Raw genomic sequence first — 51,823 nt, 5'->3', positions numbered from 1 at the left:
GCATACGGTCTATAAACAGAAGGTTATCGATGCAGCGGAAGATTACACGGTGCGGACGACGCTTTTCGGTCACGGCTGGCCCAATGCCCCTCATCGCACACTGCGCACGCCCTTTGTCGAACGCTGGCTGCCAGATGAGGCGCGCGGCAGTGAGCAGCGGGCCGATGAGCCGCAGATTGGCGAGACGAAAGTCGGTGGCCGGGCGACGCCACTCTTGCGCTTCATGGGCTTTCCACCGACGCCAGACGCCTCGGGCGACCTGGACTCGATGGATTTTCTAGCGGGACAGGGCGTCGGCTTAGTGAATGAAATTAAGCCTGCAGCGGATGTCGTCCAAGAACTGGTCGATGGCGCCCGGCGGCTGGTTTTTCAGCTCGCTCAGTCAACTCGAGCACCAGACGAGTGACTGCTTTGGGGGTCAAAAGCGGCGTTGAGGCAGGCGTCGTTGCGCGTCCGGTCTACCGCCGTAGTTGCGTTCGGAAAATGGTTCTGCCTGCTATAGCTAAGGGCTAATCGCGCCGCTCTGCTCCTGATTGCGGGACTTTCGGGTTACCGCCGAGTGCGGACATGAAGCTCTCCTAACCCAGTGATGTCGCCAGTGACCGTCAATGACAGCCAGTCCTCGCGCCGCTGGGTCGCCCGAGCGTTCGGACGTCCCGGCCGTCGTCACTAAGCCGGCTGTGGCCGTCATCGAATTGATGGCGGCCTTTGGGCGTGAGATCGAGCCACATGAAGGCACCCATCAAATTTTCAATGCCACGGGAATATGCCGAGTACGTGTGGAAGATCTCGCCAGCCTCGTTTTTGGCAAATATGCTGGCGCCCATCATGTCTTCGCTGCTCTTGAGCGGGATCGTGTCGTAATTGAACTTGGCTGTGCCAGCGGCCAGGTCCTCCTTTTTGAATGACACCCCGAAATCAAAGTTGAAGTCGCTGCCATAGGATGACACCCACGGAAAGGTCCAGCCCAAAGCGCGTTTCACTTGCTCGATTCGCTCGATTGGCGCGCGTGAAATCACAGCAAATGACAGGTCGGCATCATGGAAGTGCTTGCGCGCGGCGTCGAAATGATCGGCGACGAACGAGCATCCTTTGCAAACGTGATCGGAGCCCGGGGTCAGCATGAAGTGATAGACGGCGAGTTGGCCGCGACCATTGAACAGATCGGCAAGCGTGTACTCGCCATCCGGTCCCTGGAAGACGTAGGGCTTCTCGATTTTTACCCACGGCAAATGGCGTCGCTTTTCTCTAAGTTCGTCGAGCTTGTGCGTCATCTCCTTCTCTTCGACGAACAATGCCCTACGTGCGGAAAGCCATTCCTCACGCGAGACGACTTTGGGTGGAGCGAGGGTGCCTGCTGCCATAGTCAAGACTCCTCTGATTGTGGGTTCTAAAACGTAGGTCCTCGCCGATCGGTTCCTTGCTTGCCTGGCCATTGCGCCGCCGGCTAAGCTGCCCCCCCCAGCGTCCGAGATGGCTGCTGGACGACCTGCATGTCCGAGTCGGGTCAATCGGGTCGATGAGCCGACAAATTGGCGGCGGCTCGGAGCACCTGTTCGATCTCAAATGTCAGCACGACCTCGTAGGATTGGGCCGAAATCATCGCGGACCGGGCCAATAGGAAACGTAACAGATGTGCGGTAGAATTATAAAGAGGCCACCAACTGAGGCGAGCTCAATTCAAGTGACGGCGATACTTCTTGATGATCTCGCGAAGGTCAGGACGGAAGAAGCGCGATGCGCGGTCGGCCCAGTACCTTTTCCATCCACCCGCCACGCTATATGGCCCGGTCGGAGCAAAGAGATTTCCCGTCGTCGGTGAGTCATGATCATCCTCGAATTGGAGCGCAGGTGCGGCGCGCGCAACGATGCGTTCGACCAGCATGGGTGCGAGTCGAAATCGTCTTGCACCGCACGGCCGGACTATACAGGGGTCACAACCGGCCGATCACGACCAAGCAACGTGACATCCGGTTCATCCTCCGAAGCTGACGCTGACGGCTACACACCCCACCTACGCCGCCTTCAACACCGGCGGCTGCGACGGCCGGATCAGCGCGAACGCGACCTGCACGATGCCGCCGGCGAGGCCGAGCGCGACGCCGATGCGCCAGGCCATGGTGTATGAGCCGAGCGCGTCGTAGAGCACCCCTCCTCCGTAGGCGCCGAGGAAGCTGCCGATCTGGTGGCTCATGAAGGCGAGGCCCTGGATCATGGCCTGCCAGCGCAGGCCGAACATCTCGGCGACGGCGCCCGCAACCAGCGGGCCGACGCCCATCCAGAGAAAGCCCATGATCGCGCCGAACAGCAGCGTCGAGAATGGCGTTGCCGGCAGCATGAAATACCAGGCGAGCGCCAGCGAGCGCAGGATGTAGATCGCGCCCAGCAGCGCCAGCTTGTTCCAGCGTTGGCCGGCCCAGCCGAAGAACAGCGAGCCCAGCACGTTGAAGCCGCCGATCATGCCGAGCGTCTGTGCGCTCAGCATCGGATCGAGACCGCAGATCGCCAGATACGACGGCAGATGCGTGGTGAGGAACACCAGCTGCATGCCGCAGACGAGATAGGCGCAGGTCATCACCACGAAAGACGCGTTACCGAACGCGGTCCTCGCCGCAGCCATGGCATTGGCATCGCTGATGTCATCGGCCGCGGGCTTGGGCAGCGGGATCTGGTCGACGCGTCCGGCATACCACGCCGCCGGTATCATCAGTACCGACATGATGACGAAGCCGGCAAGGCCAATGCGCCAGCCAAAGCTCTCGTTGAGCATCTGCCCGATCGGCGCCGACAACAGCGCGCCGAGCGAGCCCGCACCGGAGACGATGCCGAGCACCGTCGAGCGCACGGTTTCGGGCACAGCACGCGCCGCTACCGACATCGCGATCGCCGCCGCGGTGCAGGCCAGCGAAGTCCCGATCAGGACGCCGCCGCCAATCATCACGCTGACGAGCCCATTGGCCGTCGCCATCAGAGAGAGGCCCACGATGTACATCAGCGCGCCCACGATCATGATGGGACGGAAGCCGTAACGCACCGTCATCGCGCCGGCCAGCGGCTGGAGAAAGCCCCAGGCGAGGTTTTGCACAGCCAGCGCCAACGTGAAATCCGACACCGAGATGTGGATGTCATGCGTCAGCGGTTGCAGGAAGATGCCGAGCGACTGCCGCAGCCCCATGCTCAGGGTCAGCATGATCGAGGCGCCGATCAGGATCGGCAATGTCGGACGCAGAACCTGCAACAGGGGCATTTTTCTTCTCCCTTTTGGGCACGGCGCGAACGCCGCCGTCTGCTTTTGCCGTTGATTTTGGTTACACAGACCTGTGTACTTAGGCTATAAAGGGCCGGTGCTGTCAAGCGAACAGGACGCGCGCTACCGCATGGCTCCCCCGCCCGCCCCACAGACGATGAAAGAGCGGATCCTCGAGACCGCCGATAAGCTGTTCTACCTGCAAGGCATTCGCGCCATCGGCGTCGACACCATTGCAGCCGAGATCGGCATCTCCAAGCGCACGCTCTACAACCACTTCCCCTCCAAGAACGCGCTGATCGCGGCTTACCTCGAGCGCCGCTTCGTGCACGCGCGCGCGTCCGACAAACCGCCGGCCGAGCAGATCCTTGCGACGTTCGATTCGCTGGAGCGGCGGTTTGCGGCCAAGGATTTTCGCGGCTGCCCGTTCGTGAATGCGGTGGCCGAGCTCGGGCCACAGGACCGCGCCGTGAAGAAGATCGCGATCGCCTTCAAGGAGAGCCGCCGCGTCTGGTTTCGCGATCGCCTGAACGAGCTCGGCGTTGCGGACGCGGAGGCGCTGGCAACCCAGCTCGTGCTGCTGGTCGACGGCTCCATCGCGCAGGACCTCGTGCGCGACGATCCTGCGATGGCCAGGGCGGCGAAAGAAGCGGCGAAAGTGCTGCTGCGGAATGCAGGGGTGGATGTCGGTAGCGATGCGAAGAAACCAATGAAGGGGAGCAAGCGCGCGCCAGACTAGCTGCTGTCGCCATATCGCTTGCTGTCATCACCCGCGAAAGCGGGTGATCCAGTATTCAAGAGACACTGAGGCTAGAACCGAAAAGCCGCGGGCGTACAGGATTCCCCCGCTGGAGCCTGTCATCGGGCTCGCCGAAGGCACGACCCGTTGGCGGGGAATGACAGCGGAGTTTGTAGGATGTTCGGGATGATAGCAGAATGCGCCTGTTTTGCCCGACGTGTCAAACGGACTTGCTGTCGGCGTCAGCCGCTTTGCTACCCGCGTAGGCCATTGATCCGACTAGCGCCGGCTACTGTGCATGGGGTTGTTTTCGCAATTATTGTGTCGCAGTAGCCTTTACGCCGCCTGCGACACCACGCGGTTGCGACCGTCGTGCTTGGCGCGGTAGAGCGCGGTGTCGGCGCGCTTGAGGACGTCGCCGACCGCCTCGCCCTTCTGCTCCAGCGTAGTCAGGCCAATCGAGATCGTGACCTCGATGCGCTTCGTCCCTTTGTGGATCGCAAACGGCTCGCCCGCGATCGAGCGGCGCAGGCGCTCGGCGACCATGCCGGCGACGTGGAGATCGGTCTCCGGCATCACGATGACGAATTCCTCCCCGCCATAGCGGCAGGCAAGGTCGATGCCGCGGATCGACTTGCGCACCCGCACTGCGAATTCGCGCAGCACGTCGTCACCGGCATCGTGGCCGTAATTGTCGTTGATCGACTTGAAGTAGTCGATGTCCAGAATCATCAGCGCCAGCGGCTTGCCGCGGGTCGCGGCCTGCTCGGCGAGCGTGGCGAGATGGCTCTCCATGTAGCGGCGGTTGTGCAGGCCGGTGAGCGCGTCGGTGATCGCCATCTCGATCGAGTTCTGCACGTTGTCGCGCAAGTGATCGGTGTAGCGGCGGCGGCGGATCTGGGTGCGGGCCCGCGCCAAGAGTTCGGTCTTGTCGATCGGACGCAGCAGATAGTCGTTGACGCCGATCTCGAGGCCGCGGAGCAGCCGCGTCGAGTTCTCGGGGTCGGCGATCGCCAGGATCGGAACGTGGCGCGTGCGCTCCAGCGAGCGCGCTTGGCTGCAGAGCCGCAGGCCATCGAAATTGTTGAGATCGAGTGAGACGATCAAGAGGTCGTAATTGCCTTCCGCGGCGTGGAACAGCGCCTCCGTCGGGCTCGGCTCGACGTCGATGGTGTGCTCGGCGGCGAGGATCGTCCCCAGCCGCTCATAGGAGGATTCGCGGTCGTCGACCAGGAGGATGCGGCCGCCCCTGCCGGTGTCGGCCACGGCGCTGCGCTCCGGCGCCTGCATGCCGATCTCGAGCGAGGTGATGGCGCGCATGCGCAGCTCGTCCGTCATCATCTTCAGCCGCGTCAGCGAACGCACGCGCGCGATCAGCACGACGTCGGAGACGGGTTTGGTGAGGAAATCATCGGCGCCGGCTTCGAGCCCCCGGTTGCGGTCGGAGGGGCTGTCGAGCGCGGTGACCATCACGACAGGAATGTGGTGGGTGGCCGGATCGGTCTTCAGACGGCGGCAAACCTCGAAACCGTCCATATCGGGCATCATCACGTCGAGCAGGATGATATCGCATTCGGCGCGCCGGCTGATCGCCAGCGCCTCGGCGCCGTTCGCCGCGGTCATCACGTCGAAATATTCGGCGGACAGACGAGCTTCGAGGAGCTTCACGTTGGCAGGAACGTCATCGACAACCAGGATACGCGCGGACACTTTGAACTCACTTCCTATCCGATAAAACGCCGGACCGTCTCAATGAACTTGCCGACCGAGATCGGCTTGGACAAATAGGCCTCGCAGCCGCCCTCGCGGATACGCTCTTCGTCGCCCTTCATCGCGAACGCGGTGACCGCAACGACGGGAATGGCGCGCAACTCCGGATCGTCCTTGATCCACCGCGTCACCTCGAGTCCCGAGACCTGCGGCAATTGGATATCCATCAGCACGAGGTCCGGCCGCATCTTGCGAACGAGGTCAAGCGCCTCGTAGCCGTTGCTGGTGCCAGTGGTCTGGTAGCCGTGTGCCTCCAACAGGTCGCGGAAGAGCTTCATGTTAAGCTCGTTGTCTTCCACAATCAGGACGGTCTTAGCCATCCCGCCCTCCTGTTTGGTCCGCAGACCCATACATGTGACGCCTCAGGCGCCGCTCCCCGGCGCTTCGAAAACTGGATTCAAACTAGCCTCAGATTCGCTCTAGTTTCGTTAAACCCGAGGGCCGACTTTCTGCGATTTGGTTTCCAGTTGCTTGTCGGGGGTCGCAAGACTCGAGGCGAAGACTCGGGCATGATGATTCCAAAGTAGACACTGAAAGTTAACGGAAAGGCAAACCGGCCGCGTGAAAAAGCCTGTTCACAACCCCCGCGAAGTCGCTGAAATCGTTGCGATTCAAGCACTGTCCTTCGTCGCCGGCGAGCCCGAGCGGCTGGGCCTGTTCCTGGCTGAGACAGGGGTCGGTCCGGAGACCCTGCGCAATGCTGCCTCGGACCCCAATTTTCTCCTCAGCGTGCTCGATTTCGTGCTGCGCGATGACGAGACCGTGAAGGCCTTTGCGAAGGCCGCGGAACTACATCCGACCAACGTTGCCGCAGCACGGCAGGTGCTGGGCGACGCGCTCGGCGACCCCACCTGGGAGCGCGACGTGCCGTGACCGAACCCGATCCGGCAGGGCCCCGCTGCTTCTGCCGGGATTGTCTGGCCGATCTGGACACGGGCGTGCGGCGCTGTTCCGCTTGCGGGTCCCCTCGCCTGGTCCGCCACCGCGCGCTATCGAGCCTGACCATCGCCCACATCGACTGCGATGCCTTCTATGCGACGGTCGAGAAGCGCGACAATCCTGATATCGCCGATAAGCCCGTCATCATCGGCGGGGGCAAGCGCGGCGTGGTGTCGGCCGCCTGCTACATCGCCCGCACCTATGGCGTCCGCTCGGCCATGCCGATGTTCAAGGCCCTGGAGGCCTGCCCGCATGCGACCGTGATCCGGCCGGATATGGCGAAATATGTCCGGATCGGCCGCGAGGTGCGCCAGGCCATGCAGGCGCTGACCCCGCTGGTCGAGCCGCTGTCGATCGACGAGGCCTTCCTTGATCTGTCCGGCACCGAGCGGGTTCACGGCACGATCCCGGCAAAGGTGCTGGCGCGCTTCGCGCGCGACGTCGAGCGCGATATCGGCATCACCGTCTCCGTCGGCCTGTCCTGCAACAAGTTTTTGGCCAAGATCGCCTCCGATCTCGACAAGCCGCGCGGCTTTGCCGCGCTCGATCAGGACGAAGCGCGCTTGATGCTGTCGGAGAAGCCCGTCGGCTTCATCTTTGGCGTCGGACCAGCCACGCAGGAGCGCCTCGCGCAGCGTGGCTTCCGCATCATCGCCGACCTGCAGAAGGCCGACGAGATCGAGATGATGCGGCAGTTTCCGAGCGACGGCCGCCGGCTGTGGCGGCTCGCGCGCGGCATCGACGAACGCCGCGTGGAGCCCGATCGCGGCGCCAAGACGATTTCCAGCGAAACCACGTTCGAGACCGACATCCGCGATTTCGCGGCGCTGGAGAAGATCTTGTGGCGGCTGTGCGAGAAGACGTCGTCGCGTCTCAAGAGCGGCGAGCTCGCCGGCTCGACTGTCACGTTGAAACTGAAGACCGCCGATTTCCGCCAGCGCACGCGCTCGCAGTCGATCGCCGCCCCGACGCAGCTCGCCGCAAAGATCTTCTCGATCTGCCGCGAGATGCTGGCAAAAGAGATCGACGGCACCGCCTTCCGCCTGATGGGCGCCGGCGTCAGCGCGCTGCGTGACGGTTCGGTCTTGGACGACACCGACATGCTCGACCGCCGCGCCGCGCACGCCGAGCGCGCGGTGGACAGTCTGCGCAAGAAGTTCGGCAGCGCTGCGGTGATCCGCGGCATTGCGTATGAGGGGCCGGAGAAGGCGCAGGAGTGATCAAGTCCTGCTCAACTCAGTCGCGTTCAAATATCCGTGCACCCGGATAGGCGCGCCGGGCATACTGAACTACCAATTGCCGATCCTGAGTTTCCACGAACGGCGTTCGGATCTGACAAGACCCGACGATGAGGTGCCACAGGCCGTTGAGCTTTCGAATGACAACGTTCATTTGAGCCTCTCCCCGCAGTGACCCGAGTGGACTCAAATTGTAAGAATCTCCCGCCGTCGCTCAATTCTACCAGTGTAAGCTCAGCGCATGAGAAGGATTAGAGGAGATATACAAAGGTATGTTGACCATTGCTCCCACAGCCTCTGTCGCCGACTCTGGCGGCAATCACGGCGCGTCTTGCCGAAGCGGGGATCAACGTGAATGCGGTTTCGGCCTTCCATCACGATCACCTCTTCGTGCCGGCGGACCGAGCCAACGAGACGATGGCTGTTTTGCAAGAGATGGCCAAAGGCAAGTCGGATAGGTAGAGCGAAGCGACACCCATCAAGCTCCATCCGCACAACAAGGGCGATGGGTTTCGCTCCGCTCTAACCATCCTACCAGTCACCTCAATCCGCGACTGCCACCGCTTCGATCTCGATCAGCCACTCCGGCGCGGCCAGCGCGGAGACGCCGACGAGCGTAGAGGCCGGCGGCTCCATGCCTTCGAAGAAGACGGAGCGGGCCTTGCCGATGATGGGGCGCAGCTCCGGCTTGTAGTTCACGACGAAGGTCGTGATCTTGACGATGTTGGCGTAGCTCGCCCCCGCCGCCTTCAGCGCGTGGCCGAGATTCTGCATCACCTGCGTCGTCTGCGCGGCAATATCGCCCTCGCCGACGATCCGCCCCTCCTCGTCCACCGACACCTGGCCGGAGATGTAGATGGTGCGCGCACCGGTCGCCGTCACGACGTGGGAATAAGCCGGATTGTGATGCAGGCCGCTGGGGCGGAGATGGTCGAGCTTGGGCATGGTGATGGCCTCCCGAAGTTTATGGTTGGGAGGAGCCTAGCCGGAGAGGACGCCGAGGACCAGCCCAGTCATTGCGAGGAGCTTTTGCGACGAAACAACCCAGACTGCCACCGTGGAAACAGTCTGGATTGCTTCGCTGCGCTTGCGATGACACGGAGGAGACCACGCCCTCAATTACAGGGCTTGCTGTCCTTCACGTCGAACTTGCCCATCGCGCCCGAAATCACGAAATCGTTGTAGTCGAGCACGAGCTGGCGCGAGACGCCGTTTTCGTAGAGCTCGAACGCCATCGCGTAGACCGGCGTCTGCTCGCCTTCCTTCTGCTGGGCGTCGCGATCGAAATAACTGACGGTGACGGGCCAGCGCTTCAGCGCTTTCATATGCTCGTCGGAGGTCGACGGATCGGACGAGGTAGCACGGTCGGCGGGGATCGGCTGGCCGATCACGGTGAGCGTGTTGTAGACCTTCTGGCCGTCGTCGGAGCCGTCATAGACGGAGAGCTCTAGCAGCGACTTGCCCTCCTTGGCGGCGGCGATGATGCGCTGGATCTGCTCGGTCGGGAATACGATCTTGCCGTCGAGGGTGAATGTCTTCGGCGCCGGCAGCTTCAGCTTGACGTTGATGTGGTCACCGTCGCGCTCGGCCGAGCCGTCGACACGGCCGGCATCCGCCTCGTTCATGCGCGTCTCGATCTTGAAGTGGTAGCTTTTTCCGGCGGCGTCCTCCCAGGAATTGGAGCGGAGGTCGCTCAGCGTGACCTTGCCCTCGCCGCTGTCGAGCTCGGAGACCTGGCGGAATTCGGAGGTGTAGCCCTCGCAAGCGTTGCCCGTGAAATTGTAGAGGATGCGGCCGCGCGCACTGTTCACCGAGTTGGAGCGCGATTTCACGAGGCTGAGGTCATAAAGCGCCTGGTGCGCGAGGAACGGACCGTTGGCGGCCTGGGCGCCACCGCCAAAGCCGACAATGGCCGCCGCGAGCGCCATTACACCGAGCGAAATCCGGAAAAGGTGCACCATGTCTGTTCCTTGAGGACGCGTCCTTGGGGAAGCGCAGATTCGACATTTTAATGACCGTTCCATTGCGTCGCAACTGAGGCCGTTTCACGTAAAGTTGCCCCGCCCGCGTTGAACCTGCTCCCCTGCCTCAACAAAGTACATCCCCCTCCAGTTGCTTGCATGTGGCGGCACGATGGGCGAAACAGGGCGCGCCCGGCCTCCCACAGACGTGCCGGGGACGAATGGAATCCTGGACATCGAGGTCGAGACATGGCGGGCACGGTCGAGCAGAAACTGGCGGAACAGGGCATCAAGCTGCACGAGGCCCCCACCCCCGTTGCCAATTACGTGCCGTTCGTGCGCACCGGCAATTTGCTGTTCGTCTCCGGCCAGGTCTGCTTCGACCCGGCCGGCAAGCTGATTGCCAAGGGCAAGCTGGGTGCCGGGGTCTCGATCGAAGACGGCGCTGCGGCCGCTCGCGGCTGCGCAGTGAACCTGCTGGCCCAGGTCAAGGCGGCCCTCGGCGATCTCGACAAGGTGGTGCGCGTGGTCCGCCTCGGCGGCTTCATCAACTCGGCGCCTGACTTCCTGGACGGGCCCAAGGTGCTGAACGGCGCCTCCGACCTGATGGTCGCGGCCTTCGGTGACAAGGGCCGTCATGCCCGCACCACCGTCGGGGTCGCCTCGCTGCCCGCGGACGCCGCGGTCGAGGTCGATGGCGTGTTCGAGGTCGCCTGACGCGAATGCGCGCTCCGGATTGGCTGACAGCCCGGCCGGTCGCCCATCGCGGCCTGCATAACATTTCACGGGGCATCGTGGAAAACATGCCAGGCGCGGTGCAGGCCGCGATCGCAGGCAATTTTTCGGTCGAGGTCGATATTCAACTCTCCGCCGACGGCGAGGCCATGGTGCATCACGACCATGCGCTCGGCCGCCTCACCGAAGCGACCGGAGAGGTGATCGACAAGACCGCCGCCGAGCTGAAATCCGTCAAGTTCAACGACACACCGGAGCGGATGATGTCGCTCGGCGACCTCTGCGCCCTGGTCGCCGGCCGGGTACCGCTGGTGATCGAGCTGAAGAGCCATTTTGGCGGCGACCGCAAGCTGGTGAAGCGGATGGTCGAAGTGCTGGCGTCCTATGACGGTCCCGCCGTCGGTATGTCCTTCGATCCTGACCAGGTGCTGGCGCTGCGCGAGCTGCTGCCCTCCCGTCCGCGCGGCATCGTCGCGCAGCGGACCTATGAGGACGAGTACTGGGCCAAGCTCACGCAGGAGCAGCGCGACAGCATGCTGTACCTCCGCCACGGCTTCCAGACCCAGCCCCACTTCGTCGCTTTCAGAGTCGACGATCTCCCCGCCCCCGCCCCTTGGCTTGCTCGCAACCTGTTCGGCTGCGCCCTGCTCGGCTGGACCGTGCGCACGCCGCAGCAGCGGACGCGGGTCGGGCGATATGCGGACCAGATGATCTTTGAAGGGTTTGTGCCGTAAGGGCACGGCACCTCTCGTGTCCCGGACAAGCCGCGACGCCTTTAGCGTTGCGGCGCAGAGCCGGGACCATCCCGCCGCGAACGCGCTGCCCGTGGGCCCCGCTCTGCAAGCGCACCGTTAGAAGAGCGCTGCGCTGCGTCAGGCATGCGAGCGCGTTCCCGACCTCTTGAAGTCGCTGCTGCAATGCACGATCTTGGGCATGATGGCATCATCGGAAATCACGCTCGAGGCCGTACCTTCGATTGGCGAAGTGACACCGGAGGATTGGGACGCCTGCGCCAATCCCGGCAAAGCTTGTAATGGGCATGGCAAGGGAACCTCATCCGCTTTTCCAGGCGATTCCGCCGGCCTCTTAAGCTCGGCCTATAACCCGTTCGTCTCACACGCATTTCTCTCCGCCGTCGAGAAATCGGGTTCGGCGACGATCCGCACCGGCTGGGGACCGCGGCATCTCGTGGCCAAGCTCGACGGCCGCGTCGCGGGAATCGTGCCCTGTTATCTGAAATCGCACTCGCAGGGCGAATACGTTTTCGACCGCGGCTGGGCGGATGCCTATGAGCGTGCCGGCGGGCGGTACTATCCGAAGCTCCAGGTCTCGGTTCCCTTCACCCCGGCAACGGGGCCGCGCCTGCTGGTCCGCGACGGTGTCGACCGCGAGCAGATCACCGAGGCCCTGGCGAGCGGGCTGGTGGCGCTGTGCGGGGTCAGCAAGGCCTCTTCGGTGCACGTCACCTTCGCGCGCGAGGCCGAGTGGAAGCTACTCGCCAGGCACGGCTTCCTTCAGCGTACCGATCAGCAGTTCCACTGGCACAATGAGGGGTTTGCGAGTTTCGACGACTTCCTGGCGACGCTGAACTCGCGCCACCGCAAGTCGATCAAGCGCGAGCGACGCGATGCGCTCGCCGCCGGCATCACCATCCACTGGCTGACGGGCAAGGACATCACCGAGGATGCCTGGGACGCATTTTTCGAATTTTACATGGAGACCGGGTCGCGCAAATGGGGCCGGCCATATCTGACGCGCGAGTTCTTCTCGCTGATCGGCGAGACCATGAGCGAGGACGTGCTGCTGGTAATGGCCCGCCGCAACAATCGTTGGATCGCGGGCGCGATTAACTTCATCGGCTCGGACACGCTGTTCGGCCGCAACTGGGGCGCGGTCGAGCATCACCCGTTCCTGCATTTCGAGGTCTGCTACTATCAGGCGATTGATTTCGCCATCAAGCGCGGCCTCCGGCACGTCGAGGCCGGCGCGCAGGGCGAGCACAAGATCGCACGCGGCTACCTGCCGACGACGACCTATTCCGCGCACTTCATTGCCGACCCGGGCCTGCGGCGCGCCATCGACGACTATCTTAAGCGCGAGCGCGCTTATGTTGCGGAAGCCGGACGTGAGCTCGCCGAACTCGGCCCGTTCCGCAAAGGGGCCGACGAGGCGTCTTGACGGTTTGCCGTGGCTGGTGACAGTAAGCGCAAAATCTCGAGGACCCACCAATGACCGCCTACGACACCAACAACATCTTCGCAAAGATCCTGCGCGGCGAGCTGCCCTGCTACAAGGTGTACGAGGACGAGCACGTCTTCGCCTTCCTCGACATCATGCCGCGCGTGCCAGGCCACACGCTGGTGATCCCGAAGGCCCCTGCCCGCAACATCCTCGACATCAAGCCTGACGACTTCGCCCATGTCGCCCGCGGCGCGCACAAGATCGCGGTGGCCGCGATGAGGGCATTCAACGCCGACGGCATCACGGTGCAGCAGTTCAACGAGCCCGCCGGCGGACAGGTGGTGTTTCACTTGCACATGCACGTGATGCCGCGCCACGACGGCGTCGCGATGCTGCCGCCCGCCAGCCGCAAGGAAGACGCCAAGGTGCTGGAAGAGCACGCGTCCAAGCTGATCGCGGCGCTGCAAGCGGCGTAGGTCTTTCCACATCGTCATTGCGAGGAGCCCTTGCGACGAAGCAATCCAGACTGTCTCTGCGGAAGCAGCCTGGATTGCTTCGCTTCGCTCGCAATGACGAAGGGGTCACAGTGCGCCCCTCACTCCGTTTCGAAATCTCCCGCTTGCGGCGCCGCCAACGGCGTGAACTCGCAACGGTCCGGCTTGATGTCGATCAGTGGCGTGTTGTCGAGGCAATCGAGCCCGCGCACCAGGATCGCATTGCCTTCGATGCCGACCAGCTTCACGACCGAGGTGCCGATCGGATTGGGCCTCACCGGCGAGCGCAGCGAAAACGTGCCGCGGGTTTTCTCGTTATTCTTCGGGCTTTGCAGGATGATATCGCGGCGCGACTTGTCGAGCCAGTACAGCACTTCGAGATTGCTGTAGAAGTCGACGCCCTTGATCGCCGGCACGAACGGCTCGAAGATCTCAAGCCGGCAGACCGGGCCGTCATGCCGCCCTTGCCGCGGCGTCTCCAGCCGCGACGTCCAGGGGGTGCGGATGCGCCCGATGAAGACGAGACCGGCATCTTGCGTCGGTGGCAGCTCGATGGCGACCTCGCCCTCGCGGAGCTCCTGTTCGCGAACCATATTTCCTGTTTCCTTGCTGTTCGCCGGTGGTTTTAGCCCAACCACCACTTGCCGGCCAGCATGAAGACTTCGCCCGTGACCACGCCGGCAAAGATCGAGCGACGGGTCAGCAGGAAGACGACGAGCCCGGCCCCGACCGCGCCATAGCGTAAGGCACCGGGGACGCTGGCAAGCGCGCCCGGCGGCTCGACCACGATCTGGGCGATGACGCCGGCCAGGATCGCGGTGGCGACTGCCCGCACCCAGACCAGCAGCTCGGAGCCCTCGTCGATGCCGCCGCCGAACCACAGGCCCAGCATGCGCCATATCTGGTTTGGAACGACGCCGGCGACGAACAGAACGGCGAGCGCGTGCCAGTCGCCAATGAGGTGCGAAAAGCTCATGCGCGCACCGCCCGCCACCAATGCACGCCATAGGCGATCGTACCGGCCACCACGCCGCTGACGAGGATGTCCACGCCGGAGTTCATATTCGCGGCCAGCGGATAGAGCAATATGCCGAGCACGAGCGCGACGACATCGGCGATCTCGCGGCTGTTGCGCGCAGTCGAGAACAGGAACGACAGCGGCGTCAGCAACAGGATCGCAGCTCCAAGCGTCTGCGTCAGGTTGGCGGCGAGGAAATAGCCGACCGTGTTGGCACAGAGGCACACCGACACAAGGCCGCAGCCGAGCCCGTGAACGAAGGCGATGCGCCGCTCGCGCGGCACAAGCGGTAGGAAGCGATGGCACTCGACCCACAGCGTCACGGCCGTGAGATGCGCGGCGAAGACCAACTCGCGTCGCTTGGTCGTCCGTGTGCGCATCAGCGGTAGCACCGAGACCACCATCGGAAACAGACGGATCGCGCTGACGGTCACCGCGAGCGCGGATTGGATGACGGTCGCGCCCGAGCCGAGCGTGGTGATCAGGATGATCTGCGCGGGACCGGCCCAGACGAACAATGTCGAGCAAAGCGCCCAGAGCAGGCTGAAATGGGTGTCGTGGGCGAGCGCGCCGATGCCGAGATAGGTCACGAACAGCACGATGGTGAGGATGGTCTGCGTAATCGAACGCAGCCCCCACGCAAATGCGCGCAAGGGGCTTTGCCATTGAGATGAATCAAGCGGAGGAAGCGCCACGGAAGCTTTGGCCGAGGAGAGGAATCGTGCCTGCATAACGGGCGACGCAGCGGCTCGCGTCAAGGAAGCCCGCGGCGGGGCTGGCATGCGCGCATCCCCTACCCGCTCACACCGCGGTTCTTCAGCACAAAGCACGCACCGCCCGCCTTGCGGATGCGGTTGCACAGATCATCCGCTTCGCTGCGCGTGTCGGCGCCGATGCGCACTTGATAGAAGGCGCGCGTGCCGCGGCTGCGCATCACGGAAGACAGCAAGCTCGGATCGCGATGACCGATCACGGTGCTCAGCCGCGTGACCGCGCGGGAATACATCGCCAGCGCCCTATTGCGGTCGAAGCCAGCGGCGAGCTGTACGCCCCAGACCTTTGCGGCGGCAAGCTCGACATGCTGCTCGAGTTCGGCCACGAACGGATTGGGAGCGCGCTTGAGCAACGCCATGAGATCGCGGCAGCCCGTCGGCGGCGCGCTCGGCGGGCCGCTTCCGGTCGCGCCGGCCTTGGCCCACGTCTCCACTGTCGCACCGGTAATGGCGAGAACGTAGTTGCGGGTCTGCTCCGGCATTGAACCGGTGCCCGCGAGCCATTCCTGCACCCGCCGCGGGCCGGCGTTGTAGGCGGCAGCCGCGAGGCCGAGATTGCCGAACTGGTTGCGCAGCTCATTGAGGAATTCGGCCGACTTGGGCAGCGCCTGCACCGGATTGAAGGGATCAAGCAGCCCGCGCTCGCCGGCGGTGCCTGGCATGAACTGTGCGATGCCCTGCGCGCGTTCGCCGTTGCGGGTCACCGGTCCGACGGCGTCGGACTGGAAGCGGCTCTCCTGCCAGATCACGCGGGCGAAGAACTCCAGCGGCAGATTGGCCTGGCGCGCGGCCGCCTCGATGATCAGGCAGAGCGACTCCCGCGTGTCGCTCTCGCGGGCATCTTTCGGTTTCTCCGCCGGTTTCTCTGGTTCCTGGGCATTCGGTGACACGACGGGCCCAGGCGCCTCCTCCGCCAGCGCCGGCGACAGCACGAGGGTCTGGCACAAGACAGCGATGATCCGAGCTATTCGCATGGCATTGCCGCTATGGGACAATTCAGACCTTGACTTGGAACCCCAGCCCTCTAGCAACGAGCAGCAATATCAATGCAGGTCGCGCCCTGATGGTGACAATCTTTTTTGATCTCGACGGCACACTGACCAACCCAAAGCCCGGGATCACCCGCTCGATCCAGTACGCGCTGGAACGGCTCGGCGTTTCGGTGCCGAGCGAGGACGAACTGACCTGGTGCATCGGCCCACCGCTGCATGCCAGCCTCAAGAAGCTCACCGGGACCGATGAACTCGCTGACCGTGCGCTCCTGCTCTATCGCGAGCGCTTCAGCGACATCGGCCTGTTCGAGAATGAGGCTTACAGCGGAATTACGGACACATTGTCGAGGCTCGCAGCGACACGTCAGCGCATGTTCGTGGCAACCAGCAAGCCTGCCGTCTACGCCACGCGCATCGTCGATCATTTCGCCCTGAAGCCCTATTTCGAGCGCGTGTTCGGCTCCGAGCTCGACGGCACGCGCGTCGACAAGCGCGACCTGCTCCGCTACGCGCTCGAGGAAGCCAGGGTTGATCCGCAGCACGCGGTCATGATCGGCGATCGCAGCCATGACGTGGTCGGCGCCCGCGCCAACGGCATAACCGCCATCGGCGTGCTCTACGGCTACGGCAGCGAGGCCGAGCTGCTCGACGCCGGCGCTCATCACATCTGCGCCGCACATCCCGAGCTGCTCCGCCACTGCGTGACCTAGCCGATCAGGCGCGGACGGCCTACACCGCCGCCAGCATGCCCGTCTTCGGATGACAGTTCAGATATTCGAAGAACTGCTCGTCGGCGGCAGCCACCGTGACTTCGTGATAGAGCCGCAACTTGGCTGACGGCCCGAGCGTCGACAGATATTTCATCGCGGCGCCGAAAATCTTGAGGTGGGTCGGATGCGACTCCGCCCAGCGTTCGAGCGCAGCGAGACTCTTCCACCAGCTCTGGCCATAGGACTTTTCGCTGACGCTGCCATCAGCCGCGAGCATCCGCATGTAGCGATGGGCGTAACAGCCGATGCCAAGGCCGTCGTCGCGCAGGAAATCCATGCCCTGGCGCAGCACCGGCTCGACGTCGTCGAGATAGAGCTTGCGCTCGGACGTCTCGGTATCGCTCCAGTCCTGCCCAGAGCGGATCAGGCAGAGATTGTCGTGCGCCACGACGCGCAGCCGCGCGCCAGCGCGGATCAGCTCCGGTGCGCCGCCTGGCGTCATCGCATCCGTTTGGGACAGCGGAATGCGATCACGCATGCCGCCCCAATACGCGTGCTCCTGCACCTCGCCGCTCATGTCGGCGGCGATTGCGGCGACACCTTCGGGCCGGTCAGGCGAGGAGAACAGCGTCTCGTGCCGCGCCACAATGGGTCGCAGCACCTCGATGAAGGTGCCGATATCGTCTCGCTGACTTCCGGTCCACGCCTCTCGCGCAGGTGCGAACCAGGCATCGAAGCGTGCGACGTCGTCCCAATAACCGACGGAGACAACGTTCTCATGGCCGAACTGGTCGACATAATGCGCGCGGTCCCAGTGGGACGGACCGTTCTCTGCAGCGAAGAGCTCCGCAATTTCTATCAAAGCGTCCGTCGCCGCCGGTGCCACACCGCGATACTGGACACCGAGATAGGCCATCACGACGCGGTTCACGGCTGGCTTGTAGCGCGCCACGAACGACGGATATGGCGGCTGGTAGTCGTCCGGCACGCGCTTGTGGCGCGTGCGCTGGGTTTCGAGATGCAGAGGAATTGCGGATTCCATGATCATGCTTTCCCGTGGTCCCGGCGATCAGCTCGCCGCGGCGGCGATGTCCGTGGGCTCGACCATATCGACCGGCAGCGCAAACTGCTCGACCCGCTTGTACGGCTTGTTGTTGAGCAGGAGCCGCGTCACGTCGGGCCGCGAATAATGCCCGGCGGGATCGGCGGCGTTCTTTGCAACACCGATGGCGCCGAGGTCGATCTCGGCAATCAGGAGACCCTCCTGGTCCGGCGCCAGCTTCTCGCCGATCTGGCTGCCGTCGGGGCCATAGATCGCGGCAAAGCCGCCGCCGGCATGCAGCAGAGCATGCTTGTCGGGCCGGTCGCAAAGCTCGTCGATCATTCCTTGCGACACCGTCGCGCAAGGCGCGAGCACGAAGCAGGAGCCTTCCACCGCGTAAACGCGCGAAGCCGCATTGTTGACCTCGGCGCCGAGCGCCGGCGCGAAGGGATCGTAGAGCGAGAAGCTCGGCCAGGCGGCGACATGCACCTGCTCGTTCTGGGCGTACATCGCGTATTTCGACAGCGGCTGGAGATGCTCCCAGCAGCACAGTGCGCCGAGGCGGCCGATGTCGGCTCTCGCATGCACGGCAAGGTCGCTGCCGTCGCCCTCGCCATAGACGGTGCGCTCGGCATGGGTCGGCCGCAGCTTGCGGCGCTTTGCGATGGTCTCGCCGCCGGGCCCGATCAGCCATTGCGCCAGATAGAGGCTGCCGCCGTCGCGCTCGGACAGGCCGATCACGGCGGTGAGCTTTGCCTTGCGCACGGCCTCGCGCAGCTTTTCAGCCTGCGGGCTGTCATAGGACAGTGAATTGTCGAAATAGCGCTGCACGAAGCCGCGGCCGATCGCCCATGCCGGCGAGTCCATCCAGATATGCCAGGGGTAACCGGGGATGAACGCCTCAGGAAAGGCGACCAGCTTGGCGCCCTTTTCCGCGGCCTCCGTGATCAACGCGATCGACTTGGCGATCGAGGCGTCGAGGTCGAGCCAGGCCGGCGCCGCCTGTACCACTGCCACCTTGTATTTCGGATGTTCGATGCCCATTCCCGCCTCCATCGCCGGTTGATCGGAAGCCACGTCCGATGCAGTCTATTTGGCCAAGCCGGACGGCCGGGCGCTCGACCAGGGCGGAACAAAAACTCGACTGGACGCGCCCGCCAACCGGTACGGGATTTGCCTCCGGGCAGGCTGGATCCGCCAACAGGCGATTTTTGCAGGGTGTGAAAGGGAGGCTCCTCAGATGCCAATCCAGTTCACGACGGACGGCAGCCCCGGCTACCGGCGGCTGGCCCTCTGGCAGGACATTGTCTGCGACGTCTTCGTCGGGCTCGACTGCAAGTCGGACGTTGGTAGCGCCTTTCACGGCTCGGTCACGCAGGCTTCGCTCGGCAGGGCCGTGTGCTCCGAGGTCTGCTCCGACCGCCAGCATGTCTTCCGCACGCCCTCGCGCATCGCGCGCTCTGATCAGGATTTCGTCCTGGTCGCGCTCGGCAATCGCGGGAACGGCGGCGTGGTGCAGGATGGCCGCGAGACCGTGATCCATCCCGGCGAATTCGCGCTGTATGACACCACGCGGCCGTATGAGCTGAAGTTCAACGACAGCTTCACGCAGACCATCTTCAAGGTGCCGCGTGAGATGCTGCAGCGCCGGCTCGGCGGCACCGAGGCACTGACCGCGATTGCGTTCGGCGCCGATGTGCCGCTCGAACGGCTCGCCTATGATTTCATTGTCAGGCTCTGCCAGAGCGCGGACCAACTTGCTCCAAACAACGCGGCCGCACTGTCGGAGCAGGCGGTCGATCTCCTTGCGATGGCGCTCGGCGAGCGGCTCGGCAAGACGTCGCTGCCGTCCTCGACCCATCGCTCCGCCCTGCTCTACCGGCTAAAGGCGCACATCCGCGCGCATCTTGCTGATCCCGACCTCTCGCTCGCGGAGGCCGCGGCCGCGCTCGGCATCTCGCCGCGCTATGTCAACGATCTCCTCGCCGACGAGGACACCTCGTTCCAGCGCCATGTCCTCGCCGAACGCCTCGCCCAATGCAGGCGCGACCTCGCCTCGCCCGTGCTCGCCCATCGCCACATTAGCGAGATCGCCTTCGCCTGGGGCTTCAACGACCTCTCGCATTTCGGCCGCGTCTTCCGCGACCATTTCGGCATGTCGCCGCGCGACTTCCGGCAGAGCCAGTCGCGGCACTGACAGTCCAGTCAGCGATCACCTCGAGCCTTCGCTTCGAGCGAAGGCAGCGCTCGCCAATTCCAAATTGTCTTGCCTGCTGACCTGCCTCAAGCTGGCACGCATGAGGACCGACGCCACCATAAGCGGAACGGAGCTATTGCTTGGTGTGATCGCCATCCGGCTCGCGCTGCTCGTCCTGGTAGGCTGGGGGTTGACGCTCCTGCCGCGGCAGCCGGGTGACTACCAGCTCGCCTGCTTCTCCTCGTCCGCAACGACGATCGAAATCCAGCCCGAGGCGAAAGCGATCGACCCGCGCGTTGCCGACGCGGCCTTCGCTGACATGCTGCGGCACGACTAGGGCATTGCCAAGCCATGCCGGGCTCTCGCGAAAGCGCTCCCGACTCCTTTCTTTTCATGGCGGAAGCCCGGCTCCCGGCAGGGGAACTGTCCGTGTCCTGACGGGTTGCTGTCGATCCGGCAATTTCCTATTCGGAGATGAATCACGGCTCGAATCAACCGCGCCTCCATCATGTCATCCGCCCCGATCGAGCATGCCGACGGCCTGCCGCAGCCGCAGCGCAGCCAGGCGGTGCTGACCATTGCGCTTGGCATCATCATGGCGGTGGTCGACAGCGCCATCGCCAATGTGGCGCTGCCGACGATCGCGGCCGACCTCGATGCGAGCCCGGCCTTCTCGATCTGGATCGTCAACGGTTACCAGCTCGCGATCACGATCTCGCTGCTGCCGCTGGCTTCGCTTGGCGAGATCGTCGGCTATCGTCGCGTCTATCTGGTCGGGCTCGCACTGTTCACGCTCGCATCCGCGTTGTGCGCGCTGGCACACACGCTGCCGCTCCTGACAATCGCGCGCATCATCCAGGGCTTTGGCGCGGCCGGAATCATGAGCGTCAACGCGGCGCTGGTGCGCTTCACCTATCCGCGCAGCCAGCTCGGCCGCGGCATCGGGCTCAACGCGCTCGTGGTCGCCTTCTCGGCCGCGGTTGGCCCGACGCTCGCCGCCGGGATTCTCGCGATCGGAAGCTGGCCCTGGCTGTTCGCCATCAACCTCCCGCTCGGTGCGGTGACATTGCTGATCGGCTTGCGCAGCCTGCCGCACACCAGGCCCGCAAGCCGTTCCTTCGATTGGCAGAGCGCGGGGCTCTCCGCGATCACGTTCGGCGTCGGCATCGCCGCCGTCGACAGCGTCGGCCATGGCGAGGCGGCGGTCACCTGCCTCGTGCAGTTCGCCATCGCCATCGTCGCCGGCGCGCTGCTGATCTATCGCGAAACCCACATGACCTCGCCGCTGTTGCCGATCGATCTGTTGCGCATCCCGGTGTTCGCGCTGTCGATTGCGACCTCGATCGCATCGTTCTGCGGACAGATGCTGGCCTTCGTCGCGATCCCCTTTTATCTGCAGAGCCGCTTCGGCTATTCCGCCGTGCACATGGGCCTCTTGATCACGCCCTGGCCGATCGCGGTGGTTTTCGCCGCGCCCCTCGCTGGCCGCCTTGTCGAGCATTATCCCGCCGGCCTGCTCGGTGGTATCGGGCTCACGCTGTTCGCCTGCGGCCTCGGCGCGCTCGCCTTGCTGCCTGCAACGCCCGCGCCGTTCGACGTGATCTGGCGCATGGCGCTGGCCGGCGCCGGCTTCGGCCTGTTCCAGACCCCCAACAACCGCACCATGATCGCGGCCGCCCCGCGCGAGCGCGCCGGCGGCGCCAGCGGCATGCTGGGAACGGCCCGCCTGCTCGGCCAGACCACCGGCGCGGCACTGGTGGCGCTGTTCCTCGGCCGCTATCCGGTCGAAGGAACCCGGCTGGCGCTCCTCGCCGGTGTCGGCTTTGCACTCTGCGGCGCGGTGCTGAGCATGCTGCGACTGTCGCCCCCGGGCGCGCGCGGCGCCGAGCACGTTCGCGTGCAGGACGACCAGCGCCTGCGGGGTGAATGACGCCGCTACGGTGATGCGAGCAACAAAAAGACCGGCTTTTCAGCCGGCCTTTTCAACTCATCGCGTGCAAATCAGACTTTGACCAGTGGCCCTTTCGAGGTCGGCCCCTTGGAGCCGCCGGGACCGCCCGGCTTGGACTTGCCTGGCGGACGCTTGCGGGCGCCGGGCAGCTTCTCCTGCTTCGGCGTGACCGGGCCCTCAACGAACTCGAAGCCGATCTTCTCCTTGGTCTCGTCGGCCTCGTCCTTGACGAGAACGACACGAACATGGCCGCCGCCCTTGAGCTTGCCGAACAGCACCTCGTCCGCCAGCGGCTTCTTGATGTGCTCCTGGATCACGCGGGCCATGGGACGTGCACCCATCTGCTCGTCGTAACCGTGCTGGACCAGCCAGGTCTTGGCCGGCTCGGACAGCTCGATGGTGACGTCGCGATCGCCAAGCTGCGCCTCGAGCTGAAGCACGAACTTCTCGACGACGGTGCCGATCACCTCGACGCTGAGATGGCTGAACGAGACGATGGCATCGAGGCGGTTGCGGAATTCCGGCGCGAACTGCCGGTTAATCGCCTCGTGGTCGTCGCCTTCCCGCTTCGAACGGGTGAAGCCGAACGCCTGCTTGGCGAGATCCGCCGCGCCCGCATTCGTGGTCATGATCAGGATCACGTTGCGGAAATTGACCTGCTTGCCGTTGTGGTCGGTAAGCCGGCCGTGATCCATGATCTGGAGCAGCACGTTGTAGAGATCGGGATGCGCCTTCTCGATCTCGTCCAGCAGCACCACGCAATGCGGATGCTGGTCGACGCCGTCGGTGAGCAGGCCGCCCTGGTCAAAGCCGACATAGCCGGGAGGCGCGCCGATCAGGCGCGACACGGTGTGCCGCTCCATGTACTCCGACATGTCGAAGCGCAGCAGCTCGACGCCGAGCGTCGCCGCGAGCTGCTTTGCGACCTCGGTCTTGCCGACGCCGGTCGGACCCGAGAACAGGTAGCAGCCGATCGGCTTCTCCGGCTCGCGCAGGCCAGCACGCGCCAGCTTGATCGAAGCGGCGAGCGACTCGATTGCCCTATCCTGGCCGAAAACGGTGCGCTTTAAGGTCTGCTCGAGATGCTTGAGCACCTCGGCATCGTCCTTCGACACGCTCTTCGGAGGAATCCGCGCCATCGAGGCGATCGTGGTCTCGATCTCCTTGATGCCGATGGTCTTCTTGCGCTTGTTCTCGGAGACCAGCATCTGTGCCGCACCGGATTCGTCGATCACGTCGATCGCCTTGTCCGGCAGCTTGCGGTCGTGGATGTAGCGCGAGGAGAGCTGGACGGCGGCCTCGATCGCCTCGTTGGTGTATTTCAGCCGGTGGTAGTCCTCGAAATACGGCTTGAGGCCCTTGAGGATCGCGATCGCATCCTCGACCGTCGGCTCGTTGATGTCGATCTTCTGGAAGCGCCGCACCAGCGCACGGTCCTTCTCGAAGTGCTGACGGTATTCCTTGTAGGTGGTCGAGCCCATGCAGCGGATGGTGCCCGAGGCCAGCGCCGGCTTGAGCAGGTTCGATGCGTCCATCGCCCCGCCCGACGTCGCACCCGCACCGATCACGGTGTGGATCTCGTCGATGAACAGGATGGCGTTGGGGTGCGCCTCGAGCTCCTTCAGCACCTGCTTCAGGCGCTCTTCGAAGTCGCCGCGATAACGCGTGCCGGCGAGCAGCGTGCCCATGTCGAGCGAGAACACCGTCGCGGCCGCCAGCACCTCCGGCACCTCGCTGTCGACGATGCGCTTGGCGAGGCCTTCCGCGATCGCGGTCTTGCCGACGCCGGCTTCGCCGACGAACAGCGGGTTGTTCTTCTGCCGGCGGCACAGCACCTGGATCGCGCGGTTGATCTCGGAATTGCGTCCGATCACCGGGTCGATCTTGCCGTCGCGGGCCTTCTTGTTGAGGTTGACGCAATAGGTCTCGAGCGCCTCGCCCTTCTTCTTGGCGTCCTCGTTGCCCTTGGCCTCCGTCTCCTCGTCGACGCCGCGCACGGGCCGCGCTTCGGAGACGCCTGGCCGCTTGGCGATGCCGTGGCTGATGTAGTTGACCGCGTCATAGCGCGTCATGTCCTGCTCCTGCAGGAAATACGCGGCATGGCTCTCGCGCTCGGCGAAGATTGCGATCAGCACGTTGGCGCCGGTCACCTCTTCGCGACCGGACGACTGCACGTGGATCACCGCGCGCTGGATCACGCGCTGGAAGCCGGCGGTCGGCTTGGCGTCGTCGGCGCCATCCGTCACCAGGTTCTCGAATTCGGTCTCAAGATAGTTGACGAGACTCGTGCGGAGCTTGTCGAGATCGACGCTACAGGCGCGCATGACGGCGGCTGCATCGGAGTCGTCGATCAAAGAGAGCAATAGATGCTCGAGCGTCGCGTATTGGTGATGACGCTCGTTTGCGATCGCCAGTGCACGATGCAGGGATTGTTCAAGGCTTTGGGAAAAAGTCGGCATTCGCGTCCTCTATGGCCCCCACCATCATGATCGTCATCGCCCGGTCAGGCAACAACAACCTTTCTCACATATAGTTATACAAGAGCGCGGCGAAAGACCGGTTCCGCGACTCAGGCGGCTGCACACAAGGCCGGCATTTTCGATGCAAGACCCGTTCCGATTTGGGCGGGATCGGCGCCGGCACAGAATTCCGTAGTTCTGCCGGCTGCAGCGGATGCCGCGCGCAGACCTCGCGCGACGATCACACCGCCACTACGCAAGAGCCGGCTTCAAGCGCGCCGTGAGGCATCTTACTTCTTTTCCATCACGCATTGCAGCGGATGCTGGTGCTTGCGGGCGAAGTCCATCACCTGCGTCACCTTGGTCTCGGCAATCTCGTAGGTGAATACGCCGCACTCGCCGATGCCGTGATGATGGACGTGCAGCATGATCTTGGTCGCAGCCTCGACGTCCTTTTGGAAGAATTTCTCCAGTACATGGACGACGAATTCCATCGGCGTGTAGTCATCGTTGAGGATCAGCACACGATACAGGTTCGGCCGTTTGGTCTTCGGCTTGACCTTTGTAATGACCGACGTGTTCGGCCCGGAAGGGCCGCCCGAACGGTTTTCGTCGTTGCTCATCCGGGGAGCGGAGGCGGCGGTGACCGCTGGCAGGTCCAGTCTGGAAGTCAGTTGCGGCATGGCACAGGCGTTCAAATTCCCCAGGGAAGCGAATGACGGTCTGCGGCGCAGCTCAGTACCTCGGAGCCTCGCACAAGCGCGCCGCCTTTCCGGATCGCCGCTTCCGAGCGGTCCGGTCCGAACCGGATCGTTCGCTAGCAATATGGCCCTGCCCCCGGCTCGCCGCAAGCGTGCAAAGGTTTGGCCGATGCGGCCGCGGCGGTCCCGATTCCCGGCCCGGCGATCCAAACCAAGGTTAATCAATCCGGATCGATTTGACAAAAATTTCCACTGTGACTGTTTGGACCTGTTGACCAGGAACCCGGCCGTTAGCGCGACTGCGACGGTTTCGACGGGATATCTCCGGCTTTCTACGGTCCCATTTACCGACCCTTCAAGGGCCTGGGGCGAAATCGGGCAAACCACAGATTTCGGGGGTCGTCATGCTTCACCTGCCCGTTGTCCGCCGCATTGGTCGACAGCTCGCCAGCTTCGGGAAGGCCGAGCAAGGCAACATCGCGGTGATCTTCGCCATCGCGCTCGTCCCAGTGCTGACCTTCGTCGGTGCCGCGATCGATTACAGCCGGGCCACCCGCGCGCGATCGTCAATGCAGGCCGCCCTGGATTCGACCGCGCTGATGCTGTCGAGGGACCTGACAGCCGGTACCATCTCCCAGTCCCAGATCAGCCAGAAAGCGGCAGACTATTTCAAGGGCCTGTTCGCCGGTAGCGAAGCCGCGGACACGGCAGCAAAGACAAGGGTTCAGCTAACGGCAACCTACACTGCGGCGACCACAAGCGCGGCAGCGAAGATCCTTCTGGAAGGCTCCAGCTACATCGATTCCATGTTCATGCAGATCGCCGGCTATCCGACGCTCGGCTTCAATACCACGTCGACCGCAACCTGGGGCAACGCGAAGATGCGCGTGGCGCTCGCGCTCGACAACACGGGGTCGATGGCTCAGAACGGAAAAATGACGGCATTGAGGAATGCAGTGGCCGGAAGCGGCGGCCTGATCGACCAGCTCAGCGCGCTCAGCAAGAACGATGGCGACGTCTACATTTCACTCGTTCCTTTTGCCAAAACCGTCAATGTCGGAGCAAGCAATTACGGCCAGAGCTGGATTGACTGGACGGACTGGCTCAATCCGCCCACCGCACAGCCGGCGAACGTGGTCGGGAATTACCAGGCGAGTCTTCCGATGAATTGGCACGCAGTGGGACCCGGGGCGCGCTGCCCCTGGTCAAACAACAGCGGCGGCTTCTACTGCACGAGCGGAGCGACCAACAACAGCTCGAAATACACGGTCAGTGGCGTCAACGTTGTTCCCCCGAGCGGCTACATCTGCCCGGGCGTCGACGCCAATTCCCACACCATGTACAACGGCTGCTGGGAGAGCAAGTCTGCGGGCAATGGAACGTTCTGCTCCGGCAGCTCAAGCTGCAGCTGCCCGCTCGATGCCTCGGGCAACAGCGTCTCCGGTTGCAGTTGCACCGGCAGCGGCAACGGAAAATCGTGCACCGGCCAGCTCTATACCCACGATTGGACACAGCCTGGGCCGAACGACCTCACCCATAACCTGAATCAGCCGCGGGTGAGCGCCGTCGTCGGCTTCGCCAACAACAAATGGACTGCCAGCAACCCGACCCCCACCGTTCAGAACAATTGGCAGCAGGCATCCACCAACCCGATCAACACATGGACGGGCTGTATCGCTGATCGCACCCAGCCCAACGACGCAACCGGTACGTCCCCTTCGTCGTCCAATACCGCAACGCTGTTCCCGGCCAACCAATATTTCGAAAACAGCACCGCCTATTGCAGCGACAGCTCTTCGCCCCAGCTCAAGCCGATCATGCCGCTCACCTACAATTGGAGCGCATTGAAGACGGCGGTCAACGCCATGCAACCCACCGGCGGCACAAATCAGGCGGTCGGCCTGGCTTGGGCCTGGCAATCTCTGCTGCAGGGCAATCCCCTGAACGCGCCCGCAGAGACTGGAACCGTCAACACCACTTACAATCGGGTGATCATCCTGTTGTCTGACGGTCTCAATACCGAGGACCGCTGGCCGGCATATGGCAACGGCAGCAATCAGACCACCACCTACGGCAACAGCACCTTCCCCGGCTCGATTGACGCCCGACAGCAAGTCCTGTGCGACAACCTGCACAACGCCAAGGATTCCAATGGCGCATCGATGTACACGATTTACGCAATCCAGGTGAACACCAGCGGCGACCCGACTTCGGCCATCCTCAAATATTGCGCGAGCAGCCCGGACAAGTTCTACGAGATCAAGAGCTCGACCGAGATCGCGACCATTTTCAATACGATCGGAACCGCGCTGAGCAAGCTGCGCCTGGCGAGGTGATCAACGTTTCCCACCGGCAAAAAAAGCCCGGCTGATCAGCCGGGCTTTTCGATTCCAAGACGTCCCGGAAAGCTCAGTTCGCAGCCGGGGTGAACTTCGACACAATGGTCTCGACCGGCTTGAGCGCCTGCTTGGCGAGGTCGCTGTAGAGACCGGCGATCTTCTGCGATTCCGCAACGAAGGTCTCGTAGGCGGAACGGGCGAAATCGGTCTGCGCTTCCATCGCCTTGTCCAGCGACTTCACGCCCGAGAGCTTTTCGACGAAGGACTTGGTGTCTTCGAACGACTTCTTGGTGTAGTCGCCATAAGCGCTCGCGATCGCCTGAAGGCCGTGCTGCACGGAGGTCGCGGAGGCGACGCACTGCTCGAACTGCTCTTTCCCGTAGTTCTGAAAGTCTTCAACCTTGAACATGTCGGAATCCTTTTCCCTGGCTCTCGTCGGGAAGCCCCGGCTCCCTGACTTTGCCTACAATTAGTGCAGCGCACAAAAAAGTCAAGAATCTTGTGCGTCGCACAAAAGCACATTTAAATCGCGAAGATTCCCGGGGTTTTCCGCAAGGGTTCCTTAAGCTTTTGGAAACCGCGGCCCCCTACCCTGATTCCCTGGACGTGTTCACTTTCGCAGGCGGCCAAAGCCGTTTGAGAACATCACCTTAGCCAGAACAGCGGCTCAGGTCCAAACGTCCCCCGCGGTGAACATCAGCGGAGGGACAGCCTGAGCAGGTAATGATCCCGGGTCGATTGGGCACAATTTTGCCTCACGAGCCGGTGATCAAGTCAGAAACGGGGACGGGGTTCCATGCTTCGTAACAACTTGTCTGCCTCGCGCTTGGCGCGGGTTGGCGTTTTCGGGCTTCTTACGGTCACCACCGTAATCATCGTCACCACCGACGCTGCCGAAGCACGGCGCCACCGGCGCCATTACGCGCACCATCGGGTGCAGCGCGAGGTGTCCGAGAGCTCCAGCTCAAAATTTGCGTCCATCATTGTCGACGGCAATTCCGGCACGGTGCTCCAGTCGACCAGCCCCGACGCACTGCGTCACCCCGCCTCGCTCACCAAGATCATGACGCTCTACTTGCTGTTCGAGCGCCTCGAATCCGGCAAGCTGAAGCTCGACAGCGAGATGCCGGTGTCGCAGCATGCCGCCGACCAAGATCCGACCAAGCTCAACCTCCGCCCCGGCCAGACCATCCGCGTCGAGGACGCGATCAAGGGCCTCGTGACGCGTTCCGCCAATGACGCCGCCGTGGTGATCGCAGAAACGATCGGCGGCGACGAGAGCGATTTCGCCCAGATGATGACGCGCAAGGCACGCGCGCTCGGCATGTCCAAGACCGTCTATCGCAACGCTTCGGGCCTGCCGAACGACGAGCAGGTGACGACCGCACGCGACCAGGCCACGCTCGGCCGCGCCATCCAGGAGCGCTTCCCGCGCTACTATCGCTACTTCGCGACCGCCTCGTTCAACTGGCGCGGACAGTCGATCCGGAACCACAATCACCTGCTCGGCAATGTCGAGGGCGTGGACGGCATCAAGACCGGCTACACCCGCGCTTCCGGTTTCAACCTCGTCACCTCGATGCGCCGCGGCAATCGCCATCTGATCGGCGTTGTGCTCGGCGGCCGCAGCGGCAGCTCCCGCGACGCGATCATGCGCAATCTGCTCGCGGAGAATCTCGAGAAGGGCGCGACCACCCACACCGTCGCCGCCGTCACCGAGCGCAACGGCGCCGACGCCAGTGCCGAGGTCGCCGACGCCTCGGATGCTCCACGCTCTGCCCCGCAGGTCCAGGCCGCGGCGGCCCCTGCTCCCGAGGCCGCCTCGTCCCGCCTTGCCGCGCGTCTGTCGACGCTGGCGGCTGCGACTGCCGCGATGCCGCCGGCTCAGGCCAAGCCTGAAGTTCGCCCGGCTGAAGCCAAGATCGAGCCGGCGCCGCTCACCAATGGCGTGATCTCAAGCCAGCCGCTGTCCATCATCCCCGGCTCGTCCGAACCGATGAAGCCGGTCCGGGTCAAGACCGTTCAGGTCAAGGCCGGCGCCGTGAAAGTCGCCTCCGCTGCCCCGGCGCAGGTGTCGCCACCGGTCACGAACACCATTCCGTCCCGGTCCGATGTCCCGGAAACGTCCGGCGCCGTCGTCGCCCGGGCCGATCTCATCAACAGGCCCGAAATCCCGAGCCAGCCGGAAGCGCCGAAGTCCGAGATCGCCCGCACCGAGCTGCCACGGCAGCCGGCGGGCTTCGGCACCGGCAACGGCATCCTCGGCGTGCTGCCAGCCGCACCCGCCGCCGCTCCCGCCCCGGCCGCTCCGAAGCTTGCTTCCGCCGATCCGGCGCCGCGGCCAATCCAGATGAGCGCCACGACCAAGCCAGTCGTCACCCACAGCGGCTGGATCGTCCAGGTCGGTGCGCTCGAGAGCGAGAGCGAAGCCCAGCAACGCATCGACGCCGCCCGCAGCTCGGCCCGCGGCCTGCTCAGCAAGGCCGACCCGTTCACCGAGCCGGTCGTCGCCAAGGACAATCGCAAGCTCTACCGTGCCCGCTTCGCCGGGCTCGAGCGCGACCAGGCCGAAGCGGTCTGCCGCACCCTGAAGCGCGCCGAAATCTCCTGCATCACCGTGCGCAACTGATCTCTCGAGTCTCTCAAAGCAAATGCCCGCCTTGCGCGGGCATTTTCGTTTTGGGGTGACGCCGAGGCTGTTCCGCGACAACCTCTCGTCAACAATTTACGGTTAAAACTTTCCTCAAGGGATCGACCACGCCGACAATGGCGGGCATCGGGGCGACGGCAGACAGAGCAAGCGGAGCTCACGCGGTACGGGCGTTTGTAGCGTGGTGCCGGAGTTAGCCGTTATGCGTACGAAGCAGAGTATCCTTGGCCTCGTTTACACGGGCAGCGAGATACGTCGAGCCCCCCTGGTCGGGATGGAGTTTCTTCATCAGGGACTTGTGAGCCCTGCTGATGTCGTCACGCCCCGCGCCCGGCTGCAAGCCAAGGATCTGATAGGCCTCCTCCGCCGTCATTTTGCCGCTCGCCGCCGTGCGACGCTGCCGCCCTGCCGCATCGCCCTGCGCGTTCTGACGCCAAGCGGGAAACCGGCGGTCCAGATAGCTTTCAAGTAAGGCCACACTCTCGGCATCGAACGCCGGCACCATCGCCAGCAGGCCGGCAAGATCGAACTCGCCGAGATCGCGCCCGGCATGAGGTCCGGCAACGATCCGGCCTGTCAGCTGGCCGGTGTCGTGGTCGAGCCGCATGTCGAGGAATTGCGAACGCACGCGCGAGGCCTGTCCGGAGGCGCGCGTCGCGCCGCCGCCGAACAGCCCTCCGACATTGCCGAAGCCGGCGTTGGCCAAGGGTGTCCAGCCGAGCAGCCCGGCGCCGAAGATGCCGAGCGGAATCGCGACCGCCAGTTCTCCCCGCAGACCCGTGAACGCTGCGACCGCCAGCGCCACCACGCCGCCACCGAGCTTGATGGTGCGCGCCAGCACCGCCGGATTGGCGGAGCGGAACATCTGGAGCAGCAGATAAAGCGTGATAACGGCGACAGCGCCGGCGAGCAGGGTCATGGGCGGAATATAGTCGCGCTCTCGGCAAAATGCATCGCGTTCAGCTTCCGCAGCCGGTCGCCAGCCTGATCGCTACCTCATCTGGCCGATCAGCTTCGCCGCAGCGCTCGCGCTCTTCGCCAATTCCAGCAGCGCTTCACGGCCGCCGGCGGCGTAAGCCGCGGCCGCCCGCAACAGCTCGCGCAACTGCGCCGCCGCGCCAGGATCGAACCGGCACCAGGCACCGCCGGTCAGGCGCGCGATCTCGCGAAAGGTCCGCTCGGCCACGGCGTCATGGCCTTCCTGAAACACAAACACCGGCACCTTGAGCATGCCAAGCTCGCCGGCCCTGGCGCAGAGTTCGTCGGCGTTCTCCTCCATGGCATCGCCAACGAAGACGACGGCCCGCACGCCGGACGCGACGGCCTCGCGCCGGGCCTCGCTCAGCACCTTGCCGATCTGGGTGTCGCCGCCGCGGCAATCGATCTTGCTCATCAGCGTCGCAAGCCTGGCGCTGTCGGAGATCCACGCCGTCGCACGGCATTCGTTGAAGCCGCGATAGTAGACGAGCCGGACGTCGAGGCTGCCGAGCGCCGCAGTCTCGCGAAACATGTCGGCTTGGAGCGCGCAGGCCATGTCCCAGGTCGGCTGCCGGCTCATCGTCGCATCCAGCGCGAAGATCAGCCGCCCCCTCGCGCCGGGCGCATGCGGTGACAACGCACGCGCCTTGGCGACAAAGGCGGCAATGTCATCCGAGGTGGACGTTCCGGCCTGCGGCACTGCGCCGCCGGCTTTCGTCGAGACGGCATCGCCGCGCGGTTTGATGGGGTCGCCCGACATCGCTGCTCAACCATGCGTGGGCGATTAATGTGGTGGGCGCGGACAGCCCGGTCAATGTGCAAAGCCTCCGCGGACGTAAGCCGGCGGAGGCTTCGAGATCGGTATCAATGAGGGAGGCGTCAGCTCTTGGCAGGCGCCATCAATGCAACTGGACCCGGCTCGAGAATCTTGGGCGGAGACGATTGCGTGTCGACCGGTCCGACGTCGCTGTCGGTGGCGCTCAGGAACCTGTCGAGCATGCTCTGGATCGAGTTCTTGGCCGCATCCGGACCGGTGTCGCGCATGTCATTATGTTGGAACTCGGTCTTCACGACCTGAATGCCCGCCTTCTCGCACTCCTCGTCCGTGGGGATCACGCCCGCATCGGCCTTGAACTGGGGATCGGTGGAACGGAACGACAGGATCTTGAATTTGCCGGCCGTGACGAAGGGAACGCGCAGATTGTCGAGCGTGACGACCTTCTTGACCTCATCCGGATACTGCTTGGCGAAATACATCGTGATGTCGCCGCCCATGGAGTGACCGACCATGGTCACCTTGTCGTAGTCGGCATTCGGCTGGACCTTCTTCATCTCCTGCATGGCGAGATGAATGTTGGCGACGCCGCGCAGGATCTGCGGCAGCCGGCCGACATAGAGCTCGCCCGGCTTGGTCACCATCGGAGGGTCGGTCGGCAAATCATGCTGCGGGCTCACGACCATGTAGCCGCGCGCAGCGAAGATGTTGGCGAGGAAGCCGTACTCGGTGTTCTTGACGGTGTTGCCATGATTGATCACGGCGACAGGCAACTTAATCATGCCGGCGTTGGCCTGCATTTCCTTGTCGCGGCGCACCGCGATGTGGACGGGCACCGGGCGATTGTCGCGCGAAGCGTCGTAGAAGGTGATGGTCTCGTGCTTGATGGCCCACTTGCTCGCCGTGAAATAGGCGATGCCGCAGAGAGCACTGACCGAAACCAGAACGGCAATTCCACGCTTCATCTTCGTCCTCAGCCGCAGGCTCTTGCGGCCTGATCCCTGTTGAAAATCGTGTTCTCCGGGGCTCTTTGTCCCCTTGTCGCCTATTCCCTAATATATGTCACAGCAGCGTGACAGGAAGGCTAAATATTGTGAACCGGCAGCCCTTTCATTGTGCGTCGCACACGTTTGTTGGGCACCCTTTGTCATAAGGCTTCGTCAGGGTGCAGGTCACCATCCGACGCAACCGGGCCCGATCGGGTTCAATTCGTAGTCAACGTGAGATGAAAACGCGCGGAGCGCGGACCGAGTTCCCGCGGCAACTGGCTCGGATTTGACGGAAAGTAGCAATATACCGCGGCCTCAGGCGCCGAGGATGTCGTGGACCTCGAGCGGCTTGTCGACCTGATTGAACCATTCGGCACGGTTGGCGGCGCGGCGGCGGCCGCGCTCATCGAGCGGCAGCTTGAGCTGGCGGAGCAGGCTGGTCACCTCCTCCCGCGCGGTGAGATGGCCGAGATTGGGCCGCATGCCGAGCGTGGCCTCGTCGATCTCGTCGAGGGCGGTCAGGCCACGCGGGAAGAATTCGCGATAGACGACACGTTCGGCGAAGCCGTCGACGTAGCGGAAGCCGAGCCGCAGCGACAAATCCTTCAACCCCTCGGCGACGAGCTGCTTGTTGCGGGAGCCGAGCATCGACAGGCGGTTGCGCACCACGATCCAGTCGGTGGTCGCGCCGTCGAGCTGGCGGCGCTTGCGCCTGACGTCGCGCACCATCTCCGCGTAATGGCTCTCCCCCGTGACCGCGTAGTTGGCGGCATCGACGGTGCCGAGCACGTCGAAATCGAGAAAGCTGTCGTTGATCGGCGTCACCAGCGTGTCGGCCATCGAATGCGCCAGCCGCATCAGGTAGCTGTCGGTGCCGGGCGTATCGATGACGATGAAGTCGAAGCTGCTTTCGACTGCCGAGACCGCCTCCATGAATTGCAGGAACTCGGCATTCTCGTTCTCGGCGATCTGCATGGTCTCGCCGAGCTTGATGCAGCGATGCACCGGCAGCTCGAGGTCGAGCTTGGTGCGGCGCGCCCAGGCTGAACGGTTGCTGATGTAGCGGGTAAAGCTCTGCTGGCGGCAGTCGAGATCGATGGTGGCGACGCGCTGGCCGGCCTTCAGGAGCGCAACCGCGATGTGCAGGGCGGTCGTCGATTTTCCGGAGCCGCCTTTCTCATTGCCGAGCACGACCACATGCGCCGAGCCGGATTGGCCTTGGCTAGCCTGCACAAGCATGGCGATCCTCAATACCCCTAACGAATATCTTCGAGTTGACCGCATCGGCGGTCAAGTGAAATGCGTGACAGGTAATGCAAATTGCAATGCGCCGTTCTTCGTTATGAATTGCGGCGGCATCTTTTCGACTGTGGTCCAGCCCACAATGTCGCGACATTCTGCGCAGCCTTGGCCGGGATGCTGTGCCGCATCCGGATGCATGGTGTCCATGATCGCCGCTTGTTAAGGTTAGCCGGTCGCGCGCCGGCCGCACCCGCACTGATTCCCAACCCGATCGAGTCCTGATGTCATCAAGTCCCTTGATCGCCCGCACGGTCCCTGCCCTGCGGCGCGCCGTCGACACTCTCCGCAAGCGAAAGGCCACGATCGCACTGGTCCCGACCATGGGGGCACTCCATGATGGGCATGTGTCGCTGGTTCGCCTCGCCAAGCGACGCGCGAGCCGCGTCGTGGTGTCGATCTTCGTCAACCCCACTCAGTTCGCCCCGACCGAGGATTTTGGCGCCTATCCGCGCACCTGGAAGGCCGACATCGCCAAGCTCGCGGCCGAGGACGTCGATGTAGTCTGGCACCCCGGCGTCGAGGCCATGTATCCGGAGGGCTTTGCCACCCGCATCGTGCCGGAGGGGCCGGCGCTGGCCGGGCTCGAGGACCGCTTCCGCCCGCATTTCTTCGGCGGCGTCGCCACCGTCGTCGGCAAGCTGTTCACGCAATGCCGGCCCGACTTTGCGATCTTCGGCGAGAAGGATTTTCAGCAGCTGCGGGTGGTGGCGCAGATGGCGCGGGATCTCGACCTCGGCGTCAAGGTCATCGGCTCCCGCACCGTGCGCGAGCGCGACGGGCTCGCGATGTCCTCGCGCAACGTCTATTTGTCACCACAGGAGCGGCAGACCGCAATCACGCTTTACCGCGCCATGAAGGAGAGCGCCGGGCGCATCCGTGCAGGCGATGCGATCGCGCCCGCCATGGCCGGCGGCGCCGAGATGATCAAGGCGGCCGGTTTCGCCCTCGACTATTTCGAAGCCCGCCATGCCGCGACGCTGGCGCCGGTCACCTCGCGCACGGACGGACCCTTGCGGATCCTGGTCGCGGCCAAGCTCGGCACCACCCGGCTGATCGACAATATCGCGGTTTAGAGCAATCCGAGATCACGCAGCTCGCGCCGCATCGGCTCCGGCATCGCCGCGATCGAGCCGGCGGCGGACTTGCCGAGATCGGCGGGCACCGAATCATCGGTCAGATAGCGCCAGCCCTGGAACGGGCGCATCGGCCGCGGCGACACCGAGATCACCTTCGGCTGCATCACGATCCGGCAGCGCCCGATGCCGTCCTTATCACGGAACGGCTCGATCCCGATGATCTTCTCCCGCGCGGCGATCTCGCCCTTGATGACCCAATAGAGCGAACCGCCCGAGAGGATCTCGGCGTCGCGCTTGGGCACCATGCGGGTGATGTGGATGTGACGTTGCGGCAGACCCTTCTTCTTGGCGGTCTGCATCCGTTCGGCGATCCACTCCTTCAATTCCTTGACGGAGTCGCAGCCGACAGCGAGCTTGATCAGGTGTAGCGGCATGCCCCAGCATTAGCCGGGCAGCCGCGCATTTGGAATGCCGATCTACTCGTTATCCGCAGCCGCTGGAGCAGCCGCCGAGGCTGGCGGGGGCGCGAGCGGAACCGGCGCTGCGGGAGAACGCGCTGCCTTTGGAGCAGGCGGCTTCTTCGCGGCCGATGCAGTTGGTGCCGCAGGCGCTGCGGCCTGTGCCGAGGCCGCTGCCGGCGCGCGCGCTGCCGGCGCTGCGTTTGCGGCCGGTGCCGCCTGGCGCGTCGCCGCGGTCGGCGGCTCCGGATTCATGATGCTGACCGGCGGCGTCGACGAGGCGCTCGGGAACTCGGCATTGGTCGGCTTGCCCGTCGGCATCGACGGCGGCAATCCGGAAAGCGCGCCGGTAGCCGGCATCGCCAGCGCCGTTGCGGGCGCGTTCCAGGTCGGCGCATAGCGCGCAACCAGCGTGTCGTAGCGATGGGAATCCATGTTGGCGGCGACCTGCTGCTGGTCGGTCAGCGAGCGGAACGCAGCGCAATCGAACTGCGTGCAGCCGTCGCGCGCGACCAGCACATGGGCGACGAGGCCGTAGCGATCACGCTCCAGCGATTTGCGCAGCACCTTCAGGTCCAGCGTCAGGCTCTTCTCGGCCGTGGCGACGTCGCCGAGCGCGGTCAGCCGGTCGATCCTGGCGGCGGTATAGGAGACGGCGGCAGCCGCTGCCTCAGGCGCGCCGAACAGCGCCTTCTCGCAGCCAACGGCCACGGCATCGCCGGCGAGATCGTCGAGGCAGGACAGCGCCGGCAGGCTCGCCGTTACCGCCTGCGCGCGCGCTTCGGCCGGGGTGGCCTGCCCCTCTGAACCATAGACGCGCACCGTGGCCGCCCCGGCGATCGCAATGGACAGCAGCGTGATCACGGTCAACGCGCCGTTGGCGACCGACCTGTCGGCGCGCAGCAGCGTGATCAGCAGGATCAGCCCGAAGAATCCGGCAGCCAGCAGCGTCATCCACATCGGGAAGGCCGGCCAGCGCCAAATTTGGTCGAGCGACCAGGTCATACGCGACGTCCTCTCACGCGAGCAAAGAGCGAATGGTCAAGCGAGCACCGCGAGTCGGCAACTGCCCCCGCCCCACCTTGCGAAGCCGAAGCGGGCCTTTTGACGGCGAGAGGATACAATTCCGGGAGGCGCCAATGCGCAGGGTAGCGTCCGTCTTCAGGAGAGCGCGAGCTGGCTTTCCTTGGCGACGCGCTCGAAGGCTTCGGTCGAGCTCTTGATCCGGTACTGGCAGTCGTCGCCATCGGTCGGCAGCAGACGGATGATCTCATACGCGCCGCTGGCAGCCGGACGCGCCACATTGCTGGCCGTGAACAACACGCGCGTTCCCACGGGGAATTTGTGCTTCAACACCCTCTCCATCACTCAAACAGCGCCTGCCTCGCCCAGTGTCCCACTGCGATGGCCGGCCGGAAACCCGGGCCGTCGTATAGCACGAGCCCCGCCCGTTTGGCCAGCGTCATGCCGGCATGACAACCGCGCCAATTTGACAGTCTTTTCAGAACGATAGAGATGGACCGGCGGGCCGATGATACCGCCGGAGCAGCCCCGTCCGGCGGCATGTCGCAGCCGGATGTCGCAGCGTGGGGAATCACGGCGGTGGCAGGAGCGCCGCCAGCCGGCGCGCGGGCCGGCCTTCCCGTCCGGACCAGCGGTCAGGCGTCCTCGAACTTCTCGATGCGAAGCGTTTCGGCGAGCCCGTCCCGGGTCCATTCCTGGAACGCCGGCAGCGCCTGCATCGTGTCCATGTAGGCCTTGGTCTCGGGCGTGACCTCGATCGCATAGGTGCGGAAGCGGTGCACGACCGGCGCGTACATCGCATCCGCCGCGCCGAAGCGGCCGAACAGGAACGGTCCCTTGGCGCCATACCGGGTCCGGCACTCGCGCCAGATCTCCTGCACGCGCGCGATATTGGCCTTGGCGTCCGCCGACAACGTCACCGGGCGCACGGGGCGGTGCAGGTTCATGCCGCATTCGTTACGTAAGGCCATGAAGCCGGAATGCATCTCGGCGCACACCGACCGGGCATAAGCGCGCGCGGCGACATCGTCGGGCCACAGCTTTTTCTCCGGGTAGCGCTCGGCGATGTATTCGATGATGCTGAGCGAGTCCCACACCGTGATGTCGCCATCGACCAACACCGGCACCTTGCCGGCGCGGCTGAAGGACAGGATCTGCTCCTTGTCGGCGGGATTGTCGGTGTAGAGCGGGATGACGGTCTCCACGAAGGGGATGTCGCTGGCGCGCAGTGCAAGCCAAGGCCGCATCGACCATGACGAGTAGTTCTTGTTGCCGATCGCGAGTTTCAGCGCAGCCATGTCGTCAATCCTCCCCGAGACGTCCTGAAGCGAGCTGCTTTTAACGCCATAGCCTGCCCCCAATCAATCGTTGCCGCGGCTTGCCATGCGTGGCAATCGTTGCCGCCCGCGAGGAGACGGACATGAGCAGGCACTGGGTCGACATTACCGCCGTCGGCTTCTTCATCATCGAATGGCTGGTCTACGCGCTGACGCTGGAGCATTCGGCCTATGGCCGCGACAGCCTGTCGGCGCGCATGAATCGCTACCGCGAGGTCTGGGTGCGCCAGCTGCTCGAGCGCGACACGCGCATGGTCGACATGCAGATCATGGCCTCGCTCCAGAACGGCACCGCCTTCTTCGCCTCCACCAGCCTGTTCGCGCTGGGCGGCGCGCTGGCGCTGCTGCACGCCACCAACGACGCCATCACGATCCTGAGCAAGCTGCCGATCGACCTCAGCCCCTCGCCCGCACTGTGGGAGCTGAAATGCGTCGGCCTCGTGCTGATCTGCGTCTACGCCTTCTTCAAGTTCGCCTGGGCCTATCGCCTGTTCAACTATGTCGCGATCCTGTTCGGCGGCATGCCGCCAGCGTCCCAGCGCGACACGGTGGAGGCGGAAGCCCATGTCATCCGCACCACGCGCCTGTTCGAATCCGCAGGCCGCCATTTCAACCGCGGCCAGCGCGCTTTCTTCTTCGCGCTCGGCTATCTCGGCTGGTTCGTCAGCCCCTGGCTGCTGTTCGCGACCACGGCGGCCGTGGTGGTCGTGACCTGGCGACGGCAATTCGCGTCCAGTGCCTGGGCGGCGATGGCGCCGGAGGTGGTGGCGGCTGACGAGGAGAAGAAGCGCGGTCATTGATGCACTGCCGCCCGGACACGGCGCGGCACGAAGTGACGCGACGCAGAGCCGGGACCCGGCCCACACGGGAAGGCGCTGCGATATAGGCCCCGGCTCTGCAGCGCATCGCTGAAGGGCGCTGCGCTGCGTCCGGGGCACGAGAGGAGAGTGAGGCATGCTCTCTCAACGTCATTGCGAGCGCAGCGAAGCAATCCAGAATCCCTCCGCGGAAAGACTCTGGATTTGCTTCGCTGCGCTCGCAATGACGGAGCATGGTGAACCAACGTCATTCTCCAACACACATTCAACGTGCAGACACGCCTTCGCATTCTCGCGGCGCGTTTCGCCCGAGCTTTGCTTGATCTCTCCACCCTCAAAGCCGGAGGGCGCAGGAAAGGCCGGGTGCCGGCTGGCACCCACGGTCCGCTGTGCGAAAGGCACACGCAGAAGAACTGCACAGCGGCATACAGGTGAAGCCCAACACACGGCCTTCCCTGCGCAGTGGTTTGACGGCTTATGCCGCGCTCTCCCGGGAGCCGAGTTCGTTCTGGCCTCCCTCACTCCAGCGAAAGTCACGGACACCGCGCCGGTTGACGCCCATGCCGCATCCGCCAGGGCTTGACCGTAGCAACGACGGCCAGGACCACACGGTTTTGCCGTACGCGCGGCTCGCCTGCGCCGCAGGGTTCGACGGCGTTGTGCACCTTGCCATCGACATGCTGGCGCGACGAACCTGACAGCGCCGTCCGTCTGCGCGAAGCTTAAGGGCTCACGGAGAGCAATCCGCCCTGCCCTTGGCCTCTCGCGCCCGACGCTGCCGCGTCCACCGCAAGCCCGGCTCCGCGATCATCACGACACATGATCGCCCCTCTCGGATGAACCGGGGTGGGCGATACATACGTCATTTCCGAATTTCGGTAAAGGAGAATATTTTGCGCAATCGGGATTGACAGAGCCGCGACACAGGCGCGGCGACGGATCGAGCGCGGCGCGATCGGGGAAAGTGTCAATGGCGAGCAATCACCCGGATTACGCTGCGCTCCGTTCGGGCTACACGACTATGTCCTAGCCCCCGCCGAAATCCCGCGGGCTGAACGGCAAATCCAGCACCTTCCATTCCCCGTATTTGTCGGCCGGCAGCATCTTGTAGGGCTGGCAATTCTGGAGTGCGCTCATTGCGGACTTGACGATGGCGACGCCCTTCGCGGACGGCGGGGCTTCCATCAGGATCGGCTCGCGTGCCAGCGTGCCGTCGGTGGCGAACACCGTGCGCAGCTTGATATAGACGTTGTCGGTCGGCGCGACCCCGGACGGCAGCTTGGCGCAGTTTTTCAGGTGACGGCGCAGCTCGGCGATGACCTCGGACGGCAGCTTGGCGGCGATCGAATCCTTGGCGTCGCCGCCGTCGTTCTTGGGGGCGTCTTTCGGCAGCTCCGTCAATTCAGGTGGCAGGCCCAGCATGACGCCGTACTTGACGGTGACGTCGGGCTCCGGAGCCTGATAGGCCGGCGGCGGTGCGGCCTGGGGCTGCTGCATCACCTGTGATGGCGGCGTCGGAGGCAGCGGCATGCCCTGAGGCGGCGGTTGCGGCATCGGCTGCGGCAGGGCTTGCTGCGGAGGCTGTTGCGGCTGTGCATTGACCTCGCGCGGGTTCGGCGGCGAAGGCTGTTTCTGCAATTGTTGCTGCTGCGCAGAACGTTGCGGCTCGGGCGAAGCCTGCGGTGAGGGCGATGGCGCGGCTTGCTGCTTGGCCGTCGCATCCGACTTGTCGGCGAAATCCAGCTTCGGCAGCTTCAGGTCGGGTTTCGGCTCCGGCGGCTTCTCCCTCGCCTCTTCCTGGGCCCTCTGCTCGGCTTTGGCCTCCTCCTTCACCTGCTCCGGCGTGACGATGTCGACCGTAACAGTCTCGGGTGGCGCGGCGTGGAACGGATGGACTTCGCTGATCAGGATGATCAGCGCCACCAGCGTCAGATGCGCGATTGCCGACGCCGCCAGGTCCGTCCGTATGATCTTCCGCAGTTCCATCGATTGACTTCAGGTTGCCGCGCTGGTCCTAGCATAATGGAAGCCCCCTCAATCCCATTTCGGCGCGAAGCCGAAGTCGGTCAGGCGTCCCCTGGGATTGGCGAGCGCGGCGATCCGGCCCATCTCGTCCTCCGACAGTTCGAAATCGAAGATCTCGATGTTTTCCGACAGACGCTCGACGCGCGAGGTGCGCGGGATCGCGGCGACATTCTGCTGCATCAGCCAGCGCAGGCACACCTGCGCCGGGCTCTTGCGATGGACGCGGCCGATCTCCGCGAGCGTCTGGTCGGACTTGATGCGGCCCTTGGCGATGGGACTGTAGGCGACGAGAGCAAGACCATGCTGGTCGCAGGCCGCCCTCACCTTCGCCTGATCCAGATAAGGGTGATATTCGACCTGATTGCAGACAAGCGGCTCGGGCGATAACGCCACCGCCTGCTCGATCAGCGCCACCGTGAAATTGGAAACGCCGATGTGGCGGGTCAGGCCCATGCGCTTCGCATGCGACAGCGCTCCAAGCGTCTCCGCCAGCGGCACATGCGAATTCGGCCAGTGCAGCAGCAACAGATCGACGGAGGGAAGTCGCAGGCGGGCGAGGCTCTCCTTGACCGAGCGTTCGAGATCGTGGGGCGCGAAATGGTTGGTCCAGACTTTCGTCGTGAGGAAGATGTCGTCGCGGCGCACGCCCGAGGACCGCAAGCCGTCGCCGACCTCGCGCTCGTTGTCATAGGCCTGCGCGGTATCGATGTGGCGATAGCCGAGCCGCAGCGCCTGCTCGACAATGCGAGCGCATGGCCGGCCGCCCAATTCCCAGGTCCCGAGCCCGATCGCCGGGATCCTTGCACCATTGGCCTCGACGAACAGCATGAGGAATCCTCTCTGTTGCGGCAGCCCCAAATCATCCGGCCGTCATTATGGACCCGGCCCATGACGCTGCCAACGGACGCCGCGACAGTTCGGCCGGATATTCAACGCAATGCTAACGGCAGGTTCGCGCGAGCTCTTGGCGTTCCGTCCTTAGCGTCAAACTTTGGCGAGCGCCTGGAAGACCGTATCCGGCGCATGCGCGATCACGGCGAGCAGCGCGCGGGCCGGTCCGCGCGGGGCGCGCTTGCCCTGCTCCCAGTTGCGAATGGTCTCGACTGGGACGCCGAGTTTTGCGGCGAACTCCATCTGCGTGAGGCAGGCGCGGCGGCGCAAATCGCGCACCGCGAGCGGGCCGGCATCGCCCGGCGCGACATTGGCCGCCGGCTGGACCGGAAATTCCTGTCCGTCCCGCAATTCGACGATCCGTCCGTCCGCCTTCAGCCGCAACCGCATGCTCATTCCCCCAAGCGGGGCGATGATGCGGCAGGTCGCTTAAGTTCGGATTAAGAGAGCGGTCTCGTGCCCCGGACGCAGCGCAGCACTTCTTCAGCGTTGCGCTGCAGTGTCGGGGCCCATCTCGTGGGTCTCGTCCCTATCGCTTTTTGGGTCCCGGTTCTGCGCAGCAACGCTAAGGGCGTTGCTGCGCGCCCGGGACACGAGAGTGAGGTTGCCGCACGTCCGTCCTACTTCAACCCGAACCAGAGCGTCGCGATGCCGAGGAAGGAGAAGAAGCCGACGACGTCGGTCACGGTGGTGACGAAGGTGCCGGACGCCACCGCGGGATCGGCCCTGACACGGTCGAGCGCCATCGGGATCAGGATTCCGCCGAGCGCGCCGGCAATGAGGTTGCAGATCATCGCAAGCCCGATGACGATGCCGAGGCCGGGGATCTTGAACCAGGCCACGGCCGCGATGCCGGTGATCACGGCGAAGGCGAGACCGTTGACGAGGCCGACCAGGCTCTCGCGCATCACCACGCGCCAGGCGTTGGAGGAGCCGAGCTCGCGCGTCGCCAGCGCCCGCACCGCGACCGTCATGGTCTGGGTCGCGGCATTGCCGCCCTGGCTCGCCACGATCGGCGCCAGCACGGCGAGCGCCACCATCTTCTCGAGCTGGCCTTCGAACAGGCCGAGCACGGAGGACGCCAGGAAGGCGGTGGCGAGATTGACCAGCAGCCAGTTGAAGCGGCCGCGCGCAATGGTGAGAAAAGTGTCCGACAGCTCCTCGTCGCTGGTGACGCCGCCGAGCGCCTTGAGGTCCTCGTCCGCCTCCTCCTCGATGACGTCGACGACATCGTCGACGGTGATGACGCCGACCAGGCGATCCTGGGTGTCGAGCACAGGCGCTGCGACGAGATTGTACTTGCCGAACATGCGGGCCACCTCCTCCTGGTCCTCCAGGACGGAGACGCGGCGGCGATCCTCGTCGGTCAGCTCGGTGAGCGGCACCGGACGGCGCGCCCGCAGCAGCACGTCGAGCGGCACCGCACCCTGCCAGTGCTGGTCCTTGTCGACGACGTAGATCTCATAAAAGCGGTCGGGCAGGTCCGGCGTCTCGCGCATGTAGTCGATCGCCTGGCCCACGGTGAAGTCCTGGGGCACCGCGATGAATTCGGTCTGCATCCGCCGGCCGGCGGAATTCTCCGGATAGAGCAGGCTGCGCTCGAGCGCGACGCGCTCCTTCAGCGGCAGCTTCTCGAGGATCTCCTCCTGTTCCTCGGCATCGAGCGTTTCCAGGAGCTCGACCGCGTCGTCGGATTCGAGCTCGCGGACACCTTCAGCGACGGTCTCCGGCGGCAGTTCCTCGAGGATCTCCTCGCGCACGGCCTCGTCGACCTCGTTCAGCGCGGAGAAGTCGAAGTCGCGCCCGGTCAGCTCGACCAGGCGGACGCGGTCGTCGGGCTGCAACGCGCCGATCAGGTCGCCCAGGTCGGCCTCGTGCAGCTCGGCGACGATCGCGCGCAGCTGTGCCGAGTCTGCGGCCTCGATCGCATGCGCGATCTCCTCGACGAATTCGTGACGAATTTCGCCGTCTTCATTGCGCATCGGTACGTGGTCGAGTACCGAATCCGCGGCGGGAGCGGCAACGTCCAGATGTTCATCCATGGCGCGCCTCGCCGTTTGACAGGTTGGATCAGATGGTCTGGGCTGACGGTTCAGGCAATACCCACAAGCGAACAGCGAGCGCAATGACAAAGATGCAATGCCCGGAATGGACGCCGATGGCGCTGGGCGCGGTGCTGGCCGGCCTCGTCGGCGCGACCTCGCTTGAAGCCGCCGAGTGCCCGCGCAAGGACGCGCTCGGCACTGCGCGCGTTCTGAGTGTCGACGTCAAGGCCACCCCGCGCGTGGGCCTGAAGAGCTTTCCGCAGACGCTGCCACTCGCCGATCGCGAGGTCGTGCTGACCTTCGATGACGGCCCACATCCACCGACCACGTCGAAGGTGCTGGCGGCGCTGGCGCAGGAATGCGTACGTGCGACCTTTTTCCTGATCGGCCTGCACGCCTCCGAACATCCGGACATGGTCAAGCGCATCGCCAGCGAGGGCCACACCATCGGCCACCACACTTTCTCGCACCCGTTCATGGCGCGGATCCCGTTCGACAAGGCCAAGAGCGAGATCGACCGCGGCATCGCGGCCGACGAGATGGCGCTGCGCGGGGTTTCGACCACGACGCCCTCGACGCCGTTCTTCCGCTTCCCCTATTTCGAGTCCACGCCCGCACAGCTCGACCTGCTCCAGGCGCGCGGCATCGTGGTGTTCGGGGCTGACCTCTGGGCCAGCGACTGGAACGAGATCACGCCGGAGCAGGAATTGAAGCTCGTGACCGAGCGCCTCGCCGCGAGCGGCAAGGGCATCATCCTGTTCCACGACCCCAAGGCGCGCACGGCCGCGATCATGCCGGCCTTCCTGCGGTATCTGAGGGAGAACGGGTATCGAGTTGTTCACATCGTTCCGGCAGGCCCAGCGCAGAAGAATGCCGATGCGCATTGATGCCGGAATGTCACGCCGGCGCAAAATGGGTGATTTGGGGCCAATTAATACTCTGTTCATGCTACCCCATGCAAAGTTGAGGGCGGCTCCGGTTGAACCGTTTTGGGGCATCTCCGACCTATTAAGGCGGCAATCTCATGGGGGCAGACGAGGTTCATGATCGGAAGTAGCGTTGGTTTGCGGACGCGATCGTGGACGGCCCTTGGCCTGTTGCTGGGATTGCTGACGACCGCTTCGCCGGCGGCGCTCGCGGCCGACTGTCCCGGCCATCCCGACGCGCTCGGGACGTCCCGTACCCTCGTGGTCGATCCGCGCGAGCATCCGCTGATCGGCACCATGCAATATCGCGAGACGCTGCCCCTGAAGGACCATGAAGTGGTCCTGACCTTCGACGACGGTCCGCTGCCGAAATATTCCAACCAGGTGCTCCAGATCTTAGCCGACGAGTGCATCAAGGCGACCTTCTTCATCATCGGCAACCAGGCCAAGGCCAACCCGGAAGGGGTGCGCAAGCTGGTGGCGGCGGGCCACACCGTCGGCACGCACAGCATGGACCATCCGCTGACGTTCGATCGCATGCCGATCGAGAAGGCCGAGGCCGAGATCAACGGCGGCATCGAATGGACCGCGGCCGCAATGACGGATCCGACCAAGCTTGCGCCGTTCTTCCGCATTCCCGGCCTGATGCGCGCCGAAGGCGTGGAGAACCATCTGATCTCGCGCGGCATCCAGGTCTGGAGCGCCGATTGTCCGGCCGACGATTGGCGCCATGTGTCGTCGGATCGCGTCTATCAGCTCGCGATCCAGCGCCTCGAGGCCAAGGGCAAGGGCATCCTGCTGCTGCACGACATCCAGGCCCGCACGGTGGCGGCGCTGCCGAAGATCATCCGTGACCTCAAGGCGCGGGGCTATCGTATCGTCCATGTGGTGCCCGCGACCGCCGATCGGCCGGCGACGCCGACCACGCCGGTGGAATGGCTGCTGCATTCGCCGACCGAGACGACGCCGATCGCGCGCTGGCCGCGCGTGCCGAATTTCGTGTTCGCGCAGACCCGGATGCTGCCGGCGCCCGCCCTTGCCGATCTCAATGCGCAGACCGAGCACCAGCCGCTGCTGCCGCGCCGGACCATGGCGCAGGCGAATGTCGAGGCTACCCTGCCCGTGCCGGGCCGCGATCTGTTTGCGATCCCCGAGGGCTCGGTCGAGGTGCTGCTGTCGACGTCCTTGTCGCGGCGCGCGACGCGGCTGGCCATGGCAGCCCAGACGCCGCACGCGGCCAAGGACAAGGCAGCCAGGGGCAAGGCAGCGAGATCGCAAGGACGGCGCACCGCGCAGGCAGCGCCAGCCGCGCCGAAGCCCGCCGCGCAGACCAAGAGCGCTGCCCCACACCCGACCGGCGTCGCCAGCCTGAAGAAGCGTGCTTAAGGTCCTACTGCCGCATGATCGCGGCGACGCAGAGCAGCACGATCAGCGCCAGGAAGAACAGGTCCATATAGGACTTGAGCTCGCCGTCGCGCCGCAGCCGCGCAACGTCGGCGACGACCTGCTTGCGTGCCGAGCTTCCGCCCGAGCCATCATTGATGGGAGCCTGAAGGCGCCGCGTCTCGGCTTCCAGCTTCTCGATCTTCTGGAAGAAGTAGAACGCGCGCAGCGTCGAGGCGGCGCGCATGGCGGCATAGACCAGCACCAGGATCGCCAGGATCGCCCGGTTCGGATACTTCTCCATGAAGTTCAGGCTGAAATAGACCACCGCCAGGAAAGCGAAATTGGTGATGAAGCGGTAGACGAAGCTAAGAAAGACCATGCTGGCTCGAGCCTTGAGGGATGCGCAACCGGATCGTTGCGCATACGGAATCAGGGGGCCGGACGGAGCAGCCGGCCTGGAGACCGTGCAGGTCCGTCTACGCCAAATTTGTTTCAACAAAGATACTATCGCCTCGCAGTTCGCCGCCATTTAGCCACACGCGGCCATAATGCAAGACGGAGCATGCCGTCGGTCCATTGCACGCCGGTAGCCCGCAACGGTTCAATGGCGATTTGGCGGAAGTCGCGATAGACTATCGACCGCCACCAGATGTGGGGTCTGCCGATGTCGAAGAAGGGAATCACGGGCCACGACGACTGGGTTCTGACCGAGGCCCTCGCGACCGCGCTGGTCGCACTGGAGCAACTCGAGCCCAAGCACCGGCCGAACGCACATATGGACGACATCCGCAAGATGCTCTCGAATGGCAAGGAGCCGGCCGCGGTAAGCCTGCACCTGGCCCAGGCCAAATGCCGCCTGTTCCCCGACCTCGATCCGCTGGAGATCTACCGGGAATACGGCATCGGAGAGGAATACGGCTAAGGGGCGGTCGACGATCGAGCTAAGGGCCGCCGGCAACCGATCCCGCGATCACCATGACCAGCGCGCCAAGGTCGACCTTGCCGTTGACGTTCAGCTCCTCCGAGCGTTCGGCATCATCCGCGCCTTGAACCCTAAGCGCTTGCGGCCGCTCGGCGGCCTGTCTTTGCAGCTCGCCGATGATGGCTTCCTTGAGTTTCTCTTCCAGCATGGGGCGTCGTCCTTCAGGCCGCCATCGCGCGGCAGGATTGGGCGCAGGAGCGGCACATCGCGACGCATTCGTCCATGCCGCCGATCCGCTCGCAATCCTCGGCGCATTCGGCGCAAATTTCAGCGCATTCGCTGCAGGTGTGCCTGTGATGGGGCGTGTTGATCAGCATGAAATGCGCCGCCGTCCGGCAGATCTCGGCGCAGGCCATCATCAGGCGGAAGTGCTTTGGCTCCACGTGCTTGCCGCCGGTCTCGAGGCAGTGATTCATCGCCGTGCCGAGGCATGTCTGATAGCAGCTCATGCAGAGCCCGATGCAGCGGGTCATGTCTTCGGATTGGGCCATCCGTTCTCTCCCATCGCGCGCCTCACTCCGCTCGACCAAAGCGGGGCAACGCGCTTCGTTCCAGGTTCCGCTCGATTGTGTGGCTCTGCCAGGCCCGGCCGCGTCATGCCAAGAGCCGCGGCAGGCTGTTATGGATCGTGCAGGCGGCAATTGCGGCGTGGCCGAAGGCGACCGAGATCTGGTGCAGGTCGGTGACGATATCGCCGATGCCGTAGAGCCCATCGATCGACGTGCGCTGATGGTCGTCGACCTTCAAATAGCCTTCGGCGGTATGTTCGGCGCCCAGCACCATCGCGAGCTGCGAGCGGACCTCCGCGCCCATCGCGGGATAGACTATGTCGAATTGCGCCGTCCGGCCGTCCGCGAAGGCGGCTTCGACGCCGTTGTCGCGTCGCCGCAAGTGCAGGTCGGGCGCGAACACGAGCCTCACACCCGCTTCAGACAGCTCTGACGTTGCTGCCTTCCCGTCGTCCGGACCGGTTGCGAGCAGCGTCACGTCGCGCGAGTAGCCGCGCAGGAACAACGCCTTGCCGGCAGCGCGGTGAAGAGGGCCGACGACGCCGGTGCGGCGGCCGGCGGCCTCGAAGGCGTCGCAGACGGGACAATAGCGCAACAGCCCGTCCGCGACCGCCGCGCGCCATTCCACGAACGGCGGATGGGTGTCGACGATGCCGCAGGCGAGAACGACGGTGACGGCCTGATGTGCGCGACCGTTCCAGCTCGCTTCAAAGCCATGCGCGTGCCGCTGCAATGTGGTGACCTCTGCGTCGACCCGCGCCACGACGAGCTCGTCCAGTTGCGCCGACATGCGCGCGATCAATTCGGTGCCGGACAGACCGTGGACGAAGCCGGGGACGTTGTGACTGCGCGGGATCAGCGCCGCCCGGCTCGCGCCGGCGTCCACGACACAGACGCTGCGGCGAAATCGCGCCAGATAGATTGCGGCCATTAGTCCGGCCGGGCCGCCGCCGACGATCAAGCAATCGAGTGGCGCGCTGGTCATTTGGGGTTTGGGTCCTGAACACCAGCACCGGGGTCCTGGAGCCGCCCGCTCCGCGCCAGCCGGACCGCGTTGCCGAGCGCGCGCGCCGCATTCCGCACCTGCTGCTCGAATTCGTCGTCTTCGTCGAGCTCGCGATGCGAATTGGCGTATGGCTCCATATAGCCGACATAACCGTCGAGCTCGGCGTAACGGCCCGCCGAGATCAGCTGCATGTCGGTAAGCCAGTCGGACAAGGCGCGGCGCACCCCCTCGGCGCCGACCGCATCGCCGTGAACGACGACGCCGTAATGACGGCCGGCGAGATGACGCGGATAAGGCCAGCCCTTCAGCTCGATCGCCTTGGCTTCAGCGGCCCTCTTGCCATGGGTCGAGCTCGGATCGGGATTGCCGCCGTCGGCGCAGACCATCCGGTCCATCATCGCTTTCAGTCCGGCGGGCACGTGATACCAGTTCACCGGCGCCACGATCAGGATGCCGTGGGCGGCGACCCAGAGCGGATAGATCTCGTTCATCCAGTCGCCCACCTGCCCCAGCGAATAGTTCGGATAGCAGCTGCATGGCCAGTGGCAGAGCGGCATCGCGGTTGCGACGCAGGATTTGCAGGGATGGATATTCTTGCCGAATTCCGAAGCGAGGCGCGAGAGATCGAGGATGTCGACGGCAAATCCCATCTCGGTGAAGACCGGCTCGGCCAACTTGACCAGGCGCCAGGTCTTGGACATCTCGCCGGGACAGGTGTGCTCGCTGCGGGCCGAGCCGTTGATGATCAGGATCCGCAGCGTCTCACTGGCATCGTCATGCCGTCGCTGCGCCGCAAGCACGGCGGCACGCGCCTCCAGCCAATCGACGGCAATGTCGTAATCGGGATCGGCGAAGCCTGCTCCCGCCTTGCGCGTCAGCGGCGCCTTGCGCGAATGGCTGTAAGCGTCCCAGGCGGCGCCGACGATGGCATCAAGCTCGCGTTGCAGGGGGGCAAAGGCAGGATCGACGAACTGGCTCCTGTAACGGCTCTCGAATTCTTCGCGCGACAGCCTGACGGGCGGCATCCCCTTGCGAATGTCGGCTTCCGTCATGCTGGCTCCTGGCAAAGTCGGGCGCGTTCGACCAACCCGGGGCGCAGCGGCTAGTTCCCGAATGCCTGTTGGCGAACGGCTTCCTGAGCCAGATCGAAATGCGCGATCCGCCGGTCCAGCCGCCATAGCTCGATGCGATGGACCAGCACGAGCGCGGCGGCCTCGCGTTTGGCCTGCTCGTCATCGCCGCAGACGAGATTGATGCATCCGAACACATGACCGTCGCGATCGATCTGGAAAGCGCGATAGTGCTTCATGCCCGGCATCGTCATCGATCTCGCCTGGGATGGGCGGGCGCGCTCAGCCAGTCCGTCAGGTTCGAGGTCACCTCGTTCTGCTTGGCCCGTTGCAGCAGCATCTCGCGCTCCCTACCGGGCGGCAGGCTGCGCGCACGTGCGCGGGCGTTTTCGGCGAATGCAGCCAGCCGCTCCTGGAGCGATTGGGTCTGTTTCCTGCGGTTGCGTTTGGCGGTCATTGTCGTTTCACAAATCATTTGGATGGAAGGAAATTGGCCCCGGCGGGAGGTCGGGCACCGGGGCCCAGGTTTCGTACCGGCTGGGGCGGCCCAGCCCGGCGATGTTTGTAGCTTCCGCCGCATCAGCGGGTTCCGGCATTTCAATAAGTTAACAATGCGTGATTTTGCTCGCGGCTACGCAGCAGGTTTGCGTCGCAGCGCAATTCGACTGCGCCGGAACCGAAATTCTGATTCGCATGTTCATGGGGGACTTGAAGGAGGATCATCATGGCGAAAGCAGCATGGAAACGGCCGGGCTCACCGATCGGCCGCAAAGGACCACGCAAGGCGCATCCCGCCTACAAGCGCCGCGCGCGCGAGCCGTGGACGCCTGCGGACGTGAGCAAGCTGAAGCAGCTCGCGAAAGGCAACACGCCAACCGGCGTCATGAGCATTAAGCTTCAGCGTCCGGCCGCAGCCATCCGCAGCAAGGCGCAGCGTGAAGGGATTTCGTTGAGGCCCACCAATCGCTCGCCGTATAACAGGCGAACCAAAGCCGCGAAGCGGCGTTGACGGAAGGCACCGCCGGGTGACAACCGGACGCAACGGGGACGATGGACGTGGTGCTCATTTTTCCGGTTTCTGCCCACGACACCAGCGCATCGGTACGCGCCGACATCTAACCTGTTCCCGGTGCGTGCAGCCCGGACCCGCGTCGCATTATTTGCGCCGCGGCCTTGCGCGCCAGTCTGCGCATGCCTCTGCGTGGTTCTAGTCGGGCGGCTGCAAGCCTGGTGATCGAAGCCATTCGCTCATCTGAGAGCCGGTCTCCGCTTGCCTCGCCTTGCGCAACATCTCGTCCCGTGCCGCTCCCGGCGGCAGCGCCTTGGCTTCTTCGCGCAGCCGCTGCGCTTCAGCGGCGAGGCGTATCTCCAGCGGATCCGTCTGCTTCGATCGATGCCGCATCAACATGAGGCGTTCTCCCTGATGATCGGGCAGAGCGCGCCGTTGCGTTCCCCATGGTCAGGCGCTAGCCACACCCAAACGGCGTGGGCGAACCATCAACGCTCCAGAAGCGGAGCGGTTGCCGGGTTCCGCAAAAAACCTGGCAGCAGATCGCCTAACCGGCACTCGATGTGAACTCGTCTTCCCGATTGTCACGATGAGCCTTCACCTCGGTGAGGACCATGGCGCTCTCCATGAGCGCAAGGCGCAGTTCACCCGCGGCCTGGCGGTGCTCGGCCGCAAGCAGTCGATGCTGCTCCCGCAGAGCGCGGCTGATGTCTATCGTGCCGGCTGCGCGGCAAAGGAGGGGATCGCGCATCGGTCCATGATAGGACGCCAGCGTGAAAGTGCCTTTTACGCAAGTTACTCAAAATGCGCCGCCGGCTCAAAATTCATGCAGGCACTAACTTGGATTAAGATCTTAACGGCGTTGCCGTGCCTGTCGAAATGAGCCGCTCGGAAGCGGGACGATCGACGCTTGGTTCGTGGAAGTTTGCGAAAGCCCGCGCGCTCACCAGTCGCAGACAGGACGGCGCCCCTACTTCTTGAGGACCGCCCCGGCGAGCTGCCATTCCAATTGATCACGGGCGAGATGTAGCTGCTTCCTGATCTCAGCGTTGAGAGCCCGCAGGCGGACACTCTCCTCAATT

The 51,823-nt window shown here is 64.4% G+C and carries 60 protein-coding genes and 2 pseudogenes (1 of these 62 running past the window's edge); 23 read left to right on the top strand and 39 right to left on the bottom strand.

Translation table 11 applies throughout. From position 1 onward, the window contains the following. Positions 1-406, top strand: a pseudogene (locus tag IVA92_RS11490) (hypothetical protein); the annotation flags it as partial. A 199-nt stretch (positions 407-605) separates the two neighbouring features. Here the strand turns inward: IVA92_RS11490 and IVA92_RS11485 are convergent. The 3 genes from IVA92_RS11485 to IVA92_RS11475 form a co-directional block, all read right to left on the bottom strand. Further along, positions 606-1,364 carry a DUF899 family protein gene (locus tag IVA92_RS11485; protein ID WP_247275782.1) on the bottom strand — a complete coding sequence of 253 codons (759 nt, stop codon included), beginning with the start codon at positions 1,362-1,364 and terminating at the stop codon, positions 606-608. Between the two features lie 311 nt (positions 1,365-1,675). Further along, entirely contained in the window at positions 1,676-1,885 is a 210-nt protein-coding gene (locus IVA92_RS11480) for a hypothetical protein (RefSeq protein ID WP_247275781.1), read from the bottom strand. Positions 1,886-2,014: 129 nt separating this feature from the next. Beyond that, complete coding sequence (locus IVA92_RS11475; protein ID WP_247275780.1) at positions 2,015-3,247, bottom strand: MFS transporter; 1,233 nt, start codon at positions 3,245-3,247, stop codon at positions 2,015-2,017. A 130-nt stretch (positions 3,248-3,377) separates the two neighbouring features. Here IVA92_RS11475 and IVA92_RS11470 point away from each other — a divergent pair, with 130 nt between their 5' ends. Further along, positions 3,378-3,986 carry a TetR/AcrR family transcriptional regulator gene (locus IVA92_RS11470; protein ID WP_247275779.1) on the top strand — a complete coding sequence of 203 codons (609 nt, stop codon included), beginning with the start codon at positions 3,378-3,380 and terminating at the stop codon, positions 3,984-3,986. 336 nt (positions 3,987-4,322) lie between these two features. Here the strand turns inward: IVA92_RS11470 and IVA92_RS11465 are convergent, their stop codons facing one another. Together IVA92_RS11465 and IVA92_RS11460 are read right to left on the bottom strand one after the other, a co-directional pair. Further along, positions 4,323-5,696 carry a PleD family two-component system response regulator gene (locus IVA92_RS11465; protein WP_247275778.1) on the bottom strand — a complete coding sequence of 458 codons (1,374 nt, stop codon included), beginning with the start codon at positions 5,694-5,696 and terminating at the stop codon, positions 4,323-4,325. 14 nt (positions 5,697-5,710) lie between these two features. Next, positions 5,711-6,076 (bottom strand): response regulator, encoded by a 366-nt coding sequence (locus IVA92_RS11460; RefSeq protein ID WP_027547216.1) that lies wholly within the window; start codon positions 6,074-6,076, stop codon positions 5,711-5,713. Positions 6,077-6,317: 241 nt separating this feature from the next. Here IVA92_RS11460 and IVA92_RS11455 point away from each other — a divergent pair, with 241 nt between their 5' ends. Together IVA92_RS11455 and IVA92_RS11450 are read left to right on the top strand one after the other, a co-directional pair. Continuing rightward, positions 6,318-6,629 carry a DUF3572 domain-containing protein gene (locus tag IVA92_RS11455; protein ID WP_247275777.1) on the top strand — a complete coding sequence of 104 codons (312 nt, stop codon included), beginning with the start codon at positions 6,318-6,320 and terminating at the stop codon, positions 6,627-6,629. Next, positions 6,626-7,915: a DNA polymerase IV gene (locus IVA92_RS11450; protein WP_247275776.1), complete on the top strand. Its 1,290-nt coding sequence runs from the start codon at positions 6,626-6,628 to the stop codon at positions 7,913-7,915. Before IVA92_RS11455 ends, IVA92_RS11450 begins: the two co-directional genes overlap by 4 nt. Positions 7,916-7,931: 16 nt before the next feature. Here the strand turns inward: IVA92_RS11450 and IVA92_RS11445 are convergent, their stop codons facing one another. Then, positions 7,932-8,087 (bottom strand): hypothetical protein, encoded by a 156-nt coding sequence (locus IVA92_RS11445; RefSeq protein ID WP_247275775.1) that lies wholly within the window; start codon positions 8,085-8,087, stop codon positions 7,932-7,934. A 155-nt stretch (positions 8,088-8,242) separates the two neighbouring features. Here IVA92_RS11445 and IVA92_RS11440 point away from each other — a divergent pair. Continuing rightward, positions 8,243-8,395 (top strand): annotated as a pseudogene (locus tag IVA92_RS11440) (ACT domain-containing protein); the annotation flags it as partial. An 81-nt stretch (positions 8,396-8,476) separates the two neighbouring features. Here the strand turns inward: IVA92_RS11440 and IVA92_RS11435 are convergent. Continuing rightward, a complete protein-coding gene (locus IVA92_RS11435; protein WP_091899125.1) occupies positions 8,477-8,878 on the bottom strand; it encodes a RidA family protein in 402 nt (133 codons plus the stop codon). A gap of 170 nt (positions 8,879-9,048) precedes the next feature. Then, the gene (locus tag IVA92_RS11430; protein ID WP_247275774.1) at positions 9,049-9,894 is read right to left on the bottom strand and encodes a cell envelope integrity EipB family protein; all 846 of its coding nucleotides are present in this window, start codon (positions 9,892-9,894) and stop codon (positions 9,049-9,051) included. Positions 9,895-10,143: 249 nt separating this feature from the next. On the opposite strand from IVA92_RS11430, the gene IVA92_RS11425 reads away from it, so the two are divergent. The 4 genes from IVA92_RS11425 (at position 10,144) to IVA92_RS11410 (ending at position 13,286) form a co-directional block, all read left to right on the top strand. Further along, on the top strand, positions 10,144-10,611 hold the full coding sequence (locus IVA92_RS11425) for a RidA family protein (RefSeq protein ID WP_018321130.1): 468 nt from the start codon (positions 10,144-10,146) through the stop codon (positions 10,609-10,611). 5 nt (positions 10,612-10,616) lie between these two features. After that, positions 10,617-11,363, top strand: a complete 747-nt coding sequence (locus IVA92_RS11420; protein ID WP_247275773.1) for a glycerophosphodiester phosphodiesterase — start codon at positions 10,617-10,619, stop codon at positions 11,361-11,363. Between the two features lie 202 nt (positions 11,364-11,565). Continuing rightward, entirely contained in the window at positions 11,566-12,807 is a 1,242-nt protein-coding gene (locus IVA92_RS11415) for a GNAT family N-acetyltransferase (protein ID WP_247275786.1), read from the top strand. Between the two features lie 50 nt (positions 12,808-12,857). Further along, positions 12,858-13,286, top strand: a complete 429-nt coding sequence (locus IVA92_RS11410; RefSeq protein ID WP_247275772.1) for an HIT family protein — start codon at positions 12,858-12,860, stop codon at positions 13,284-13,286. A 119-nt stretch (positions 13,287-13,405) separates the two neighbouring features. Here IVA92_RS11410 and tsaA read toward each other — a convergent pair whose 3' ends face one another. The 4 genes from tsaA to IVA92_RS11390 all read right to left on the bottom strand — a co-directional run bounded on the left by tsaA (position 13,406) and on the right by IVA92_RS11390 (position 16,069). Continuing rightward, the gene (tsaA, locus tag IVA92_RS11405) at positions 13,406-13,897 is read right to left on the bottom strand and encodes a tRNA (N6-threonylcarbamoyladenosine(37)-N6)-methyltransferase TrmO (protein WP_247275771.1); all 492 of its coding nucleotides are present in this window, start codon (positions 13,895-13,897) and stop codon (positions 13,406-13,408) included. A 32-nt stretch (positions 13,898-13,929) separates the two neighbouring features. Continuing rightward, complete coding sequence (locus IVA92_RS11400) at positions 13,930-14,280, bottom strand: AzlD domain-containing protein (protein WP_247275770.1); 351 nt, start codon at positions 14,278-14,280, stop codon at positions 13,930-13,932. Next, on the bottom strand, positions 14,277-15,017 hold the full coding sequence (locus IVA92_RS11395) for an AzlC family ABC transporter permease (RefSeq protein WP_247275769.1): 741 nt from the start codon (positions 15,015-15,017) through the stop codon (positions 14,277-14,279). Before IVA92_RS11395 ends, IVA92_RS11400 begins: the two co-directional genes overlap by 4 nt. Before the next feature lie 98 nt (positions 15,018-15,115). Next, positions 15,116-16,069, bottom strand: a complete 954-nt coding sequence (locus IVA92_RS11390) for a lytic transglycosylase domain-containing protein (RefSeq protein WP_247275768.1) — start codon at positions 16,067-16,069, stop codon at positions 15,116-15,118. 89 nt (positions 16,070-16,158) lie between these two features. On the opposite strand from IVA92_RS11390, the gene IVA92_RS11385 reads away from it, so the two are divergent. Beyond that, on the top strand, positions 16,159-16,797 hold the full coding sequence (locus IVA92_RS11385; protein ID WP_247275767.1) for an HAD family hydrolase: 639 nt from the start codon (positions 16,159-16,161) through the stop codon (positions 16,795-16,797). A gap of 19 nt (positions 16,798-16,816) precedes the next feature. Here the strand turns inward: IVA92_RS11385 and IVA92_RS11380 are convergent, their stop codons facing one another. After that, positions 16,817-17,839 carry a phenylacetaldoxime dehydratase family protein gene (locus IVA92_RS11380; protein ID WP_247275766.1) on the bottom strand — a complete coding sequence of 341 codons (1,023 nt, stop codon included), beginning with the start codon at positions 17,837-17,839 and terminating at the stop codon, positions 16,817-16,819. 27 nt (positions 17,840-17,866) lie between these two features. After that, on the bottom strand, positions 17,867-18,883 hold the full coding sequence (locus IVA92_RS11375; RefSeq protein ID WP_247275765.1) for a carbon-nitrogen hydrolase family protein: 1,017 nt from the start codon (positions 18,881-18,883) through the stop codon (positions 17,867-17,869). 196 nt (positions 18,884-19,079) lie between these two features. Between IVA92_RS11375 and IVA92_RS11370 the strand changes: the two genes are divergently transcribed. The 3 genes from IVA92_RS11370 (at position 19,080) to IVA92_RS11360 (ending at position 21,966) form a co-directional block, all read left to right on the top strand. Beyond that, the gene (locus IVA92_RS11370) at positions 19,080-20,036 is read left to right on the top strand and encodes a helix-turn-helix domain-containing protein (RefSeq protein ID WP_247275764.1); all 957 of its coding nucleotides are present in this window, start codon (positions 19,080-19,082) and stop codon (positions 20,034-20,036) included. 100 nt (positions 20,037-20,136) lie between these two features. Further along, complete coding sequence (locus IVA92_RS11365; RefSeq protein ID WP_247275763.1) at positions 20,137-20,373, top strand: hypothetical protein; 237 nt, start codon at positions 20,137-20,139, stop codon at positions 20,371-20,373. Between the two features lie 171 nt (positions 20,374-20,544). After that, positions 20,545-21,966, top strand: coding sequence for an MFS transporter (locus tag IVA92_RS11360; protein ID WP_247275762.1), 1,422 nt, complete (start codon positions 20,545-20,547; stop codon positions 21,964-21,966). A 71-nt stretch (positions 21,967-22,037) separates the two neighbouring features. Here the strand turns inward: IVA92_RS11360 and clpA are convergent, their stop codons facing one another. Both clpA and clpS read right to left on the bottom strand, forming a co-directional pair. After that, positions 22,038-24,446 (bottom strand): ATP-dependent Clp protease ATP-binding subunit ClpA, encoded by a 2,409-nt coding sequence (gene clpA, locus IVA92_RS11355; protein WP_247275761.1) that lies wholly within the window; start codon positions 24,444-24,446, stop codon positions 22,038-22,040. Positions 24,447-24,736: 290 nt separating this feature from the next. Continuing rightward, positions 24,737-25,069, bottom strand: a complete 333-nt coding sequence (gene clpS, locus IVA92_RS11350) for an ATP-dependent Clp protease adapter ClpS (RefSeq protein ID WP_164934959.1) — start codon at positions 25,067-25,069, stop codon at positions 24,737-24,739. A gap of 482 nt (positions 25,070-25,551) precedes the next feature. On the opposite strand from clpS, the gene IVA92_RS11345 reads away from it, so the two are divergent. Continuing rightward, entirely contained in the window at positions 25,552-27,483 is a 1,932-nt protein-coding gene (locus tag IVA92_RS11345) for a pilus assembly protein (protein WP_247275760.1), read from the top strand. Positions 27,484-27,556: 73 nt separating this feature from the next. On the opposite strand, the gene IVA92_RS11340 is transcribed toward IVA92_RS11345, so the two are convergent. Next, positions 27,557-27,895: a phasin family protein gene (locus IVA92_RS11340; RefSeq protein ID WP_247275759.1), complete on the bottom strand. Its 339-nt coding sequence runs from the start codon at positions 27,893-27,895 to the stop codon at positions 27,557-27,559. A gap of 387 nt (positions 27,896-28,282) precedes the next feature. Here IVA92_RS11340 and IVA92_RS11335 point away from each other — a divergent pair, with 387 nt between their 5' ends. After that, complete coding sequence (locus IVA92_RS11335; RefSeq protein WP_247275758.1) at positions 28,283-30,115, top strand: D-alanyl-D-alanine carboxypeptidase; 1,833 nt, start codon at positions 28,283-28,285, stop codon at positions 30,113-30,115. Positions 30,116-30,329: 214 nt separating this feature from the next. Here IVA92_RS11335 and IVA92_RS11330 read toward each other — a convergent pair whose 3' ends face one another. From IVA92_RS11330 to IVA92_RS11310, 5 genes are all read right to left on the bottom strand, one after another. Next, complete coding sequence (locus IVA92_RS11330) at positions 30,330-31,055, bottom strand: DnaJ domain-containing protein (protein ID WP_247275757.1); 726 nt, start codon at positions 31,053-31,055, stop codon at positions 30,330-30,332. Between the two features lie 72 nt (positions 31,056-31,127). Then, positions 31,128-31,874: a VWA domain-containing protein gene (locus tag IVA92_RS11325; protein ID WP_247275756.1), complete on the bottom strand. Its 747-nt coding sequence runs from the start codon at positions 31,872-31,874 to the stop codon at positions 31,128-31,130. A 119-nt stretch (positions 31,875-31,993) separates the two neighbouring features. Next, positions 31,994-32,854, bottom strand: a complete 861-nt coding sequence (locus tag IVA92_RS11320) for an alpha/beta fold hydrolase (RefSeq protein ID WP_247275755.1) — start codon at positions 32,852-32,854, stop codon at positions 31,994-31,996. 339 nt (positions 32,855-33,193) lie between these two features. Next, entirely contained in the window at positions 33,194-34,117 is a 924-nt protein-coding gene (locus tag IVA92_RS11315; RefSeq protein WP_247275754.1) for a division plane positioning ATPase MipZ, read from the bottom strand. Positions 34,118-34,168: 51 nt separating this feature from the next. Beyond that, positions 34,169-34,327, bottom strand: a complete 159-nt coding sequence (locus IVA92_RS11310) for a hypothetical protein (protein WP_247275753.1) — start codon at positions 34,325-34,327, stop codon at positions 34,169-34,171. A 74-nt stretch (positions 34,328-34,401) separates the two neighbouring features. Between IVA92_RS11310 and panC the strand changes: the two genes are divergently transcribed. Beyond that, positions 34,402-35,253 carry a pantoate--beta-alanine ligase gene (panC, locus tag IVA92_RS11305; RefSeq protein WP_247275752.1) on the top strand — a complete coding sequence of 284 codons (852 nt, stop codon included), beginning with the start codon at positions 34,402-34,404 and terminating at the stop codon, positions 35,251-35,253. Here the strand turns inward: panC and IVA92_RS11300 are convergent. The 4 genes from IVA92_RS11300 to IVA92_RS11285 all read right to left on the bottom strand — a co-directional run bounded on the left by IVA92_RS11300 (position 35,250) and on the right by IVA92_RS11285 (position 38,035). Then, positions 35,250-35,690 carry a DUF1489 domain-containing protein gene (locus IVA92_RS11300; protein WP_247275751.1) on the bottom strand — a complete coding sequence of 147 codons (441 nt, stop codon included), beginning with the start codon at positions 35,688-35,690 and terminating at the stop codon, positions 35,250-35,252. The genes panC and IVA92_RS11300 overlap by 4 nt on opposite strands. Before the next feature lie 42 nt (positions 35,691-35,732). After that, the gene (locus IVA92_RS11295; protein ID WP_247275750.1) at positions 35,733-36,719 is read right to left on the bottom strand and encodes a hypothetical protein; all 987 of its coding nucleotides are present in this window, start codon (positions 36,717-36,719) and stop codon (positions 35,733-35,735) included. A gap of 156 nt (positions 36,720-36,875) precedes the next feature. Further along, positions 36,876-37,079 carry a hypothetical protein gene (locus tag IVA92_RS11290; protein WP_247275749.1) on the bottom strand — a complete coding sequence of 68 codons (204 nt, stop codon included), beginning with the start codon at positions 37,077-37,079 and terminating at the stop codon, positions 36,876-36,878. 293 nt (positions 37,080-37,372) lie between these two features. Continuing rightward, positions 37,373-38,035, bottom strand: a complete 663-nt coding sequence (locus IVA92_RS11285) for a glutathione S-transferase family protein (RefSeq protein ID WP_247275748.1) — start codon at positions 38,033-38,035, stop codon at positions 37,373-37,375. A gap of 122 nt (positions 38,036-38,157) precedes the next feature. Here IVA92_RS11285 and IVA92_RS11280 point away from each other — a divergent pair, with 122 nt between their 5' ends. Together IVA92_RS11280 and IVA92_RS11275 are read left to right on the top strand one after the other, a co-directional pair. Further along, positions 38,158-38,874: a DUF599 domain-containing protein gene (locus tag IVA92_RS11280; protein WP_247275747.1), complete on the top strand. Its 717-nt coding sequence runs from the start codon at positions 38,158-38,160 to the stop codon at positions 38,872-38,874. A gap of 578 nt (positions 38,875-39,452) precedes the next feature. Next, a complete protein-coding gene (locus tag IVA92_RS11275; RefSeq protein ID WP_247450863.1) occupies positions 39,453-39,590 on the top strand; it encodes a hypothetical protein in 138 nt (45 codons plus the stop codon). A gap of 328 nt (positions 39,591-39,918) precedes the next feature. Here the strand turns inward: IVA92_RS11275 and IVA92_RS11270 are convergent, their stop codons facing one another. The 4 genes from IVA92_RS11270 to mgtE all read right to left on the bottom strand — a co-directional run bounded on the left by IVA92_RS11270 (position 39,919) and on the right by mgtE (position 43,850). Beyond that, on the bottom strand, positions 39,919-40,878 hold the full coding sequence (locus IVA92_RS11270) for a hypothetical protein (RefSeq protein ID WP_247275746.1): 960 nt from the start codon (positions 40,876-40,878) through the stop codon (positions 39,919-39,921). 48 nt (positions 40,879-40,926) lie between these two features. Further along, a complete protein-coding gene (locus IVA92_RS11265; RefSeq protein WP_247275745.1) occupies positions 40,927-41,745 on the bottom strand; it encodes an aldo/keto reductase in 819 nt (272 codons plus the stop codon). Between the two features lie 156 nt (positions 41,746-41,901). Continuing rightward, positions 41,902-42,204 (bottom strand): helix-turn-helix domain-containing protein, encoded by a 303-nt coding sequence (locus tag IVA92_RS11260; RefSeq protein ID WP_247275744.1) that lies wholly within the window; start codon positions 42,202-42,204, stop codon positions 41,902-41,904. A gap of 224 nt (positions 42,205-42,428) precedes the next feature. Further along, positions 42,429-43,850: a magnesium transporter gene (gene mgtE / locus IVA92_RS11255; protein WP_247275743.1), complete on the bottom strand. Its 1,422-nt coding sequence runs from the start codon at positions 43,848-43,850 to the stop codon at positions 42,429-42,431. 116 nt (positions 43,851-43,966) lie between these two features. Here mgtE and IVA92_RS11250 point away from each other — a divergent pair, with 116 nt between their 5' ends. Both IVA92_RS11250 and IVA92_RS11245 read left to right on the top strand, forming a co-directional pair. Continuing rightward, positions 43,967-44,740, top strand: coding sequence for a polysaccharide deacetylase family protein (locus IVA92_RS11250; RefSeq protein WP_247275785.1), 774 nt, complete (start codon positions 43,967-43,969; stop codon positions 44,738-44,740). A 156-nt stretch (positions 44,741-44,896) separates the two neighbouring features. After that, positions 44,897-46,165, top strand: a complete 1,269-nt coding sequence (locus tag IVA92_RS11245; protein ID WP_247275742.1) for a polysaccharide deacetylase family protein — start codon at positions 44,897-44,899, stop codon at positions 46,163-46,165. 4 nt (positions 46,166-46,169) lie between these two features. On the opposite strand, the gene IVA92_RS11240 is transcribed toward IVA92_RS11245, so the two are convergent. Further along, entirely contained in the window at positions 46,170-46,544 is a 375-nt protein-coding gene (locus tag IVA92_RS11240) for a hypothetical protein (protein ID WP_247275741.1), read from the bottom strand. 285 nt (positions 46,545-46,829) lie between these two features. Between IVA92_RS11240 and IVA92_RS11235 the strand changes: the two genes are divergently transcribed. Further along, complete coding sequence (locus IVA92_RS11235; protein ID WP_164940018.1) at positions 46,830-47,087, top strand: hypothetical protein; 258 nt, start codon at positions 46,830-46,832, stop codon at positions 47,085-47,087. Positions 47,088-47,106: 19 nt separating this feature from the next. Here IVA92_RS11235 and IVA92_RS11230 read toward each other — a convergent pair whose 3' ends face one another. The 6 genes from IVA92_RS11230 to IVA92_RS11205 all read right to left on the bottom strand — a co-directional run bounded on the left by IVA92_RS11230 (position 47,107) and on the right by IVA92_RS11205 (position 50,189). After that, on the bottom strand, positions 47,107-47,295 hold the full coding sequence (locus IVA92_RS11230; protein ID WP_247275740.1) for a hypothetical protein: 189 nt from the start codon (positions 47,293-47,295) through the stop codon (positions 47,107-47,109). Positions 47,296-47,308: 13 nt separating this feature from the next. Then, a complete protein-coding gene (locus IVA92_RS11225) occupies positions 47,309-47,638 on the bottom strand; it encodes a four-helix bundle copper-binding protein (protein WP_247275739.1) in 330 nt (109 codons plus the stop codon). 103 nt (positions 47,639-47,741) lie between these two features. Continuing rightward, positions 47,742-48,641, bottom strand: coding sequence for an NAD(P)/FAD-dependent oxidoreductase (locus IVA92_RS11220; protein ID WP_247275738.1), 900 nt, complete (start codon positions 48,639-48,641; stop codon positions 47,742-47,744). Then, positions 48,638-49,714 carry a flavodoxin family protein gene (locus tag IVA92_RS11215; RefSeq protein WP_247275737.1) on the bottom strand — a complete coding sequence of 359 codons (1,077 nt, stop codon included), beginning with the start codon at positions 49,712-49,714 and terminating at the stop codon, positions 48,638-48,640. The genes IVA92_RS11220 and IVA92_RS11215 overlap by 4 nt, the downstream gene beginning before the upstream one ends. Positions 49,715-49,764: 50 nt before the next feature. Continuing rightward, on the bottom strand, positions 49,765-49,986 hold the full coding sequence (locus tag IVA92_RS11210; RefSeq protein ID WP_247275736.1) for a hypothetical protein: 222 nt from the start codon (positions 49,984-49,986) through the stop codon (positions 49,765-49,767). Continuing rightward, positions 49,983-50,189, bottom strand: coding sequence for a hypothetical protein (locus IVA92_RS11205; protein ID WP_247275735.1), 207 nt, complete (start codon positions 50,187-50,189; stop codon positions 49,983-49,985). Before IVA92_RS11205 ends, IVA92_RS11210 begins: the two co-directional genes overlap by 4 nt. 267 nt (positions 50,190-50,456) lie before the next feature. On the opposite strand from IVA92_RS11205, the gene IVA92_RS11200 reads away from it, so the two are divergent. Then, a complete protein-coding gene (locus IVA92_RS11200) occupies positions 50,457-50,741 on the top strand; it encodes a hypothetical protein (RefSeq protein ID WP_247275734.1) in 285 nt (94 codons plus the stop codon). Positions 50,742-50,939: 198 nt separating this feature from the next. On the opposite strand, the gene IVA92_RS11195 is transcribed toward IVA92_RS11200, so the two are convergent. After that, positions 50,940-51,140, bottom strand: a complete 201-nt coding sequence (locus IVA92_RS11195) for a hypothetical protein (protein ID WP_247275733.1) — start codon at positions 51,138-51,140, stop codon at positions 50,940-50,942. Positions 51,141-51,330: 190 nt separating this feature from the next. Here IVA92_RS11195 and IVA92_RS11190 point away from each other — a divergent pair, with 190 nt between their 5' ends. Further along, positions 51,331-51,624 (top strand): hypothetical protein, encoded by a 294-nt coding sequence (locus IVA92_RS11190; RefSeq protein ID WP_247275732.1) that lies wholly within the window; start codon positions 51,331-51,333, stop codon positions 51,622-51,624. Positions 51,625-51,711: 87 nt separating this feature from the next. Here the strand turns inward: IVA92_RS11190 and IVA92_RS11185 are convergent, their stop codons facing one another. Further along, positions 51,712-51,823 carry the 3' portion of a hypothetical protein gene (locus tag IVA92_RS11185; protein ID WP_247275731.1) on the bottom strand. 59 nt of this gene lie beyond the right edge of the window, so the window shows 112 of its 171 coding nt (coding positions 60-171); the start codon falls outside the window, past its right edge; the stop codon is at positions 51,712-51,714.

It is taken from the genome of Bradyrhizobium sp. 154 (genome assembly GCF_023073875.1).
Lineage (GTDB): Bacteria > Pseudomonadota > Alphaproteobacteria > Rhizobiales > Xanthobacteraceae > Bradyrhizobium.
The sequence above is the reverse complement of the archived record's forward strand: the minus strand, read 5'-3'. Positions and strand labels throughout refer to the sequence as shown.

Bases quoted from the DNA above. Each gene is read 5' to 3' on its own strand.
- clpS (WP_164934959.1), bottom strand. From the start codon at position 25,069: ATGAGCAACGACGAAAACCGTTCGGGCGGCCCTTCCGGGCCGAACACG.
- IVA92_RS11325 (WP_247275756.1), bottom strand. From the start codon at position 31,874: ATGTCGGGCGACCCCATCAAACCGCGCGGCGATGCCGTCTCGACGAAA.
- IVA92_RS11290 (WP_247275749.1), bottom strand. From the start codon at position 37,079: ATGGAGAGGGTGTTGAAGCACAAATTCCCCGTGGGAACGCGCGTGTTG.
- IVA92_RS11330 (WP_247275757.1), bottom strand. From the start codon at position 31,055: ATGACCCTGCTCGCCGGCGCTGTCGCCGTTATCACGCTTTATCTGCTG.
- IVA92_RS11250 (WP_247275785.1), top strand. From the start codon at position 43,967: ATGGCGCTGGGCGCGGTGCTGGCCGGCCTCGTCGGCGCGACCTCGCTT.
- IVA92_RS11205 (WP_247275735.1), bottom strand. From the start codon at position 50,189: ATGACCGCCAAACGCAACCGCAGGAAACAGACCCAATCGCTCCAGGAG.
- IVA92_RS11260 (WP_247275744.1), bottom strand. From the start codon at position 42,204: ATGAGCATGCGGTTGCGGCTGAAGGCGGACGGACGGATCGTCGAATTG.
- IVA92_RS11265 (WP_247275745.1), bottom strand. From the start codon at position 41,745: ATGCTGTTCGTCGAGGCCAATGGTGCAAGGATCCCGGCGATCGGGCTC.
- IVA92_RS11220 (WP_247275738.1), bottom strand. From the start codon at position 48,641: ATGACCAGCGCGCCACTCGATTGCTTGATCGTCGGCGGCGGCCCGGCC.
- IVA92_RS11385 (WP_247275767.1), top strand. From the start codon at position 16,159: ATGGTGACAATCTTTTTTGATCTCGACGGCACACTGACCAACCCAAAG.
- IVA92_RS11420 (WP_247275773.1), top strand. From the start codon at position 10,617: ATGCGCGCTCCGGATTGGCTGACAGCCCGGCCGGTCGCCCATCGCGGC.
- mgtE (WP_247275743.1), bottom strand. From the start codon at position 43,850: ATGGATGAACATCTGGACGTTGCCGCTCCCGCCGCGGATTCGGTACTC.
- IVA92_RS11380 (WP_247275766.1), bottom strand. From the start codon at position 17,839: ATGGAATCCGCAATTCCTCTGCATCTCGAAACCCAGCGCACGCGCCAC.
- IVA92_RS11190 (WP_247275732.1), top strand. From the start codon at position 51,331: ATGAGCCTTCACCTCGGTGAGGACCATGGCGCTCTCCATGAGCGCAAG.
- IVA92_RS11270 (WP_247275746.1), bottom strand. From the start codon at position 40,878: ATGGAACTGCGGAAGATCATACGGACGGACCTGGCGGCGTCGGCAATC.
- IVA92_RS11215 (WP_247275737.1), bottom strand. From the start codon at position 49,714: ATGACGGAAGCCGACATTCGCAAGGGGATGCCGCCCGTCAGGCTGTCG.
- IVA92_RS11400 (WP_247275770.1), bottom strand. From the start codon at position 14,280: ATGAGCTTTTCGCACCTCATTGGCGACTGGCACGCGCTCGCCGTTCTG.
- IVA92_RS11435 (WP_091899125.1), bottom strand. From the start codon at position 8,878: ATGCCCAAGCTCGACCATCTCCGCCCCAGCGGCCTGCATCACAATCCG.
- IVA92_RS11340 (WP_247275759.1), bottom strand. From the start codon at position 27,895: ATGTTCAAGGTTGAAGACTTTCAGAACTACGGGAAAGAGCAGTTCGAG.
- IVA92_RS11315 (WP_247275754.1), bottom strand. From the start codon at position 34,117: ATGCTTGTGCAGGCTAGCCAAGGCCAATCCGGCTCGGCGCATGTGGTC.
- IVA92_RS11225 (WP_247275739.1), bottom strand. From the start codon at position 47,638: ATGGCCCAATCCGAAGACATGACCCGCTGCATCGGGCTCTGCATGAGC.
- IVA92_RS11460 (WP_027547216.1), bottom strand. From the start codon at position 6,076: ATGGCTAAGACCGTCCTGATTGTGGAAGACAACGAGCTTAACATGAAG.
- IVA92_RS11200 (WP_247275734.1), top strand. From the start codon at position 50,457: ATGGCGAAAGCAGCATGGAAACGGCCGGGCTCACCGATCGGCCGCAAA.
- panC (WP_247275752.1), top strand. From the start codon at position 34,402: ATGTCATCAAGTCCCTTGATCGCCCGCACGGTCCCTGCCCTGCGGCGC.
- IVA92_RS11295 (WP_247275750.1), bottom strand. From the start codon at position 36,719: ATGACCTGGTCGCTCGACCAAATTTGGCGCTGGCCGGCCTTCCCGATG.
- IVA92_RS11370 (WP_247275764.1), top strand. From the start codon at position 19,080: ATGCCAATCCAGTTCACGACGGACGGCAGCCCCGGCTACCGGCGGCTG.
- IVA92_RS11245 (WP_247275742.1), top strand. From the start codon at position 44,897: ATGATCGGAAGTAGCGTTGGTTTGCGGACGCGATCGTGGACGGCCCTT.
- clpA (WP_247275761.1), bottom strand. From the start codon at position 24,446: ATGCCGACTTTTTCCCAAAGCCTTGAACAATCCCTGCATCGTGCACTG.
- IVA92_RS11475 (WP_247275780.1), bottom strand. From the start codon at position 3,247: ATGCCCCTGTTGCAGGTTCTGCGTCCGACATTGCCGATCCTGATCGGC.
- IVA92_RS11345 (WP_247275760.1), top strand. From the start codon at position 25,552: ATGCTTCACCTGCCCGTTGTCCGCCGCATTGGTCGACAGCTCGCCAGC.
- IVA92_RS11485 (WP_247275782.1), bottom strand. From the start codon at position 1,364: ATGGCAGCAGGCACCCTCGCTCCACCCAAAGTCGTCTCGCGTGAGGAA.
- IVA92_RS11410 (WP_247275772.1), top strand. From the start codon at position 12,858: ATGACCGCCTACGACACCAACAACATCTTCGCAAAGATCCTGCGCGGC.
- IVA92_RS11360 (WP_247275762.1), top strand. From the start codon at position 20,545: ATGTCATCCGCCCCGATCGAGCATGCCGACGGCCTGCCGCAGCCGCAG.
- IVA92_RS11430 (WP_247275774.1), bottom strand. From the start codon at position 9,894: ATGGTGCACCTTTTCCGGATTTCGCTCGGTGTAATGGCGCTCGCGGCG.
- IVA92_RS11365 (WP_247275763.1), top strand. From the start codon at position 20,137: ATGAGGACCGACGCCACCATAAGCGGAACGGAGCTATTGCTTGGTGTG.
- IVA92_RS11210 (WP_247275736.1), bottom strand. From the start codon at position 49,986: ATGACGATGCCGGGCATGAAGCACTATCGCGCTTTCCAGATCGATCGC.
- IVA92_RS11445 (WP_247275775.1), bottom strand. From the start codon at position 8,087: ATGAACGTTGTCATTCGAAAGCTCAACGGCCTGTGGCACCTCATCGTC.
- IVA92_RS11300 (WP_247275751.1), bottom strand. From the start codon at position 35,690: ATGCCGCTACACCTGATCAAGCTCGCTGTCGGCTGCGACTCCGTCAAG.
- tsaA (WP_247275771.1), bottom strand. From the start codon at position 13,897: ATGGTTCGCGAACAGGAGCTCCGCGAGGGCGAGGTCGCCATCGAGCTG.
- IVA92_RS11275 (WP_247450863.1), top strand. From the start codon at position 39,453: ATGCCGCATCCGCCAGGGCTTGACCGTAGCAACGACGGCCAGGACCAC.
- IVA92_RS11230 (WP_247275740.1), bottom strand. From the start codon at position 47,295: ATGCTGGAAGAGAAACTCAAGGAAGCCATCATCGGCGAGCTGCAAAGA.
- IVA92_RS11195 (WP_247275733.1), bottom strand. From the start codon at position 51,140: ATGTTGATGCGGCATCGATCGAAGCAGACGGATCCGCTGGAGATACGC.
- IVA92_RS11480 (WP_247275781.1), bottom strand. From the start codon at position 1,885: ATGCTGGTCGAACGCATCGTTGCGCGCGCCGCACCTGCGCTCCAATTC.
- IVA92_RS11335 (WP_247275758.1), top strand. From the start codon at position 28,283: ATGCTTCGTAACAACTTGTCTGCCTCGCGCTTGGCGCGGGTTGGCGTT.
- IVA92_RS11235 (WP_164940018.1), top strand. From the start codon at position 46,830: ATGTCGAAGAAGGGAATCACGGGCCACGACGACTGGGTTCTGACCGAG.
- IVA92_RS11415 (WP_247275786.1), top strand. From the start codon at position 11,566: ATGGCATCATCGGAAATCACGCTCGAGGCCGTACCTTCGATTGGCGAA.
- IVA92_RS11390 (WP_247275768.1), bottom strand. From the start codon at position 16,069: ATGCGAATAGCTCGGATCATCGCTGTCTTGTGCCAGACCCTCGTGCTG.
- IVA92_RS11470 (WP_247275779.1), top strand. From the start codon at position 3,378: ATGGCTCCCCCGCCCGCCCCACAGACGATGAAAGAGCGGATCCTCGAG.
- IVA92_RS11285 (WP_247275748.1), bottom strand. From the start codon at position 38,035: ATGGCTGCGCTGAAACTCGCGATCGGCAACAAGAACTACTCGTCATGG.
- IVA92_RS11310 (WP_247275753.1), bottom strand. From the start codon at position 34,327: ATGGACACCATGCATCCGGATGCGGCACAGCATCCCGGCCAAGGCTGC.
- IVA92_RS11375 (WP_247275765.1), bottom strand. From the start codon at position 18,883: ATGGGCATCGAACATCCGAAATACAAGGTGGCAGTGGTACAGGCGGCG.
- IVA92_RS11425 (WP_018321130.1), top strand. From the start codon at position 10,144: ATGGCGGGCACGGTCGAGCAGAAACTGGCGGAACAGGGCATCAAGCTG.
- IVA92_RS11320 (WP_247275755.1), bottom strand. From the start codon at position 32,854: ATGAAGCGTGGAATTGCCGTTCTGGTTTCGGTCAGTGCTCTCTGCGGC.
- IVA92_RS11240 (WP_247275741.1), bottom strand. From the start codon at position 46,544: ATGGTCTTTCTTAGCTTCGTCTACCGCTTCATCACCAATTTCGCTTTC.
- IVA92_RS11280 (WP_247275747.1), top strand. From the start codon at position 38,158: ATGAGCAGGCACTGGGTCGACATTACCGCCGTCGGCTTCTTCATCATC.